We start from the raw sequence: 57,671 nt of genomic DNA on the forward strand, positions 1-57,671 counted from the left end.
CCCATCCCCCCCGGCGCCGCTCAAGCCGTCCACCAGTGTGGCCCCCCCATCGCCCATGACGCAGCAGACGGATACGCTGCCGGACGTGGTGGTGCCCTCGCATCTGACACAGCCCAACAAGGCCAAGAAGAGCGAGCCGGATACACATTCGCTGCTGGAAACGCTGGATACCTTCCGCTCGGACCAGAAGCAGACACACGCACCCAAGGCGCGGGCCAACCCGCTGGCCGGGGGTGCGCCTAACGGGGGTGGATCACCCGTGGGCAGTAACATTACGGGCAGCCTGAGCGTTGGGCAGCAGAAGGCCATTGGGGCATCTGTCCGTCGTTGCTATTCGGAGGATACGGCAGCCAAGGACTATGCCAGTTTTGTGGCCCATCTGGTTGTAACCGTGGATGCAACGGGTGAGGCGCGTATTGTGCAGTTCGCCCCGGAAACACAGGCGCGCATGAGCGCGGATGCGTCCTACCGTGCTCTGGCCGAGCGTGCCCGCGCGGCCGTGTTAAGCCCCACATGCGCCCAATTGCCGATTCCCAAGGAGCTTCTTGGGCAGCCCCGGCAACTCAAATTTGTCTTCAGGCCTTAAAAGCAGGCCACACGGAGGAAAACACATGCTGATGAGTACCCGGCCTCTTATTTCCGATCAGGAAGCAGATGCTCTGGTGGGCGCGCTGCGCCGCCGCACCCTGCTTGGCGCGAGCGTTGCCGCAGGGGGCATTCTGGCCACTCCGCTGGCTGCTTTTGCCGCCACAGCCGCGCCAGAAGCGGAAATTACGGTGGATCAGGCCCGCACGGCCCCCATTCCCATTATCATCCCCGATTTTGGGGGCGGTCTTGGCCAGCAGATGGCCGAGGTGCTGACCAACGATCTGAACAACACGGGCCTGTTCAAGGTTATTCCTGGCTCGTCCTCCGCCGCAAAGCCCGACTTTGCCACCGCCAAGGGCCTTGGCGCGCATGCGCAGGTGACGGGGAGCGTTACGGGGAGTGGTGCATCCGTGCGGGTGGAAATCCGGCTGTGGGACGTGCTGAGCCAGCAGCAGATTCAGGGGACGGCCTACACGACATCCTCCGCCAACTGGCGGCGTATCGCCCATATTGTGGGCGATGTGATTTACGAGCGGATGCTGGGTGAAAAAGGGTATTTTGATACCCGCATCGCCTTTATCTCCCGCTCTGGCCCGCGTGGGCGCCAGCGCACGCGGTTGGCCATCATGGATCAGGATGGCGCCAATGCCCGCATGCTCACGGCTGGTAACTGGCTGACGCTGACACCCCGTTTCAGCCCGGCCAAAGACCAGGTTGCCTTCATGTCCTACGCCAATAACCGGCCGCGGGTGTATCTGTTTGATCTCAATACCGGTCGGCAGCAGATTCTGGGTGATTTTCAGGGGATCTCATTCGCGCCACGCTTCTCGCCCGATGGGCGCACGGTCCTGCTGTCCGTGACCCGCAATGGCGGGTCGGACCTGTATTCGGTCGATCTGGCATCGGGCGCGCGCAGGCAGCTTACGGCATCGGGCGCGATTGACACCAGCCCGTGCTACAACCCGGATGGCTCGCAGATCGTGTTCAACTCGGACCGTGGCGGCAGTCCGCAGCTTTACATCATGCCTGCAGGCGGGGGGAACGCGCAGCGGATTTCCTACGGGCAGGGCACCTATGGCGACCCTGTATGGTCCCCTCGCGGGGACCTGATCGCCTTCACCCGCATTGCCGGTGGCATGTTCTCGCTCGGGGTCATGCTGCCTGATGGCACGGGTGAGCGGATCATGACCGAGGGCTTTACGGTGGAAAGTCCGAGCTTCTGCCCCAACGGACGTGTGCTGGCCTATTGCCGCCAGAGCCGAGCCGGCGCGGGTGGGAGCGGATTCAGCTCCATTATCGGCATGGTCGATATTACGGGCTTCAATGACCGCGTCATTCCTACGCCAGAAGGGGCATCCGACCCGGCATGGTCCCCCCTGAACGGGTGAGGGATTATTCTCCCGCCCGGCTTCGGGGCGGGAGAAGTTTTCATAATTCCGCCGTAATTTTCTTTATAATTCCATAGTTTTGGGTTATTGTGCGTAGGGCCGGGGTGTGTTGTTTGGGTATCAGTCAAGGTATGGCTGGTATGAGAAACAGAGAACATGCTTGACCGGCCGCATAAGCTATGGCTTACGGCGGAATGGTCTCCAAAATTCGTCGGCTCTTCGAAGGGTTCGGAGGGGAGCAGAAGAATACGCGGAGATACAAGGTTATTAACTTCTTTTTCTCCGAATAGCCCTAAGGCTAATTCTCAGGATCCGACACATGAGACTGAAAGTTGTTGCTGCGCTTGGTATGGTTGCTCTTCTGTCAGCCTGTGCGCACGAAAATGCAAACACGGGTGCTTCCACCGGCGCGGCTACCCAGCCGTCTGGCCCGGTGCCGGGCAGCGAAGCTGATCTGGTCGCCAACGTGGGGGACCGCGTATTCTATGACCTGAACAAGAGCGGCCTGAGCGCTGACGCCAAGACCACCCTGCAGAAGCAGGCTGACTGGCTTGCAAAGTATCCCCAGGTGAACGTTGAAGTTGCAGGCAACTGCGATGACCGCGGCACCGAAGAATACAACATTGCTCTGGGCCAGCGTCGTGCAAACGCCGCTCGTGACTATCTGGTGGCAAAAGGCGTGACCTCTTCGCGCATCTCCACCATCTCCTACGGTAAAGACCGCCCCACCGCTCTGGGCGACACCGAAGAAGCATGGGCACAGAACCGTAACGCCATTACGGCTGTGAAGTAAGATTTTCAGACATTATCTGAAATCTGACTGATTAAACGAAACAGGCCGGGCCTCAACGCCCGGCCTGTTTTGTATTTCGTGTCTTGTTTTGCGGGACGGAATGATGGAATTCTTGCCCGTTTCCTATCGATGGGGTGAGGTTTTCAATGAAGTCCCGGGTTAAAGCAGTACGCGTTGTCCGCCATGGTCTGGTGCTTTCGGGTCTGGTGGCCGTGCTTATGGGCACAGCCAGCCCCATGGGCCATGCACAGGATATTACCAGCCGGGAAGGCATTGCCCTTCAGGACCAGATTCTTGCTCTCAAGCAGACCATGAGCCAGATGCAGGCCTCTCAGGGCGAGGGCGGGGCGCTTCCCCCACCATCTGCCTCTGCGGGTGGGTCATCGGCTGTTAATGGGGATCTGGTCTCCCAGTTGCTGGAGCGGGTCAACACGCTGGAGCAGCAGCAGCGCGATATGCGTGGCGAGATTGACCAGCTGACCAACGACCTCCAGCAAAAAACAGCCGCCCTGTCCAAGCAGATGGCGGATAGCCAGTTTGCCGCGCAGGCTGGGGCAGGGGGGGGCAGCGCCGCCCCAGCCGCCGCCCCTGCGGAGCCCGCGGCGCGCCCCAACACGCCCGATGCCCTGCTGAGTGCTGGCAAGGCGGCCTTACAAAAGCGGGATTACGATACCGCCTATGACAATGCCGAGGCCGCCCTTAAAACGGCCAAAGGGGCATTCAGGGTGGATGCGCAGTTTCTTCTGGCCCAGTCCCTTGCCGGGCAGAAGCAGTACCGGCAGTCTGCCGTGGCGTATTACGACGCATATCGCCAGTCACCCAAAAGTGCCCGGGCACCCGATGCCCTGCTGGGTGTAACGGCCACGCTTCTTGCGCTGGGGGATAAAAAATCCGCGTGTGAGGCACTGGGCAAGCTGAATAACGAGTTCCCGTCCCCCGCACCACGCGTGGCCCGTGCGGCGGAAATATACGGGCGCAAGGGTGGCTGTAACTGATGTTCCAGCACGTACCCCCGGACTATCGGGGGTAGGAGGATTGCCGGTCCGGTTTGAACAGCGCCCGGTTTTTTCCGACAAGCCGGTTCCGCCGCAATGGTTTGCGGCATTGCTGGATACCCTTGGCCCGTGGGGTGCGGATGCACCGGGGAGCCCCCCGGTCGCACTGGCTGTTTCTGGCGGGGGGGATAGTCTGGCGCTGGCATGGCTTGCCCGGCGCTGGCGGCGCAATCTGCTGGCCCTTGTAGTGGACCACGGGTTACGCCCCGATTCTGCGGCAGAGGCACGGCTTACGGTGGAGCGTCTGCACGCCATGGACGTGCCCGCCCATCTGATAACCCTGACCGGCCTGACCAAAGGCCCCGCCATGGCCGCACGGGCGCGCAAGGCCCGCTATGCCCGCATGGTGCAGGCCTGCCAGCAGGCTGGCTGTGTGGACTTGCTCCTTGGCCATCAGGCGGATGATCAGGCCGAAACCGCATGGATGCGCTCTAACGCAGGGAGCGGGCCGGATGGGCTGGCAGCCATGGGCTGGATCAGCTACACGCCCGATGTACGGCTGGTACGGCCATTACTGGGTGTTTCCCGCGTGGCCCTGCGCCAGACATTGCATGCGGCTGGGCTGGGCTGGGTGGATGACCCGTCTAATCAGGACCTGCGGGCCGAGCGTGTGCGGGTCCGCTTTGCTTTGCAGGAAAATGGCCTGTCAGAGCAGTTCTGGTGCCTTGCCATGGATGCAGGCGCGCAGCGCATGGCGCGTGAGAGGGCGCAGGCCATGGCACTGGCGCAGACCTGCGCATTTTACCCCCATGGGTGGGTTGGGCTTGGGCAAAACCTGCCCGAAGCCGCGGCCCTGTCGGGACTGATCCGCACGGTTGGTGCGCAGCAATACCCTCCTGCACCGGCTGCCGTAGCGCGGCTGTGCAAAAACGGGGGAGCGGGCACGCTGGCTGGCACCCGGCTTGCCAGATGGCGCGATGAGTGGTTTCTCATTCGTGAACAGGCCGGTGTTGGTGCGCCGGTAGCGGCCAGCCCCGGTGCTGTATGGGATGGCCGCTTTGTGCTGCACGCCTCTTCTGCCCTGCTGCGTTGCGGGGTATATGTAGGGGCTGCCGGTTACGGGCTGGCGCGCAGGGTCCGTGCCGGGTGGCCTGCCCTGTTCTGTGCCGGGCTGCCCGCGTTGTGGTGGCAGGGGCAGCGGGTTGCGGTGCCGCATCTGGGGTGGCGCAGCACGGCAGACTGGGCAGATGTTTTTTTTGAGTTCAGACCTCCTGTTCCCGCAACCGGAATGGGTGTGTACGGGTGCAAAAAAGTACACAACACGGACTATGTGGGACCCGTGGGCTAGGAAAATGGTTCAGGCATCCCATTTATAAGAGCAAAGGTTGCTTTTTTCCCCGGGCGCCGGGCAAGATGGCAGGACACTCCGGCGCTTTACGCACTAGAAGTATGGACACTCGGGCAAGATGAACAATTTAGGTCGCAATCTGGCGCTTTGGGTCAGCATTATCCTGCTACTGCTGTTACTGGTGAACATGTTCCAGCCGGGTACGGCGCAGCATGCCGCCCAGCAACTGGCATATTCCGATTTTGTGGCCGATATTGATTCGGGGCATGTCCGGTCTGTTGTCATGCAGAACCACAATATTTCCGGCACGCTGACCGACGGCACCGCGTTTGAGACCTATGCTCCTCTGGACCCCTCCCTTGTCTCGCGCATGGTGGGTAAAGGGGTGGAGGTTGTGGCCAAGCCGCTGGAGCAGGATGGCAGCCCGCTGCTGCGCTACTTCCTCAACTCCCTGCCCATTATCCTGCTGGTGGCGGCATGGCTGTTCATGATGCGGCAGATGCAGGGGGCCGGGGGCCGGGCCATGGGCTTTGGCAAGTCCCGCGCCAAGATGCTGACCGAAAAGCATGGCCGCGTAACGTTTGAAGACGTGGCCGGGATTGATGAAGCCAAGGGCGAGTTGCAGGAAATCGTGGATTTCCTCAAGGACCCGCAGAAGTTCACGCGGCTGGGCGGCAAAATCCCCAAAGGTGTGCTGCTGGTTGGCCCTCCTGGCACGGGTAAGACCCTGCTGGCCCGCGCCATTGCGGGGGAGGCCAATGTGCCCTTCTTCACCATCTCCGGGTCCGACTTTGTGGAAATGTTTGTCGGTGTTGGTGCTTCCCGCGTGCGGGACATGTTCGAACAGGGCAAAAAATCCGCACCGTGCATTATCTTCATTGACGAAATCGACGCCGTTGGCCGCCATCGTGGTGCGGGCATGGGCGGCGGTAACGATGAGCGCGAGCAGACCCTGAACCAGATGCTGGTGGAAATGGATGGGTTTGAAAGCAATGAGGGCGTGATCCTGATTGCCGCCACCAACCGCCCCGACGTGCTGGACCCCGCATTGCTGCGCCCCGGCCGGTTTGACCGGCAGGTGGTGGTGCCCAACCCGGATGTAAGCGGGCGTGAAAAAATCCTGCGGGTGCATATGCGCAAGGTGCCGCTGGCGTCCGATGTGGACCCGCGCATTATTGCCCGTGGCACTCCCGGCTTTTCCGGTGCGGATCTGGCCAATCTGGTCAACGAGGCCGCGCTGTCCGCCGCACGCCTTGGCCGCCGCACGGTGTCCATGCGTGAGTTTGAAGATGCCAAGGACAAGGTGCTGATGGGCGTTGAACGTCGCTCGCTGGTGATGAGTGAGGACGAGAAGAAGCGCACCGCCTACCATGAGGCCGGGCACGCCATTACCGCCGTGCTGGTGCCCGAGAGTGAACCCATTCACAAGGCGACCATTATCCCGCGTGGGCGTGCCCTTGGCATGGTCATGCGTCTGCCCGAGGACGACCGGCTTTCCATGAGCAAGATGAACGCCATTGCCCACCTTGTTGTGGCCATGGGTGGGCGTGTTGCCGAGGAAGTGGTTTACGGCAAGGACAACATCTGCAACGGCGCAATGGGGGACATTAAAATGGCCACCCGTGTTGCCCGCAGCATGGTGACCGAATGGGGCATGAGCGACAAGCTGGGCATGATCGCCTATGCGGATGAAGATCAGGGCAACAGCTTTTTTGGGGCTGCCCGCAATTTTTCCGAACAGACGGCGCGCGATATTGATGTTGAAGTCAAACGCCTGATTGATGAAGCCTACGTGCAGGCCCGCAATTACCTGCATGATCATGTGGACGAACTGCACCGTCTGGCCGAAGCCCTGCTGGAATACGAAACCCTGACAGGTGAGGAAATCCGCCAGATCATGCGCGGCCAGCCAATTGAACGGGCAGAAGAAGCGGATGATGGCCCGGTTAACCGCCGCGCCTCCGTGCCGCAGGTTACGGGTGAGGCTCCAGCCCCCACCCCGGCGGAAGATGGCGGTGCTGTTCCCGCGCCCCAGCCCGGTTAAGGGCAGGGTACGGCAGTCAACGGATATGAAGCAGAAGAGGCGGCACCCGGTGCCGCCTCTTCTGTATGGTGGGGACAGTAAAAAAGGATAAGGCGATGTGGCGCAGGCTGGTTGAACCCATGGGGTTCCTGTTTGGACCAATGGCGCAGGAGGCCATACGGCAAGGCGTGGCCCTACCCTTCCAGAACAGTACCGCCGCGTTTACAGCCGTTTTGCTGATTGAGGGGGACAGCGCTTCTGGCCCCGTGCCTGTGGGCGCTGTGCCGCATGCGTGGCTACCCGTGATGCAGCGCCTTGTTTCCCCCGTGCCCGATGCCGGGTTGCCTGCGGGGCCGCTGGTTATGGGCATCCTGAATACAACGCCAGACAGCTTTAGCTGTGCAGGCCAGCACTACCATGCAGGTTCTGCCCTGCAGGCGGCCGGGCAGATGGTGCGTGATGGGGCCGGTGTGCTCGATATCGGGGGGGAAAGCACACGCCCCGGTGCCGCCATTGTCTCCCCCCAGCAGGAGTGGGAGCGGGTTGGCCCGGTGCTGGAGGGGCTGCGCCAGAGCATGCCCGATGTGCCGCTTTCGGTCGATACGCGGAATAGTCTGGTCATGGAGCGTGCACTGGCTGCGGGTGCGTGCGTGATCAATGATGTTTCCGCTCTTGAGCACGACCCGGCCGCTCTGCCTTTGCTGGCAAAGCAGCAGTGTGGCGTTGTGCTCATGCACATGCGCGGCACCCCCCAGACCATGGAGGAACACACCCACTATACCGATGTGGCCTGCGAGGTGGTGCGGGAACTGGGGCAGAGGGTGGAGGCCGCGGTGGAAGCGGGCATTGCCCGTGAGCGGCTGATGGTGGACCCGGGGTTTGGCTTTGCCAAAACGCAGGAGCAGAATATTGTTCTGCTGCGCCGTATTCTGCTGCTGGCCAATCTGGGGTGCCGTGTAGTGTGCGCCCTCTCGCGCAAACGCATGATTGGCACGCTGACAGGTGTGGCAGACCCCGCCCGGCGCGATAGCGGCACGGTGGCGGCCTCCCTTATGGCCATGCCCTTTGGCAACCCGTTGCTGCGGGTGCACGCTGTGGCCAGTATGGCGCAGGGGGTCCGGGTCTGGCAGGGGGTGCAGGGTGGGTAAGTCTGGTGTGCCAAAAATGTTTTTTGTGGCCTGAACACGGTTTCTTCCAATCCAAAACCGTTTTAGGAAAGAGCAGCAGGACAGGACAGAAGTTTCCGCCAGCAACGGCCAGAGTATTCAGGTCCATTGCCGATTGCGGAATGGAATGAGTATTATGAAGCGATTTTTTGGAACAGACGGTATTCGCGGCACTGCCAATATTGCGCCCATGACGGTGGAAATTGCCCAGAAGCTGGGGCAGGCGGCGGGGCTGCACTTTCGGCGTGGGGACCACCGGCATTGCGTGCTGCTGGGCAAGGATACCAGATTATCCGGTTATATGATCGAGAGCGCTCTGGTTTCCGGCTTTTTGTCCGCTGGTATGGATGTCACACTGGTCGGGCCATTGCCCACACCCGCCATTGCCCTGCTGACCCGCTCCCTGCGGGCCGATCTGGGGGTCATGATCTCTGCCTCCCATAACCCGTTTGGTGATAACGGGATCAAACTGTTCGGTCCCGATGGGTTCAAGCTCTCCGATCAGGATGAGCGCACGATTGAAAACCTGATGGTGACAGACCTGCATGCGGATATGGCAGACCCGGCCCAGATCGGCCGCGCCTCGCGCCTGAACGATGCCGCAGGCCGGTATATTGAAAGCGCCAAGTCCTCCTTCCCCCGCAAGCTGCGGCTGGACGGCATGAAAATCGTGATCGACTGCGCCAATGGCTCGGCCTACCGGGTTGCCCCCACAGCGCTGTGGGAGCTGGGGGCGGAGGTTATTCGCATCGGGTGTGAACCCAATGGTGTGAATATTAACGAACAGTGTGGCTCCACCCACCCCGAGGCCCTGTGCAAGGCCGTGGTGCAGCACGGTGCACATATTGGTATTGCTCTGGACGGGGATGCCGACCGTGTGCTGATCGCGGATGAAACCGGGTGTCTGATTGATGGGGACCAGATTCTGGCCCTTATCGCCCGGTCATGGACAGCGGAAGGGCGTCTGGTGGGCAATGCCGTGGTGGCCACGGTTATGTCCAACATGGGGCTTGAACGGTTTTTGGAAAAAATGGGCGTGGGCCTTGAGCGTACCGCTGTAGGCGACCGTCATGTGGTTGAACGCATGCGGGAGCGTGGGGTGAATGTGGGGGGCGAGCAGTCGGGCCATATGGTGCTGACCGACTTTGCCACAACGGGTGATGGCCTGATTGCCGCCTTGCAGATTCTGGCCGTGCTGGTGGAATCCGGACGCCCCGCGAGCGAGGTTTGTCGTCTTTTCCAGCCCTTCCCGCAAAAGCTGCGTAATGTCCGTTACGCTGGGGCCTGTCCCCTGGATACGGATGAAGTGCGAGAACGCCAGCACGAGGTGGAACGCATATTGGCCGGTCAGGGCCGCCTGCTGTTACGCCGTAGTGGCACGGAACCGCTGGTGCGCGTTATGGCCGAGGCGGAAGATGCCGCCCTTGTGGAGGAGGCCGTAAACAAAATGTGTGCCGTGCTGGAAAAAGCAACCCAGCCAGCCTGAAGCCTGAAAGCCCCTGCATGACCCACCCCACCCCCCAGTGCCCGAGAGTTCTGTCCATAGCAGGGAGTGACTCTGGCGGAGGGGCGGGTATTCAGGCCGATATCAAAACCATTACGGCGCTGGGCGGCTATGCCATGACCGCCATAACTGCCCTGACAGCCCAGAACACACAGGGCGTGCAGGATATTCTGCCTGTGCCGCCACAGTTTATTCGCGACCAGATCCGCTGTGTGGTGGATGATCTGGGGGTGGATGCCATTAAAACCGGCATGCTGGGGGGTGTTGTGCAAACGCAGGCCGTGGCGGCAGAAATTGCCCAGACTCGCCAGAATGCCCCTGATCTTGTTGTTGTGGTGGACCCGGTTATGGTGGCCAAGGGGGGCGCTGCCCTGCTGGATGAGGATGCTCTGGCCTGCCTGCGCACAACGCTTTTGCCTCTTGCAACCCTGATTACCCCCAACCTGCCCGAAGCGGAAAAGCTGACAGGGCTCACCATTCATACGGTGGAGGAGATGAAGGCCGCAGCCTTATGGCTGCACCAGCATACGGGGGCGGCTGTTCTGCTCAAGGGCGGGCATCTGGCGGGGGAAAGAGTGGTGGATGTGCTGCTGGATACGGCAGGAACGCGCGAATTTGTGGGGCAGCGCATTACAACCCGGCACACCCATGGCACGGGCTGTACGCTGGCCAGCGCGCTGGCAACGACACTGGCGCAGGGACTCGCCCTGCCAGATGCGGTCCGGCGGTCCTGCCAGTATGTGCATGACGCCATTGCACAGGCCCCCGGACTCGGCAGGGGTGCGGGGCCATTATGGCATGCCCATGCCTGGTACCCCACAATCAGGCCCTGAAGACTGCTGGCGTCCACGGGCAGGCGCGTTCGGGTGCAGGCAGCTAGTCCCCGACGGCCTGAAGCAGGGCGGGTTCTGGCAGTCTGGGCTGCTGCGCAACGGAGGGCACCAATGGGGTGGCGGGCATGGGCGGTGTCTGCGTCTGCGGTTGTGCCAGCGGGTCATGCAGAATGTACCCACGGCCCCATACGGTGGAAATAAGGTCTCCGGCCCCAACGGCCTGGAGTTTTTTACGCAGTTTGCAGATAAATACGTCAATAATCTTGATGTCTGGCTCATCCCGGCCACCGTACAGGTGGTTGAGGAATGTTTCCTTGGTCTGGGCAATGCCCTTGCGCAGCACCAGCAGTTCCAGAATGGCAAATTCCTTGCCAGTCAGGTGAATGGGATGGTTTGCCACTGTAACCGTGTGGTTGTTCAGGTTGAGGGTCAGCGCGCCAACCTGGGCAATCGGGTGGGCATATCCGTTGGAGCGGCGCAGAATGGCCTGTACGCGGGCAATCAGTTCGGCGGATTCAAATGGTTCGGCCAGATAATCATCAGCGCCCAGCGTAAAAGCCCGTATCTTGGCCTCTGGTGTATCAATGCTGGAAAGAACGATAATAGGCGTGGTGATCTTGAGTGTGCGCAGGGTGCTGAGAATGGTGTATCCATCCATGTCCGGCAGAGCCATGGTGATAATGGCAAGCCCATAATCATAATGACGCAGCAATTCTATGCTGTTCTGGCCAGATCTGGCGAGATCGGCTGCAAAACCTGCTTTTTTCAGGGCGGAAAGAATGGCCCGACTGGAGGTAAACTTGTCCTCGGCAAACAAAATGCGCATGACTGGCCTCACATAGCTGCAGGTGTGGAGGGATACATCTTGTGGTTGTATTGTATGGCTCTGACTATACTCTTACGTGTTTTTCTAAAAAAATAAACACAAATTCATTTTATTTTTATAATTTGTGTAATAACAGATATGCGGTTTTTGTATGTCTCAATCGGGCATATCGAGGAAAAACATATCATCCCGTGGATAAAGACTATATGGTGAGAAAGTTCCCGGAGAGACGAATAATAAGTAATGTAAAGTAAATTATTTAATAATAATGAATTATGGGGGTAATTATATTTATTATTCCCTAACAAATTCTGTGTTTATAAAAAATTTACAAATCCGGCACTTCACTCTTCCCGCTTCCGGCATGATATGGAAAAGCTCATCCTGTGATCTGACACACGGGCCGGGGCCCGCCACGGAAGCAGGAGCAGGAATCGGTCATGTTGCTGAAAACCGAAGCCGATACGGCACAACTGGCCAGAACTCTGGCAGGCCTTGCCCGTGCGGGGGATGCCATTTTGCTGTCTGGTCCGCTGGGGGCGGGCAAAAGCGTGTTCGCACGCGCGTTCCTGCGCAGCTTCTGCGCCGCACCGGATATGGAGGTGCCAAGCCCCACCTATACGCTGGTGCAGGCCTACGACTCCCCTACGGCTACGGCCTACCATTTTGACCTGTGGCGTCTGGGCAGTGTGGAGGAACTGGACGAGCTGGGGTGGGATGATGCCTGCGAGGGCGTCATGCTGGTGGAATGGCCCGAACGGCTGGAGGACATGACCCCCCCCGATGCGCTGCACATTATCCTGATGGTCGGAGCGGATGGAAACCGCCATGCCACTCTGGCTGGATGGGCGGACCGCCTTCCCCCGCAACCGGCCACACTGCTGGAGCACCGGGCATGAAGCTCGCAACCATTCCAGCGCATCTGCCTTTTCTGGACCATCTGGCTGCGCGCTGGGTAGAGGCCGCCGGGCATGACCCGGAGGCCATGGGTGAGGGGACCATTGTGCTCCCCGGCCGCCGGGCCGCGCGTGCGTTAACCGAGGCCTTCCTGCGGCGTATGGATGGGCGCAGCATGCTCCTGCCCCGCATCATGCCCATAGGCGCTCTGGACGAGACCGAACTGGGCCTGTCCGCCTGTGGTGGGGCAGAGGCGCTGGCCCTGCCTCCCGCCGTACCAGCCATGACCCGTCTGGCCGTGCTGACACTGTTTGTTTTAAAGGCCGATAACGCCTTTGGCACCCGCCCCACGCTGGATCAGGCATGGCCACTGGCCCGCGCTCTGGCTGACCTGATGGACGAGGCGGAATGGGCTGGTGTCAACCTGCTCGAGCGCCTGCCCGATGCCGTGCAGGAGGATTACGCCCAGCACTGGCAGACCATTCTGGGTTTTCTGTACATTGTGACCGCACAATGGCCCGTGTGGTTGCAGGAGCAGGGGCTGATCAATCCGGTGGCCCGGCAGGTGGCTCTTCTGGGCGCACAGGCGCGGTTGTGGCGGAACATGGGCGAGCAGGGTTACGCCGCTCCGCTCTGGGCGGCCGGGTTTACGCATGCCATGTCCCCAACGGCCAATGCGCTTCAGGCTATTCTGTCCTGTCCGGGGGGCAGGGTCGTATTGCCGGGGCTGGACACGCTCATGCCTGAGGAGGTGTTTGCCACCCTGCCTGACAGCCACCCGCAGGCGGGCATGAGCCACCTGCTCGCGGCATTGCAGGCCCGGCGGGAGGATGTGCAGGTCTGGAACGCGCAAGGGGGTGAGCCCGAACGCGCGGCCGTGCTCTCACGCGTGATGCTGCCTGCCGCCGCACTGGATGACTGGGCAAAGTCCGGTCCGGTCGCACTGGCCCATGTCAGCCGGTTTGAGGCCGCAGACCAGCAGGAAGAGGCCGTGGCCATCAGCATGGTCATGCGTAACGCCATCGAGCAGCCCGGCCACCGCGTGGCCCTTGTCACGCCCGACCGTGGGCTGGCGGCCCGCGTGGCCACAGAGCTGGAGCGGTGGGGCATTCTGGCCGATGACAGCGCAGGGGCCACTCTGGCGGACACCCCGCCCGCCGTGCTGCTGCGGCTGGTGGCGCAGATGGTGGATAGCCAGTTTGCGCCTGTCGCTCTTTTATCCGTGCTCAAGCACCCGCTGGTGGCGTGTGGTCTGGCTCCGGGCGTCTGCCGCGCCTCGGCCCGCCTGCTCGAGCGTGTGGTGCTGCGTGGTCCTTCTCCCGCTCCGGGGTTTGCGGGGCTTTGCGCCGCCGTAAGGGACCGGCTGGAACCAGAGCGCGAAAAAGACCGCCAGCGCATGACGCAGGGCGAGAGCGCGGACCGTCCCTTTGGCCCCGAACCCCTGCCTGCCTTTATGGAGCGTCTGGCCCATTGTCTGGCTCCTGTTCTGGGCTGGGAGCAGGCCGAAGGTGCGGTACAGGCCGGAGCGGAAGGGGCGCGGCATCAGGCCAGCGTGCCCGACCTGCTCGAAGCCCTGATTGCCACGGTGGAACGCCTTGCCAGCACGGAGGAAGAACCCGCCGCCACCCGGTTGTGGAAAGGGGAGGACGGCAGCCTGCTGGCCTCCCGGCTGAGCGAGCTTATGCTGGCAACCGCCCTGCTGCCCCCTCAGCCTCCCGCCGTGCTGGACGGGTTGCTTACGGCGGTTCTGACACAGGAGCGCGTTGCTACCCGCCGGGGCAACAACCCGCAGGCCCTGCACCCGCGCGTACTGATCTGGGGCTTGTTTGAAGCGCGCCTGCAAACGGCGGAAACCGTTATACTGGGTGGCCTGTCCGAAGGGGTGTGGCCCCCCGCCCCCGATGCCGGGCCGTGGATGAGCCGCCCCATGCGCAAGCGGGTTGGCCTGCCCCCACCCGAGCAGGCGGTGGGGCAGGCGGCACACGATTTTTTTGCCATGGCGGCCGCGGCGGAACAGGTTGTTCTGTCCTCCGCCCGCAGGCGTGATGGCGCACCTGTGGTGCCTGCGCGCTGGTTAACCCGGCTGGATGCTTTTCTGGCCGGCTGGGGGGGCAGTGTGCCCGAGCATCCGGTTCTGTCCTGGCTTGCACGGCTGGATCAGCCGCAGGGGCCGGCACTGCCAGTGGCCCCACCCCGGCCCACGCCGGATGTCTCCCTGCGCCCCCGCCGCCTGAGCGTGACGGAAATAGAAACATGGATGCGCGACCCCTACGCCATTTACGCCCGCCATATCCTGCGGCTTGAGCCCCTGCCCGAACTGGAGGAAGGGGCCGATGCCTCCGATTACGGCATGATCGTGCATGACGCGCTGGAACGCTGGGTTAAAACCCACGGCGTTGACTGGCCGGTAGATGCCCAGCGCAAGCTGGCGGAGGTGTTTAAAACCTGCTTGGCCGAACAGGCCCTGCGCCCGGCTTTGCAGGCATGGTGGGCGCCCCGGCTGGAGCGCATTGCCGCATGGGTTGCACATGCGGAGCAGCAGCGCCGCGCAACCCACGGTGTGCCGCAGGCTATTCTGACCGAAATTGCAGGCAGCGTGCTGGTCCCCGATGCTCCGGGGGGGCCGTTCCGCCTTGTCGGGCGGGCAGACCGGGTGGAGCTGGGTGCGCAGGGGCGGGTGATTGTGCAGGACTACAAAACCGGCATGCTGCCAGCCATGCGCGATGTTCTGTCCGGCTGGAGCCCGCAACTGCCGCTGGAGGCCGCCATGCTGCTGCGCGGGGGCTTTGCCGATGCTCCCAATGTGGCTGACATTGCCGGGCTGATCTACTGGCGTCTGACCGGCGGGGCCGAACCGGGGGAGGAGGTGGCCGTAGCCTCCAAGGAGCATGACAATCTGACCGATCTGGCCGAACAGACATGGCAGCGCCTGCTGGCGCGCATTGCCGCGTACGACCAGCCCACGCAACCCTACCTCTCCCACCCCCATCCGGGGCAGGAACCACGCTTTGCCGATTATGCCCGTCTGGCCCGTGTGCCGGAATGGAATACAGGCCGCATGGAGACCGAAGCATGACCCACCATACGGCTCAGGGTGCGCTGGATGCCGCCATTGCGCAGGCCAACCAGCAGCAGGCTATGGCGTCCGACCCCACGGCATCGGTTTTTGTGTCCGCCTCTGCGGGGAGTGGCAAAACCAAACTGCTGATAGACCGCCTGCTCCGGCTGATGCTGCCACGGGTGGAAGCGGGGGGCGACATTGTGCCCGGCAGCGACCCTGCGCGCATTCTGTGCCTGACCTTTACCAAGGCTGCCGCGGCGGAAATGGCCATTCGCCTGCAAACCCGCCTTGGCCGGTGGGTGACCCTGCCGGATGACCGGCTGAATGCGGAGCTGGCCGCTCTGGCCGTGCCCTGCACCCAGCAGACCCGGCGCAAGGCGCGCGCCCTGTTCGCGGAGGTGCTGGACCTGCCCGGTGGCATGCGTATTGGCACCATTCATGCCTTTTGCCAGTCGCTCCTGCGGCGTTTTCCGCTGGAAGCCGCCATGAACCCGCATTTTACGGTCATGGAGGAAACAGATGCGGCTCTGGCGTTGCAGAGCTGTGTGGAGAGTGTTCTGGGCGGGCAGCCTGCCAGCACGGTGGCCCCGCTGGCCGGGCAGATCGGGCTTGGAGATTTTATTGCCCTTGCGGGTATCTTGCGGCGCAATGAGCACGCACAGGCCGTGCGTGCACGTGTAAGCGCTCACCCCGAACAGGCGGAAAGCCTCATGTGCCGGGTGCTGGCTTTGCCGGAAACAGCGCTCAGGCAGCCCGATGAGGCTTTTCTGCTGGCCGCCTGCACCGGGTTTGCGGCTGAGCCTACCCTGCGCGCAGGCCTGCGGGCCGTGGCGGAGGAGGGATCGGCCACAGTCAGGACCAATGTAATCGCCCTGCTGGACTGGCTGGCCCAGCCCCCCACCGAGCGGGCGGCGCAATGGGCGGTATGGCGCAACGGGTTGCTGACCAAGGATGGCAAACTGCGCAGCCGTGGCCTGCTTTCGGCCAAGCTTGCGGAAAAATATACCGATCTGGCCGATGCACTGCAAAAGGAGGCCGAGCGCATACTGGCGGTGGAGGAGGGCATGAACGCCCGCCAGTTGGCCTGCCTTGGTGTGGCCCTGCTCAAAATGGCGGCCCCCGTGGCCAGCATGTTTGACCAGCGCAAGGCCATGCAGGGCCAGATGGAGTATGATGACCTGATCCACCGCACACTCCTGCTCCTGCGTGAGCCGGGGGCCGCATGGGTGCTGTACAAGCTGGATGGCGGCATAGACCATCTGCTGCTGGACGAGGTGCAGGATACCTCCCCCCAGCAGTGGCGCATTGCAGGGGACCTGACCGAAGAGTTTTTTGCAGGCGAAGGCGCACACGCGGCGGAGGAAGGCCCCAGAACGGTTTTTGCCGTGGGGGACTACAAACAGTCCATCTACCGTTTTCAAGGTGCGGACCCTGACGAGTTCCGGGCATGGCGGGCTACATTCAAACAGCGCGCGCAGGCGGCGGACCTGCCCTGGCGGGAGCCGGAACTCACAGTCTCCTTCCGTTCCACAGCGCCGGTCCTGCAACTGGTTGATGCGGTTTTTGCCGACCCACAGGCCGCGCGTGGCGTGGCGGAGGAGCAGGGCCGCCCCCTGCGCCACATTACGGCCCGCCCCGGTCAGGGGGGGCGGGTGGAACTCTGGCCTCTGGCGGAGGCACAGGATGCGCAGGACAGCATAAGCCCGTGGGAGCCAGCCGCAGTGAACGCCACCCGGCAGAGCCCACGGCAAAAACTGGCGGATGCGCTGGCCAGCACCATTGCGCGCGAACTGGCAGCCCCCCCCCAGCCGGGGCAAAAACCGCTGACACCTGGGGACGTGCTGGTGCTGGTGCCGCGCCGCTCCTCCTTTGTGCCGCTGCTGGTGCGCGCCCTTAAAGGGCACAACATTCCCGTGGCGACACTGGTGCGCACGGGCCTTGCCGACCAGCTTGCGGTGCAGGATCTTATGGCCCTGTGCGCCGCACTCCTGCTTCCGCAGGATGATCTGACACTGGCGTGTGTGCTGACCTCCCCGCTGGGTGGCCTGTCCGATGACAGCCTGATGGCCCTTGCCGTAGGGCGTCCCCCCGGTGCCCCCCTGTGGACCATTCTGCGCGAGCGCCACGCGGAGCAGGCGGACTGGACACAGGCCTGGCAGATGCTCAACACCCTGTTTGGCCGGGTGGATTACCTTACCCCGTATGAACTGCTGTGTGCGGCTCTGGGCCAGCAGGGCGGGCGGGCACGTCTGCTGGCGCGGCTGGGGCCAGAGGCTGCGGAACCAATAGACGAACTGCTCTCCGCTGCGCTGCGTTATCAGGAGCAGCACCCCCCTTCCCTTCAGGGGTTTGTGCATTGGCTCAGACATTCGCAGGAAAGTGTCAAGCGCGAGGCAGAGGCCGGTGGCAATGCCGTGCGGGTCATGACCGCGCATGGCTCCAAGGGGTTGCAGGCCCGGCTGGTTATTCTGCCCGATACGGTGGGCCTGCCCCGGTTTGAGGACAGGCTGTTCTGGAGCACGGATAAAAAAACAGGGGTGCAGGTGCCCATTTACGTGCCGCGCAACGCCCTGTCGGTCGGGTTGACCCGCAGCCTGTACGAAACCCTGCGTGAAAAGACGATAGAGGAATACAATCGTCTGCTCTACGTGGCTCTGACCCGCGCGGCGGACAGGCTGATCGTGTGTGGCTGGAAACCCGGCCGCACCGTACCGCCAGAAAGCTGGTACGAGTGCTGCCGCCTTGGTTTTGAGCGCGCAGGTGCCCAGCCGCGCGACTGGAGTGTCGGGGACTGGTCGGGCAGGATTTTGGTGCTGGAGGAGCACGGGGCCCCCGCCAGCCTGTCCGCCCCCGCGGCCCCTGTTGCGTCTGCCGTGCAGGATGCACCTGCGCTCCCGCCGCTGCCCGGCTGGATGGGGCAGGCCCCGTACTGGCGGCCCGGCCTGCCGGAGGTGGAAGGGCCGCTGGCCCGGCCACTGGCCCCAAGCAGGCCGGATGATACCATGCTTGGCCCGCTCCCGCCCGCGCGCTCCCCACTGGATGTGGCGGCCATTACCCCGCTCAGGGCGCGGGAGGCGGCCCTGCGCAGGGGGAATCTGGTGCACGCGCTTTTGCAGTTCCTGCCTGACCACCCAGCCAGTGCGCAGGAGCAGCTTGCCACGGACTGGCTGGCCCGCCCGGCATCGGGGTTGTCCACGCCGGAGGCCGCCCGGCTTGCCGCGCAGATTGTGGCGGTGCTGCGTATGCCTGCACTGGTGGACCTGTTTGCCCCCCATGCCCGGGCGGAGCAGCGACTGGCGGGTATTGCTGGCGGGCAGGTTATTGTGGGGCAGGTGGACCGTATGTGTGTCATGCCTGACCGGGTTATTGTGTGCGATTACAAAAGTGGTCGTCACGCGCCCTCCACGGTGGAGCAGACACCGGTGCTGTACCTGCGCCAGATGGCGGCGTACCGCGCCCTGCTGCACGGGTTATGGCCGGGGCGGGAGGTTGTGTGCGTGCTGGTCTGGACCGAACTGCCCCGTGCCGACCGGCTGCCGGAGCACCTGCTGGACAGGCACGCTCCGCAACCTTGCGCGGGCGTGGCATCTTGACCACGGCGCAGGCCACCTTAAGTGTTAGCTAAACCCGGTCTGCTGGTGCGCACCCTGTGCAGTGCCCGCAGACCTGTTAACTAGGACAGCATGGGGTGCGTAGGCACCCGGTAGTTAAGGAAAACATGTCATGAGTGAACATACGCTTGCTGTCAGCGATTCCAGCTTTGATGCTGACGTGCTCAAGGCGTCTGGCCTTGTTCTGGTCGATTTCTGGGCCGAATGGTGTGGTCCATGCAAGATGATCGGCCCGGCACTGGAAGAAATCGGCAAGGACATGCAGGGCAAGGTTACGGTTGCCAAGGTCAATATTGACGACAACCCTGTAACCCCCAACACCTACGGTGTGCGCTCCATTCCCACCCTTATGCTGGTGCGTGATGGCAAGGTTGTGGATACAAAGGTTGGCGCACTGCCCAAAAGCCAGCTCAGGGCATGGGTTGAAGGCGCGCTGTAAGCCACCCCATACGCGCAGGTGGTGCACGTTCAAACGCGTGCCTGCCTGCGTGGATATGGCCTCGTTTTTTCATAATCACTTGGCAGATTGGCGCCGCCCGCGTAATGCAACCACGCAGGCGGGCTGGGTCCGCATCGTTAGTCTCGTGCAGTCACAGGGTTCAAAATGAGCTGGATCACCGAATACGTCCGTCCTAAAATCCGCGGTCTTCTGCGCCGTGATGTGCCGGATAACCTGTGGACCACCTGTGATTCGTGCTCCCAGATGGTTCTGACCAAGGAGCTGCGCAAGGCGCAGAATGTCTGCCCCCATTGCGGGCACCACATGCGCGTGCTGGTGAATGACCGGCTGGCATGGACCTTCGATAATGGTGAGTTCACCCGTATTGAACTGCCACTGGCCCCAGTGGACCCGCTTGGCTTCCGGGACCAGAAAAAATATACTGACCGCCTGAAGGATGCACGCGCCAAGAGCCATCTGGACGAGTCCCTTGTTGTCGCGCATGGCACCATTGGCGGGCATAACGCCGTTGTGGGCGTGATGGCGTTCGAGTTCATGGCTGGCACCATGGGAGCCGCTTTTGGTGAGCGGTTTGTGGCTGCTGCCCGTCTGGCCATCCTGCAGAAATCCCCGCTGGTGGTGTTTACCGCCTCCGGTGGTGCACGCATGCAGGAAGGGGTGCTGAGCCTGATGCAGATGCCCCGCACAACCGTTGCGGTGCAGATGCTGCGCGATGCGGGCCTGCCGTATATTGTGGTGCTGACCAACCCGACAACGGGTGGGGTTACGGCCTCCTTCGCCATGCTGGGGGATGTGCAGATCGGTGAGCCCAACGCCCTGATCGGGTTTGCCGGCCCCCGCGTTATTCAGGACACGGTGCGCGAAAAACTGCCCGAGGGCTTCCAGCGTTCCGAATATCTGGTTGAGCACGGTATGCTCGACATGGTTGTGGCCCGTAAGGATATGCCCGCAACCCTGTCGCGCCTGATCGGCCTGCTCACCCATGCTCCGGCCGATGTCAAGGCTCCCCCACCCAAGCCCGTTGCAGCACCTGCTGCGGCAGCCGAGTAAGCCCCTCCGTGGGTCAGGTGCAGGCGGGGGAGAGAGCCCCGGTGCCCGAATTTACCGGTCGCACGGGGGAGGTTCTGCAACGGCTGAACCATCTTTACCCCGCGCTGATCGACCTTTCCCTCGGGCGGCTGGAAGCTCTGCTGGCCCGTCTGGGGCACCCGGAGCGCAAGCTGCCGCCGGTTATTCATGTGGCCGGGACCAATGGCAAGGGCAGCACCTGTGCGACCCTGCGCGCCATAGCCGAGGCAGCGGGGTGGCGTGTGCATGTCATGACATCCCCGCATCTGGTGGATGTAACCGAGCGGTTCCGTGTGGCAGGCAGGCTGGTCAGCGAAGCTGAACTTGTGGCCACGCTGGAGGAAATCGAGCACATCAACAATGGCGCACCCATTACCGTGTTCGAGGTACTGACCGCCGCAGGTTTTATGCTGTTTGCCCGCCACCCGGCGGAACTGGCCATTATTGAGGTTGGTCTTGGCGGACGGTACGATGCCACCAATGTGCTGGAACACCCCGCAGCCTGTATTGTAACCTCCATCTCGCGCGATCATGAGGCTTTTCTGGGGGATTCTCTGGCAGCAATCGCGGGGGAAAAAGCAGGTATTTTCAAACCCGGTGTGCCAGCGGTTACGGGTTGCCAGCCTGCCGAGGTCATGCAGGTTTTACAGGAACAGGCGCAGGCTGTGGGTGCGGTGCTGGCCCGCCGTGGCGTGGAATGGACGATTGCGCCCCAGCCCCCCCAGAGCAATGCGGACGAACCCGCCGGGCTGTGCCTGAACGATGCCAAAGGCACGCTCGCGCTGCCTATGCCCGCCCTGATCGGCCCATGGCAGATGGAAAACGCCGGTCTGGCGGTGGAGGCTCTGCGCCTGTCCGGGCTGGATGTGCCACAGACCGCATGGCAGGGTGTGGGGCAGGTGCAATGGCCTGCCCGCATGCAGCGCCTGCACGGCAAACTGGCGGCCATGCTGCCCGCCGGATGGGAATTGTGGCTTGATGGAGGGCACAACCCCGGAGCCGGTGCCGCTCTGGCGCAGGAACTGGGCCGCTGGAAGGACCAGCCCCTGCACATACTGGTGGGGATGAAGCAGACCAAGGATGCCTCGGGTTTTCTCGGCCCGATTTTGCCTTATGCGGATGACCTGTGGGCCATTTGTGAGCCCGAGCAGCATCTGGCCCTGCCAGCACAGGCTATTGTGGACGCATCGGGGGGCAAGGCCCATACCGGTCCCACGCTTGCCCGCGCGCTGGGCGCACTGGCGGCCAATGCGGCAACCTGCCCCCAACCTGCACGCGTGCTGATCTGTGGCAGCCTGTATCTGGCGGGTGTGGCGCTCCGGCAGGATGGCTGGGTCATGACATAAGACCTGCCGCTCTGGTGGCGGTGGTTGCCGGGCAGGTAAAGGCACAACAGGCCTGTGGCGTGTGCAGTATAAAAAGCGGGGTATATTGCCCACACTGCCATTTGCCGCGCTGCTAGTAGTGGCAAATGCCTGAGTAGTCAGGCGCGAACAGTTTTTTTACGGGAAAGAATGGTGCCCCCATTCAGATTTGAACTGAAGACCTACCGCTTACAAGGCGGTTGCTCTACCACTGAGCTATAAGGGCACAAGCACGTATTCCGCGCTAAGGCCGGACTATAAGCGATAAAAGGGTAAGAGCGTCAAGTCCTGTTTTTTGGAATAATCGCGGTTTTTTTGGCCCATACACATATTGCATCGTTTTCGTGGGTGGCGCATCTAGGCGGACATGCCGCACGTTTCCCCCAGCCCCGCTCCCGCCCTGTTTCTGCACGATAGCCAGCGCCGCGCGACCGTGCCGTTCCAGCCGCTCGATCCCGCGCATATCAAGGTCTATTACTGTGGCCCCACGGTGTATGATCTGGCCCATATTGGCAACCTGCGCGCCATGCTTACGGCGGATGTGCTGGTCAGGCTGCTGCGCACGCTCTATCCCCGTGTTACATTCGTGCGCAATATTACCGATGTGGATGACAAGATTACCGCCCGTGCCCGCGCCAATGTGGAAGATATTGGCGCGCTGACCCAGCGCACCACGGCGGAGTTTCATCAGGATCTGGCATCCCTTGGCGTGCTGCCACCCGATATAGAACCCCGCGCGACCCATAATATTGGCGAGATGCAGGCCATGATCGCCCGGCTGATTGAAAACGGGCACGCATACGCAGCACAGGGGCATGTGCTGTTCTCGGTCGGGTCGTTCTCTTCCTACGGAGCACTTTCCGGCCGGAACCCGGATGAGCTGGAAGCGGGCGCACGTGTGGAAGTGGCACCCTACAAAAAAGCGCCGGGTGACTTTGTGCTGTGGAAACCATCAGATGCAGACCAGCCGGGGTGGGATAGCCCGTGGGGCAGGGGGCGTCCGGGGTGGCATATTGAATGCTCGGCCATGTCGCACCGTTATCTGGGCGATAGTTTTGATATTCATGGCGGTGGGTCGGACCTGCTTTTCCCGCATCATGAGAACGAACGCGCGCAAAGCCTGTGCTGCTTTCCGCATAGCCAGTTTGCCAATTACTGGGTGCATAACGCCATGCTTCTGGTGGACGGTGAGAAAATGTCCAAGTCACTGGGCAATTTCCTGACCATCCGCGATGTGCTGGCGCAGGCTCCGGCGGAGGCGTTGCGCCTGCTGCTGCTGGGCACGCATTACCGCTCCACCCTGAATTACACGCAGGCCGGGCTGAATGACGCCCGCAAGACGCTGGACCGGTTCTACCGCGCCCTCTCCAGCGTGCCGGATGTGCCCGCAGCCCCTGTGCCGCAAACCGTACTGGCCGCACTGGAGGAGGACCTGAATACCCCCAGGGCCATTGCCGAGCTGCATGTGCTGGCTAACAAGGCCATGGGCGGGGACCGCGAGGCCGCAGGTGCGCTCAGAGCCGGTGGGGCGTTAATGGGTCTGTTGCAGGGGGACCCGGGGCAGTGGTTTCGCGGAGAGTCTTCCGCCGAGGAAGATGCCGCGATTGAAAACCTGATAACGGAGCGGCTGGCTGCCAGAAAAGCGCGGGATTTTGCAAGAGCCGATGCCCTGCGCGACCAGTTGCAGGCACAGGGTATTGTACTGGAAGATACAAAAGACGGCACAAACTGGAGGCGCGCATGACCGGGCGGGACGGCGGGGCGCCGCTGGAGCCTTTGGGCAACACACCTGTTGTTATTCTGGTCAGGCCGCAAATGGCCGAGAACATTGGTACTACGGCCCGTGCCATGGCCAATGGTGGCCTGTTCCACCTGCGCCTTGTCAGCCCGCGCGATGGCTGGCCACAGGACCGGGCATGGCGCACGGCCTCGGGTGCTGACAGGATTCTGGAAGCCGCCACGGTGCATGACAGTGTGGATGACGCCATAGCCGACCTGCACCATGTGTACGCCACCTGCCCCCGGCCGCGCCATATTGTAAAAACGGTCATGACCGCGCGCGGCGGTGCGGCGGAACTGCGTGCGGCAACCCAGCGCGGGCTCAGGGTCGGGCTGATGTTCGGCCCCGAACGCGCCGGGCTGGATAACGAGGACATGGCACGCGCGGACGCGCTGATCCGCTACCCGCTTAACCCGACCTTCATGTCGCTCAATCTGGCGCAGGCGGTCATGATCATGGCGTATGAATGGTGGATGGCGGCAGACGCAACACCCCCGCGTACGCTCATGACCAACGAGACCCACGTGGCCACCAAAGGTGAGCTTGAGAACTTTATGGGCCACCTTGTGCGCGAGCTGGACGGATGCGGCTTTTTGCGGAACGCGCAAAAACGCCCCGGCATGGTCCGCAACCTGCGTCACTTTTTTACGCGTGGGGAAGTTACGGAGCAGGAACTGCGCACCCTGCATGGTGTTGTGCGCGAACTGGCGCACCCCCGCCGTACGGAGGACTGACCACTCCGCAAGGCGGGCGGTCTGGCCCCAACCCGTAGCAGATTATGCGGCGGGTTGGGGTTAACGGGTGTGGCCTGCTGTTACAGCCCACACCGGATACCAGCAGGTGTTAGTCTGCGGCCAGCGCCATGTGCTGCTGTCTCATGGCGCGGGTCACGTGGTCTTCCACCGCAGCGGTAATCTTGTCTGCCTGTTTGGCAAAGATATGATCCGCTTCGGGGTATACGCGGTAGTCCACTGCAACACCTTTCTGGGTGTTCAGCTTATCAACCAGTTTGTGGATGGCGGGCTCGGGGGCCATGTCATCCTTGCCACCGGCAATCATCAGCCCGCCGCACGGGCAGGGGGCCAGAAAGCCGAAGTCATAATGGGCCGCAGGCGGCGCAATGCTGATCCAGCCGGTAATTTCCGGACGGCGCATCAGCAGCTGCATGCCCACGAACGCCCCGAACGAATACCCGGCAATCCACAGACCGCTGGCGTTGGGGTTGATCATCTGCATCCAGTCAAGGGCTGCTGCGGCATCGGAAATTTCGCCAATGCCCCCGTCAAACCGCCCCTGCGAGCGGCCAACCCCACGGGAATTGTAGCGCATGACGGAAAAACCCATGTTCTCGAACGTGCGGTACAGGGCGTATGTAATCCGGTTGTTCATGGTGCCGCCGTGCAGCGGGTGGGGGTGCAGCACGAGGGCAAGCGGGGCGTTGGGCTCGTTTGAGTGGTGATAACGTCCTTCAAGACGTCCATCCGGGCCGGCAAACATAACCTCAGGCATGTAGGTTCCGCTTGATCTGGGAAGGGCGTCCGCGGGCATGACGCTTCCGGGTTTGATAAATTGCCCCGGCGGGGAACGATGCCACGTTCCGGGTCGGAACATGCGGGCAAACCAGAGGCCCGCAAGCTTTAATTCTCAGTCAGCCTGTCTCCTTTTTCCGTTTCTGGGGGAAAACGGAAAAAGGAGCGCATTACAGACACATGGTGTCCGTCCCACGACCAGAAAAGGGTGTGCGGCACACTCCGGCGTTGACCTTGCGCAAAACGCAGGCATAATTACGCGGGCTGTTGTCCGTGAATGCTGCGCATGCGGGAAAACCCGTTTCCAGCCTGCCGTCTCCATTGTGCCCTGTGGTGCTGACCATACGGCACTCTATAGCGGCTTGGGGGCCAGAATTTCCACATAAATCGTGACAATGGCCGTACTGCCGGCCTGCAAAAAGCGCAGTTCTGGTATGGTTACGGGTAGAAAAAAAGCATGAATGACAAAACAGACGATAGGGCAAAGGATTTTTCCCAACCCGTCTATCTGGATGCCAATGCGACCGAACCCCTGCGGCCTCAGGCGCGTGCGGCCATGCTGGAGGCTGCGGACCTTACGGGGAATCCTTCTTCCGTGCACCATGCGGGGCGGCGCGCGCGCGCCGTGCTGGAGGAGGCGCGCAACACGGTGGCGCATCGCCTTGGTGTGGCTCCGCTCAACTGCGTGTTTACCTCTGGCGGCACGGAGGCCAACGTGCTGGCCATGCATGGGCTTGGGCAGGGGCGGCGTTTTCTGGTTGGTCGCACCGAGCATGATGCGGTGCGTAAGGGTGTGCCCGATGGGGCGGACAGTGCATGGCTGGAGGTGGACAGCCACGGGCAGGTGCGTCTGGACCTGCTGGAGGCAGCCCTGAGCGCGCCGGGTGCTCCCGTCTTTGTCTGCCTCATGCTGGCTAATAACGAAACAGGCGTGCTCCACCCCATGGCCGAGGTGGCCCGCCTGTGCCGCCAGTATGGTGCGCATCTGCATGTGGATGCCGTGCAGGCCGCAGGCCGCATGGCTGTGAATGTGGAAGACCTGGGGGCTGATAGTCTGGCCTGCTCCGGTCACAAAATGGGTGGGCCAAAAGGGGCCGGTGCCCTGCTGTTGCGTGGGCCTGCCCCAAGGCCGCTGGCCCCGGTGTTTGAAGGTGGCGGGCAGGAGCAGGGGCGCAGGGGGGGCACCCAGCCCCTGCCCGCCATAGCCGGGCTTGCCGCAGCGTTGTGTGATGCTCTGGACAACCCGCGTGATCTGGCTCCCCTGCGCAACCGGCTGGAGCAGGCAGCACAGGCCGCAGGAGCCGTGGTGTGTGGCGCAGGGGCTCCACGGCTGGGCAATACGGCGTCCCTTGTTCTCCCCGGTCGTCGCGCGCAGGGGCAGCTTATGCGGCTGGATCTGGACGGGCTTTGTGTTTCCGCAGGTTCGGCCTGTTCGTCGGGCAAGGTGGCCTTCTCCCATGTGCTGGAGGCTATGGGGCTGGGGGAACAGGCCGGGCAGGCCATACGCGTGTCCCTGCCATGGAACGTGCGGGAGGCGGATGTGGAACGGTTTGTGCAAAGTTACGCACGCATGGCGGCCGGGGCTGGTCTGGCTCTGGCGCAATAGGGGGCCGGGTATGGCGGCATTGTATTTTGACCACGCGGCAACCACGCCATGCGACCCGCGCGTGCAGGCGGTTCTGCTGCGCGCTCTGGCGGAGGAAAACGGCAACCCGCATAGCACCACCCATGCCAGCGGCACCCGGGCGGCCCATATGGTGGAACATGCCCGCATTCAGGTTGCCGCCCTGCTGGGGGCGGAGGCGCGCGAGATTGTTTTTACCTCGGGGGCGACCGAGTCCAATAACCTTGCCATCAAGGGAGCGGCGCGGCATCTGGCGGCACAGGGCAGCCCGCGCCGCCGGATCATAACCGTTGCGACCGAGCATAAATGCGTGCTGCAAAGTGTGGCGGATCTGGCGCATGAAGGGTTTGAGCCGGTTGTTCTGCCGGTTACCCCCCTTGGGCAGGTGGAGCCGGAGGTGCTGGCCCGCGCTTTGGCAGGGGCCCCCACGGCTGTTGTGTCCATTGCTGCGGCCAATAATGAAACCGGGGTTCTGCAGGATCTTGCCGCGCTGGGTGCGCTGGTCGCGCAGGCGGGGGCGCTGCTGCATACCGATCTGGCGCAGGCGGCAGGTAAAATTGCGCTGGACCTGCATGCCCTGCCCGTGGCTCTGGCCTCCATTTCCAGCCACAAGCTGTATGGGCCAAAGGGGGCGGGGGCCCTGTTTGTACGCCGCCGTCCGCGTGTGCGCCTGACCCCCCTGTTCTCTGGTGGTGGGCAGGAGCGGGGGCTGCGTTCTGGCACCCTGCCGGGCTTTTTGCTGGCAGGATTTGGGGAAGCCTGCCAGATTGCCTGTACGGATATGGCGCGTGATGGCGCGCATCTGGCCGAAGTGCAGGCGGTGTTTCTGGCCCGTTTGGGGCCGCAGTTGCCCGGATGTGTGGTCAATGCGCAGGAGGCAGCACGCCTGCCGGGCATTTTCAGCCTGCGCCTGCCGCCTGACCTGCGTGCGGCAGCGGTTCTGGCGGTCATGCCCGGGCTTGAGGTTTCCCTTGGTTCGGCCTGCTCTTCGGCCGAACTGGCCCCCTCCTACGTGCTGGAGGCCATGGGGCTGAGTTTTGATGAAGCAGGAAGAAGCTTGCGTCTGTCTCCCGGACGTTTTACCTCCACCGCCGAAGCAGAACGCGCGGCGGACAGTCTGGCACAGGCTGCCCTGCAGGTGCGGGCCACACCCCGGCGGCCCATACCCGCAGCCTAAGGCCCGGACCATACAGGCCGCCGTCGCCATGATATTTTTTGGCAGGATGAAAACCAATGCCCCAGATGACGTTTGTTGAGCAGGACGGAACAGAACGCACGGTCGATGCCCCGGTTGGCCTGTCCGTGCTGGAAATTGCCCATAAGCACGATGTGGACCTTGAGGGCGCGTGCGAGGGTTCGTTGGCCTGTGCGACCTGCCACGTTGTGGTGGACCCCGCATGGGCGGACCGGCTGGAAGCCCCGACCGATGATGAAGAAGACATGCTCGACCTTGCATTCGGGCTGGAAAAGACCTCGCGCCTTGGCTGCCAGATTGTCATGACCGAAGCCCTTGATGGTCTGGTTGTGCGCCTGCCCAGCAAGGCCTGATAGCAAAAAGGGAAGGAAAACCCGCCCATGCGTATTCTTGTTGCCATGTCCGGAGGGGTGGATAGTTCCGTGGTGGCTGCCCGCCTTCTGGAAGAAGGGCACGAGGTAGTGGGCGCGACCCTTCAGCTCTATGATACCAGAGGGGCGGCCAAAAAGGGCGCGTGCTGTGCGGGGCAGGACATCCGCGACGCCCGCGCCGTGGCCGACCGTCTGGGATTCCCGCATTATGTGATTGATGCGGAACGCCGGTTTCAGGATAGCGTGATCGAACGCTTTGCCGATGCCTATGCGGCGGGGGAAACCCCGGTCCCCTGTGTTGCATGCAATCAGGGCGTCAAGTTTACCGACCTGCTGGGACTGGCGAAGGAAATCGGGGCCGATGCCATGGCCACTGGCCATTACGTTCGCCGTGTGGAAGGCCCGCAGGGAGCGGAACTGCACCGTCCGGTGGACGAGGCGCGTGACCAGAGCTGGTTCCTGTTTGCCACAACACGCGACCAGCTTGATTTTTTGCGCTTCCCTCTGGGCGACATGCCAGACAAGGTGGCCGTACGGCGCGAGGCCGAGCGGTACGGGCTGGTTGTGGCAGGCAAGCCAGACAGTCAGGACCTGTGCTTTGTCAGCGATGGTTCCTACGTGGATCTGGTGGAGCGCATGCACCCCGAAATGGCAGGTCCGGGCGAGATTGTGGACCAGTCCGGCCATGTTGTGGGCGCGCATGAGGGCGTGATGCGCTTTACCGTGGGCCAGAGTAAACGGCTGGGGAACGCTGCCCGCCTGCACGGTGAGCGCCAGATGGTGGTGGGCGTGGAGCCGGGCCGCAAGCGTGTTATTATTGGCCCGCGTGCGCATGCGTTTGTCAGCTCCCTGTCCGTGCGGGATGTCAACTGGCTGCTGGACCCTCCCCCCGAAGGTCTTGTCTGCAAGGTGCAGATGCGCGCGCGTGAAGAGCCGCGCACGGCCCGTGTGGTACCAACCCCCGATGGCGCAACCGTGCTGCTGGATGAGCCCGCCATGCCCGCCCCCGGTCAGGCCTGTGTGTTTTATCAGGGGAGCCGTATTCTGGGTGGCGGGTTTATCCGCCGGATGGACCAGCAGGCTACGGCTTGAACAGAACAGGAGTATACGCACATGGTGGAAGGTCGTCTGGTTATTGGTACGCAGCGTTATTCGTCATGGTCCCTGCGCGGCTGGCTGTGTGTGCGGCTGGCAGGGCTGGATGTAGGGGTGGAGGTTGTGCCGCTGGCCGGTGCAGGGCAGACCGCGGCCCTTAAAACCCTCTCGCCCAACGGATGCGTGCCGTATCTGGAACACAGGGGAGCCGTGGTGTGGGACTCGCTCTCCATTGCTGAATACTGTGCCGAGCACCACGCCTTTTTATGGCCGGAAGACCGGGCCGCGCGGGCATGGGCGCGCTCGGTGGCAGCGGAAATGCACTCCGGCTTCAGGGCCGTGCGTTCTGCCCTGCCCATGAATCTGGGCCGTAACCGCCCGCTGGCCGTGCCTGTGGCCGAAGATGTGCACAAGGATATAGCGCGCATCAACGCCATCTGGACCGAAGGGGCAGGCCGGGGCGGGCCGTTCCTGTGCGGGTCGGGCATGGGGAATGCGGATGCCATGTTTGCCCCTGTTGTCTGCCGTTTTCTATCCTATGATGTACCGGGGCTTTCCAGCACGGCGCAGGCTTACATGCAGGCCGTGCGCCACCACCCGCTGATGGTGGAATGGTACGCCGCTGCTGCGCGTGAGCCGGTGGAGTGGCAACTGGATATGTACGAAACTTTGGCCTGAACACACCATGGCGGGCAGTGGGGGAGCGGGCATGAGCGTGCGCAACCCGCAGCAGGGCAACGGGGTGGGTGGTTCCCCCACAGCGTTCCTTCCCCCCTTGCGGGTGCTGACTGTTCTGCCCCCGCGTGAAAGTTTTGCCCCTGATGAGGCCGGGGCCATAGCCCTGCTGGTGCACCGCATGGCCGGGGCTGGCGAAGTGGTGGTGGGCAGCCCCCCCGCAACCTGCCCGTATGATGATGTGCCTTTTACGCCTGTGCCGCCGGTTCTGTTCCCGTTCAGCAATGCGGGGCGTTACCGGGCGGGCGTGGTGCGGCTGGTCCGCAGGCTGCGCCCCGATCTGGTGGAGGTGCACAACCGCCCGGATCTGGCGTGGGCCATAAGCCAGCGCTTTCCCTACCTGCCGCTGGTGCTGGTGCTGCACAATGACCCGCGCGGTATGCGCCTGATCAAAACGGCCCGTAAGCGCATGCTGCTGGCCCGCAGGGTGGCAGTTGTGGTGGTGTCCGAGTGGTTGCGGAACCGTTTTCTGGAGCAGGGCGTGCAGGCGCATGTCAGCGTGCTGCCCAATGGGCTGGACCTTGCCACATTGCCAGCCCCCTCCCCTGTAAGAGATAATCTTGTGCTGTTTGTCGGCCGCGTTGTGGCAGACAAGGGGGTGGATGCCTTTGTGCAGGCCTGCGCCATCCTGCTGCCCCGCTACCCCACATGGCAGGCGCAGATTATAGGGGCAGACAGGTTTGGCTGCATGTCCCCCCAGACCGAGTTCCTGACCAGAATACAGGCGCAGGCTCAGGCCGCAGGGGTGCGGATGGTGGGCTACCAGCCCCATGCGCAGGTTTTGCAGGCCATGAGCCGCGCGGCCATTGTGACCGTGCCCAGCCGGTGGGCCGAACCTTTTGGCATGGCCGCACTGGAGGCCATGGGCTGTGGGGCTGCGTTGGTGACATCACGCAGGGGGGGGCTGCCTGATGTTGCGAGGCAGGCAGCACTTTACGCCAACCCCGATGATCTGCCTTCCATGGTGGAGGTGCTTGACCGCCTGATGTCCGATACCGAACTGCGCAGCCGCATGGGGCAGGCCGGGCGTGTGCGGGCACAGATGTTTGATAGTGCAGTGCTCCGCACCAGACGCCACGACCTGCATGCAGGGCTTGTGCAGGTCTGGCCCGATACAGGGGCACTCGGGCAGCCTTAAGATTACGGTGTGCCGTGGGGTAGGTTTTTTCAGCCCTGTTCGGTCGCGCGCCAGCCGCAGGCGTGCAGGGCGGGGCGCATGCCCGCGCGTGGGGGGGCGGTTACGGTCAGGCCGTTATCAATGGGCAGGTACAGGCTTCTGGCCAGCAGGTGCAGCCCGGCCGCGTGGGGCCTGCCGTAAAGCGCGTCCCCCACAATGGGCCAGCCCATGGCGGCACAATGGACACGGGCCTGATGGGTGCGCCCGGTTTCCAGCTCCAGTTCCAGCCAGCTTGTCTGCCCGTCCCGGCCCAGAACCCGCCATATGGTGGCCGCAGGAGTCCCCTTGTCCGCCACCTGCACGGACCAGCCCGCTCTGGTACTGGTTTTAAGCAGTGGCAGGTCAATCCGCCCGGTGGGTGCCTGTGGTCCACCATCCACCACGGCCCAGTAGGTCTTGCGCGCGGTTTTGTTGGCAAAGGCTTCCTGCATGGCCAGCAAGGGCTGTTTGCGCAGGGCTATGGCAAGGCAGCCCGATGTGTCCGCATCCAGCCGGTGGGCAAGCCATGGGCCATCCTTGCGGCGGGAAAGCTGGGGGAACCAGTCCTCTACACTGGCACCTCCACCGGGGCCGGTGTGCACGGGCAGGCCCGCAGGCTTGTCAAGAATAACCACATGGCTGCTCTGGTAGAGCAGGGGGGGCAGGGGGGCAGGCATACGGGGGTTTAGTCTTCTTCGCGGTTGGAGCCAATCAGCACCTTGCGGCGGCCGACATTGTCTGCCCGGCTGATAATCCCTTCCTTTTCCATCTGCTCGATCAGCTTGGCCGCGCGGTTATAGCCAATGGACAGGTGGCGCTGGATGAAGGAGGTGGATGCCTTGCCCTCACGCGTGACAATGCTTACGGCCTCGCTGTACATGTCGGCTTCGGCGTTTTCGTTCCCGCTGGCACGGCTGCCAGCGCTGGAGGAGGAACCTTCCTCCATGGGTTCGGCCAGAACGTCCTCATCATAAATGGGCTCGCCCTGTTCCTTGAGGAAGTTGACAACCTGTTCCACTTCGCTGTCGGCCACAAACGGGCCGTGCACGCGGGTAATGCGGCCCCCGCCCTGCATGAACAGCATATCCCCCTGCCCCAGAAGCTGCTCGGCCCCCTGCTCGCCCAGAATGGTGCGGCTGTCGAACTTGCTGATCACCTGGAACGAAATACGGGTGGGAAAGTTGGCCTTGATGGTGCCGGTAATCACATCCACCGAGGGGCGCTGCGTTGCCATGATGACATGAATCCCCGCCGCACGCGCCTTCTGGGCCAGACGCTGCACGCAGGCGTCAATTTCCTTGCCTGCGGTCATCATCAGGTCGGCCATTTCGTCAATAATGACCACAATATAGGGCATGGGGTCCAGGGCGACGGACTGTTCCTCAAACACCGGGTTGCCGGTTTCGGGGTCAAAGCCGGTCTGTACGCGGCGGACCACCACCTCCCCGTCTGCCCGGGCTTCGGCCGCACGGGCGTTGTAGCCTGCAATGTTGCGCACCTGCAGGTGGGCCATGGTGCGGTAGCGGCGGTCCATTTCCCGTACAACCCATTTGAGCGCGTTAACCGCCTTGGGGGGCTCGGTCACAACCGGGGTGAGCAGGTGGGGGATGCCGTCGTAAATGGAGAGTTCGAGCACCTTGGGGTCAATCATGATCAGCCTGCATTCATCGGGCGAGTGCCGGTAGAGCAGGGAGAGGATCATGGCGTTCACGCCAACCGATTTGCCCGAGCCGGTGGTGCCCGCCACCAGCAGGTGGGGCATGCGGGCAAGGTCGGAGAACATGGGTTCCCCCGCAATGTCCTTGCCCAGTGCCAGAGGGAGCTGGCCTGTATCCTCACGCCATGTGGGCTGGTTGAGCAGTTCGGACAGGTAAACCGTCTCACGCGTCTGGTTGGGAACTTCAATCCCCATCACGTTGCGGCCTGGCACGGTGGCAATGCGTACGCTCAGCACGGATAGCGAGCGCGCCACATCGTCCGCCAGCCCGATAATGCGGGCCGAGCGGATACCCGGTGCGGGTTCCAGTTCATACAGTGTCACCACGGGTCCAGCGCTCATGCCCACAATGCGGCCCTGCACGCCGTAATCGGCGAGAACCTGCTCCAGCATACGGGCGGTGGCGTTGAGCAGTTCGGGCGAGGGGCCGGTATGGGCGTTGCTGGGGGCTGCGCGCAGCAGGCTCATGGGGGGGAGTTCCCACCCACCCTTGCGGGTGGGGGTGCTGCGTTCGGGGGTGGCGTGCGCGCTCTCGGGCTGGCTGGCACCGGAGAACAGGCGGCCCAGCAACCCGCTTTTGGCGGGTTTTTCCGGCGTGGGATGCTGTGTCGTGGCGGTGGGCAGGGTAAAGGCTGTGTCGGCCTTTATGGCGGGCTGCGGGGTTATGGTCGTTGGCCGTGCAGGGCTGCCCGGTGGTGCATTCTGGGGTGCGGGCGTAAGGTTATGCATGCTGCGCTGGCTGTTATCCTGCGCACCGTGCAGCACCAGTGCCGTGCCTGTGGCATGGTGGGTGGCGGGCTGATGAGCGGTATAGGGGGCGAGGTCGTGCTCGTCCTCCTCATCATCAAACAGGGGGCCGGAGGGCAGGGTGCTGCCATAAAACGCGTCTGTCGCAGGCTGGGCGGCCTGTGTTGTGTAGGCACCGGGCTGTGTGCTGGCTGCCGGGGAGGCAGGGTGTGGTTTGTGGCTGGCATAGTAGCGCACGAACCGCCTGCCCAGCCTGCCCGGCAGGCACACGATAAATGCAAATGCCCGCCAGATGGCATACCATTCATGACGCCGCAGGCCGGTGCCAAGGGCAAGCAGAAGTCCCGCAAGCAGTCCGCCCAGCAGCCAGACAACCATTCCCCCCGCAGGCCCTATGGCGGCCATGCCAGCGGCAATGGAGGTCTGGGCTATGGAATGCCCAACACCCCCGCCAATACCGGCCTGCGTGGGCCATTCCATGCCGGGCAGGGCGGTAAACAGCAGGGGAATGGCGGCAAGCAGTGCCCCGCTTACGGGGAGCAGACATAAAATGGCGGCGACCCGCATGCCAAAGACCATCCATGTTTCGTGCCCGAGCAGGCGGTGGCTCATGAAGCGCCACCCCCATGCCAGCAGAATAAGCACCGGCACCATGGCTCCCAGCCCGATTCCCTGCAACAGCGTATCGGCGACAAATGCGCCGGTCATGCCCAGCAGGTTGGTAGGGGGCTGGTTGGTGGCGGTGTTAAAGGAAGGGTCGGTCGGGTTGTAGGTCAGCAGGGCGGCCAACAGGGCACAGGCCAGAATGCAGAGCGCAACGCCGCCGCTTTCTTCCATGCGCAGGCGCAGGGTACTTTTGTGGAGAGCGGGGGATCTGGTGGTATTTAAAGGGCTTGTGCGCGCCAAGGGTGCCGGTCCTGACTCCAGAGGCCGCGCCTGCTCCCCGCCATGGGCAGGAATCGTGTGCGCGGGTGGTTGTAAAGGGTGACTGCTTTCTTCTTAGCAGCCCTGCCGCGTATTGCGAACCGCATCCTTTGCACAAGATTACGGCCAGAGCCGGGCGGTGTTGAACCCATGTCAAAGAGGTGTGTCCAGAGCCGGGAGCATGGCCCCCCGGCGTGGCGGGCATGGGCGTAAGGGGCGTGTCGGCTTGTTCAGCGGAGGGGGATCAACGATATTAGGCAAGGATATGCGCATCGTGCGGACAAGGCTGGGACTTTGCGCTTTTGCCTGTGTTGGAGTGTATGGCGCATGGGGTCAGGCAGTCTGGAGCACGGCGGCGGGAGTTCGGGTAAGGGATTGTCGTGAGCACAGGCCCGATACAATGGCGGGGGTCTGCTGTTGTTTATCTTCCGCACCGGGGTGTGCCGTGTGAATGGATGCAAGTAATTTGACCAGTGTTTTGCAGTCTATGCAGTCTTCCCCTTTCCTGCGGCATATGCTGGCACCCTGCTTTGTTCTGCAAAAACCCGGTTCCGAATGGCCTGTCCGTGTTCAGCCCGATGGGAGCATTGCCTGTTCCGCCGAACCGCTTGAACCCGCTCAGGCATGGTTTTACGCCCGTTTTGCGCTGGAACTGTCCGCCCTTGTGCGTGCCTGTTGTCCGCCTGCGGGGGCAGGCATGGCGGAGGGGGCAGATGGGCAACGCATGGCGCGCCTGCTGCTGGCTGCGGCAAGGGTTACGGCCTGTGCTTGGCAGACGGGGCCATTCTGCCCCCCCGGTGGGTCCGGGCCCATACCGTGTGCATGGGGGCATGGTCTGGCGGGAACCACAGTGCCCGATGCCGCCCAGCTTGCCCGGTGCCTTACGGAACTGGCTTTTTTTGTAGCTCCCGCCTTGTGCCCGCATGGGGTGGATGCGCCTGCCCTGCACGGGTGGGCCTGTGCCGCGTGGCCGGTGTTACAACCTGCGGAATGGCTGGTTGTAAGCGGGGGGGATGAGCGGCTGGACCCCGGCGCGCAAACCGGCCTTAACCGGTATGGGGGCCAGCCTCTCCCCCGGTACGGGGAGCTGGATTTTTCCTCCTCCACCGCATCCACCCCCACACTGCCAGCGGCACGGGCCATGCATCAGGCAGCTATCCGGCTGATCCGCCTTGCGGTGGAGGGGCAGGGGGCCGGGGCCGTTGTGGAAGAAACCAAGACTTTTCTGGCAGGGTTTTACCATCTGGATGGAGCCGGGCGTGTTGTGCTCGCCCCATCGGGGACCGACTGCGCTCTGGCCGCCACGGCGGTCATGGGGTTGCTGGACACACCGCTGACAACCATCGTGCCCGGCGCGGAAGAAACCGGGAGCGGCGTGCCGCTGGCGACCTGTGGCCGCCATTTTGCCCACCGTACCGCGCGGGGGCAGGCTGTGCAGAAAGGCATGCCCATAGACGGGTTTATGCGGGACGCGGAGTATGTTGCCCTGGAACTGCGCGGCAGCAACGCGGAGCGTGTGCCCGATAGTGACCTGTTTGCCGCCTGCCAGCAGCAAGTGGCCCGCGCGGTTGGTGCGGGGCGGCGCGTGCTGCTTTATATGCTGCATGTTTCCAAAACCGGGCAGCTTGTGCTGCCCGCCAGCAGGGTGCGCGCCCTGTGTGCACAATACCCCGGACAGGTGGATGTGCTGGTGGATGCCTGTCAGGCCCGGCTGCGGCCAGAGCTTGTGCGCCAGTACGTGGCGTGGGGCTGGGCGGTTATGGTTACGGGGTCCAAATTCTTTACCGGCCCACCGTTCAGTGGCGCGCTGTTCCTGCCCGATAGCTGGCTGGCCCGCCTGCGCGGTACAGCCTGCCTGCCTGCTGGTCTTGCGGCATATGCCTCGCGGGCTGAATGGCCGGACCTGCCTGTCTGCCGCACCCTGCCTGCGGGCCTGAACACGGGCCTGTTCGTGCGCTGGAGTGGAGCACGGGCCGAAATGGAGGCATTTGCCGCCGTGCCGGATGCGCAAAAGGCAGAGCGGTTGCAGCAGTTCGTGCAGGGGGCCACGGCAGCCCTGCGGGCCTGCCCGTTTGTGCGGCTGCTTCCCTCGGTGGCGTTGTCCACCCAGCCGGAGGCAGAGGCGTGGGACAGCCTGCCGGGCATTTTTGCCTTTACCGTCCTGCACGACGGCCGTGCGCTGGATTTTGCACAGGCCAGACTGGTGCATGGCTGGCTGCTGGCTGATCTGACCCCCTCCCTGCCCATGGACCTGCGGAGGGAGGAACGTGCTCTCGCAGCCCTGCCCTGCCATGTGGGGCAACCGGTTGCCCTGACTACGGCGCAGGGTGTTGAGGCAGGCATGGGCGCGCTCCGTGTTTCGGCCTCTGCACGGCATATTTCGGGCACGGGAGGGGGCTATGCGGCTGCTCCCGCAGTGGCAAAAGGGGCACCCACGGCAGACCACCCCGTAGCGTGGATGCTGGCCAAGCTGGGCCTGATCCTGCGTTACTGGGCAGACCTTGCCCATGCACAGCCACCGTGTCACCCGCATGTGGCCCGTGCCAGCCTGTCCGGTGGCGGGTGTATGTCCGGGCAGGCCCCTGCTCTGGGCAGGCAGGGCATTTCTGCTCTTGCGCTCGGGCAAAGCTGATTCCACAACAGAGGCATGAGCGAACACATGATTGCCGAAAGAGCCTCATCCTCTTCTCAGGACCATTTTCTGGATGGGCCAGAACTTCCAACCGGTATTACCCGCTTCTGGCTGATCCGCCATGCTCTGGTGGAAGAAAACGCCCGTATGCGCATGTATGGCAGCATGGACGTGCCGCTCTGCCCCGAGAGCCTGATTGCCCAGAAACCCATGTACCGCGCGCTGGCCCAACGTCTGCCGCAGGATGCTCAGTGGTTCATAAGCCCGCTCTCTCGCACACGGCGTACCGCACAGGCGATTGAGGAGGCCGGGTACGGCCCCCGCCCGCTCACCGTGGAGCCGGACCTGATCGAGCAGAATCTGGGCACATGGCAGGGGCTGGAATACCACGCCCTGCCTGCGCACCTGACCCTGCCCCCTCACCCGTTCTGGCCCGTTGCCGCCGGTGACTGCCCCCCGGAAGGGGAGAGCGTGATTGAGGTATGCAGCCGCGTTGGCCGCCTGCTGGACCGGCTGGCCAGAACACATGCAGGGCGCAACATTGTGGCCGTGGCCCATGGTGGGGTTATTCGTGCGGCTCTGGCGCATGCGCTGCGCATACATGCCGAAACCGCGTTGCATTTTTCGGTCCAGAACCTCTCCCTGACCATTCTGGAGCGGCTGGATACGGGCTGGCGGGTGGTCACGGTGAACGAGTTGCCGGGTATCTGAACACCGCGGTTTCTGGCATTCAGGTCAAACAGGCGGCTGGCCGCGCGGGCAGCTGTTATTCCCAGACGGATTTTTCCCAGACGGAGGGCTTTGGTCCATGTCTTTCTCTCCCTCACACGCCGGGGCGCTGGCCGCCACAGACCAGCTGTTTTTTGCTCAGGAGCAGGCCCAGCTTAACCGGGACGATGCCGAAAAGCTGACCCGCACGGCGCTGGACGGCATGGATGATGGCGAACTGTTCCTTGAATACCGCGAGAGCGAATCCATAGCACTGGATGACGGTGTTATCCGCTCCGCCTCCTTCAACACCAGCACGGGTTTTGGCCTGCGCGCAGTGCTGGGGGAAGAGACAGGCTTTGCCCATTCGGATGAGATGAGCCGCTCCTCCCTGCTGCGTGCGGCTGGTGCCGTGGGTGCGGTGCGCGCGGGCCGTTCGGGGGTGATGGCGCCTCCTCCGCGCTCCACCAACCAGCGGCTTTATACCGATGCCAACCCGCTGGGGGATACGGATTTTGCCGCCCGGTCCGGTCTGCTTTCCAGCATTGATGCTTACGCACGGGGCAAGGACCGGCGCGTGGTGCAGGTTATGGCCTCGCTCTCGGGCGAGTGGCAGGCCGTGCAGATCATCCGTGCCGATGGCGCGCGTGTGGCCGACCTGCGGCCACTGGTGCGGCTGAATGTGTCGGTTGTGGTGGAGCATGATGGCAAGCGCGAGAGCGGGAGCCACGGCCTTGGCGGGCGTTACGAGATTAACCGCCTGCTGAATGAGGAAACATGGCAGGGTGCGGTGGACGAGGCCCTGCGTCAGGCGCTGGTGGCGCTGGAGGCACAGGCCGCCCCGGCAGGGGAGATGGAAGTGGTGCTGGGTGCTGGCTGGCCCGGTATTCTGCTGCACGAAGCCGTAGGCCACGGGCTGGAAGGGGACTTCAACCGCAAGGGAACATCCGTTTTTGCCGGGCGGATTGGCACGCGCGTGGCCTCCCCCGGTGTGACGGTCATAGATGACGGCTCCATGCCAGACCGCCGTGGCAGCCTGACCATAGATGATGAAGGCACACCCACAGGCCGCACGGTGCTGATTGAGGATGGTATTCTCAAAGGTTATTTGCAGGACCGGCTGAACGCACGGCTCATGGGGGTTGCCCCTACGGGGAATGGCCGCCGCCAGTCCTACGCGCATATGCCCCTGCCGCGCATGACCAACACCATTATGCTTGAAGGCAACGCCACCACGGAGGAGATGATCCGCTCGGTCAAGCGCGGGCTGTACGCCGTGCATTTTGGTGGCGGGCAGGTGGATATTACGTCGGGCAAGTTCGTGTTTGCCGCATCCGAAGCGTATCTGATCGAAAACGGGCGCGTTACGGCCCCGGTCAAGGGTGCAACGCTGATTGGCAGCGGGGCAGAAGCCATGACCCAGATTTCCATGATCGGGGGCAATCTGGAACTGGACCCCGGCATTGGCACCTGCGGCAAGGCCGGGCAGGGCGTGCCGGTGGGTGTTGGGCAACCCACCCTTAAAATGACCGGGCTGACCGTGGGCGGCACGGCGTAAGGGCTGCACCGTGTTGGTTATGGCCTGCGGTGGGCTGTTCCTGTTGCGCGCCCTCTCATGCTAGAGCGTGTGCCTTGGGTTCTGCCCGCCTGATGCGGGCCGAAGGATAGGGACAGGAAAATGGTCGAGAGCGGATTTCGGAGTTCTTTCATGCGCGAGGCCGCGGCACGCGGTTTCATTTTCCAGTGCACGGATGCACAGGCACTGGACGCACTTATGGAACGGGAGTCCATCTCGGCTTATATCGGCTTTGACCCCACGGCAGACAGCCTGCATGTGGGCGGGCTGATCCAGATTATGATGCTGCGCCTGCTGCAAAAGCATGGCCATCGCCCCATCGCTCTTGTGGGCGGCGGCACTGCCCGTATTGGTGATCCTTCCTTCAGGGAGGAAGCGCGGCGGCTGATGACGGATGACATCATCCAGACCAACCTTGCCGGAATAGAAGGGTGTCTGCGTCAGTTCCTGACCTTTGGCACGGGCCCCGCGGATGCCCTGCTGGTCAATAATGCCGACTGGCTGGACAGGCTGGCCTATATTGACCTGCTGCGCGATGTGGGGGTGCATTTTTCCATTAACCGCATGCTGGCATTCGACTCCGTCAAGAATCGTCTGGAACGTGAGCAGGGGCTGACTTTTCTGGAGTTCAACTACTCGATTCTCCAGTCCTATGACTTCCGCGAACTCAGCCGTAAATACGGGCTGGTGCTGCAACTTGGCGGGTCCGACCAGTGGGGCAACATTATCTCTGGCGTGGAACTGGTGCGCAGGACGGATCAGAAATCCGTCATGGGGCTGACCACTCCGCTGCTGACCACCTCTTCGGGTGCAAAAATGGGCAAAACGGCCAGTGGGGCCGTGTGGCTGTCCGAAAAACGTCTGCCTGTGTTTGATTACTGGCAGTTCTGGCGCAATACCGAAGATGCTGATGTCGGGCGCTTCCTGCGCCTGTTTACGGACCTGCCGCTTGAGGAATGCGCACGGCTTGAGAGCCTGCCGGGCGCGCAGATTAACGAAGCCAAAAAGGTGCTGGCGACCGAAGCCACGGCCCTGTGCCACGGGCGTGAGGCCGCACTGGCCGCAGCTGAAGCCGCCCGCCAGACCTTTGAGGAAGGCACGCTGACCGCCGCCGACCTGCCCGTGCATGAAGTGACCCAGCCTGACCTTGCCGCAGGGATTCCCGTTTTCCGCCTGCTGGTGGAGGCAGGGCTTGCCAAAACCAATGGTGAGGCCCGGCGTTTGGTACGGGGAGGGGGCGCGCGCCTCAACAATGCCGTGATAGCGGATGAAAATCGCCTGATTGTGGAGCACGATAGCGTAGATGGCGCCATCAGGCTTTCCGCTGGCAAAAAACATCATGTGCTGGTGAAGGTCGGGGCCTGAACATCCGGCCATCAGGCAGGTCAGGTGGTTTAAGCGGCGACCTGCATGTGCTCTGGCCGCGTTGGGGTCTTTAACCCTTTGGAGAACGTGTTTTCCGGCGTTGGGGGTAGCCTTAATAAGGGCCCCCGGCGGACCGGCTTGAGGCTTTGCCTGTCTCGGGTGTGCTTGTAAAAGGTTCCGCTATAATGCGGGGCCTTTTTTTGCATGGGGGGTAGCGCCTGAATCTCTTGAAGGCAGGCTTCATTTTTTTCAGGACGCTCGGGAGCCTGAAAAGAACAGAGACGTAAAACTACGCGATATGCTGAGGGAGTTGCTGGTGCTGCTGGACAGGATTGAACTGTCGACCTCTCCCTTACCAAGGGAGTGCTCTACCACTGAGCTACAGCAGCACTGCTTGCGGGGTTCTAGCCTTTTGGGCGCACCACCGCAAGAGCGGGGAGAACAAAAAAAGACGAAAATTAATCGTCTCTATGCGTTTTTTCCATACGCTCGTGCTGTTCCTGCGCCTCGATGGACAAGGTGGCGATCGGGCGGGCTTCCAGACGCTTCAGGCCGATGGGCTCACCGGTTTCCTCGCAGTAGCCATAGCTGCCGTTTTCAACCCGCTGGAGAGCAAGGTTGATCTTGCCAATCAGCTTGCGGGCACGGTCACGGGTGCGCAGTTCAAGGGCGCGGTCCGTTTCCACGCTTGCGCGGTCGGTAATATCGGCTTCATGAATGCCACCTTCGGAAAGACTGGCCAGGGTATCCCCCGCCTCTTTCAAAAGATCAGCGCGCCATTTGAGCAGTTTCTGCCGGAAGTATTCCGTCTGAAGAGGATTCATGAACTCTTCTTCTTCTGACGGGCGATAATCTGGCGGTAAAGTAATCATGTCAGTCGTCAGCCTTTGCAATGACAGGAAACCTGCCTTGAAAGAATGACGCGGCTTATAGCGGCATCATGCCCGTGCGCCAAGAATTTTATGCACAGATGCCAGAAGAAAAGCAGGAAGGCCGGTCAGTAAGATAAAAGAAAAACTGTTATTTGGAAAAAGTAATAAACAGAAAACATCCGATTATTAAAATTTCAATAAAATCCGGTATGGGGCGCGCTGTCTCCGCCACATGGGTTTGTGCTTTGCGCAACAGATGGTCCAATGGGGGGAAATCCTGACCACCACGCATAAAAAAGGGGCCGTGTGAGCACGACCCCTTGCAGGCACTGTGGCGTGTATTGTGCGCTTAGAACGGGATCTCATCATCCAGATCACCACCGCCCGAGGCATCCCAGCCGCCAGAAGCTGCGCCACCGCCGCCACCGCGCTGCGGGGCAGGCAGGCGGGAGGATGCACCACCGTTACCGCCGGTCCTGTCGTTGCCGTAGTCCGGGCCACCGCTGGTGTTGTAGCCGCCGTAGCTGCTGCCACCAGTGCTGCCGCCAAAGCCACCCCCGCCAAAGCCGCCGCCACCTTCGCCTTCGCCGCCAGCGCGGCTGTCCAGCAGCACCAGCTCGCCACGGAAGCGCTCTACAATCACTTCGGTCGTGTAGCGTTCCTGCCCGCTCTGGTCGGTCCATTTGCGGGTCTGCAATGCGCCTTCAAGGTACACCTTGCGGCCTTTGCGCAGGAAGCGTTCGGCGACTTCGGCCAGTCGGTCGTTAAAAATGACAACGCGGTGCCATTCGGTCCGTTCACGTTTTTCGCCCGAGGCGCGGTCGTTCCATGTGTCGCTGGTGGCGAGGGAGAAGGACACGATTTTCTGCCCGCTCTGGCTGGAGCGGACTTCCGGGTCTTTGCCCAGATTGCCGACCAGAATGACCTTGTTAACGCTTCCAGCCATGGTTCTCTTCGCCTTCTGTAACCTGTGAGTTCGTTTTGTTCCGGTCTGTGTAGCGCAGCACGGGGGGCATGGTCACTACCTATTGTGCGGGTGGCTCACACCGCGACTTTACGCCAGCCGCCAGATGGACAGGCGCGCGGCACCGTGCTGGCGTTCCGCCAGCAGTTCGTGTGGGCAGGCGGGAGCGCCCTCGGCGTCATCCGCAAAGGGCGGGGCTTCGTCGCGCCCGGTTTCAATCACGGCTATGGCGTTGGGGGCAATCCAGCCTCTGGCTTTCAGGGCGGCCAGAGCCGTGCCGGGCAGGTTCTTGTGGTAAGGCGGGTCAAGGAACACCAGAGTTGCAGGTGTTGCGCGGGCGGCTGGTGGAACGGTGACATCACGCGGGTACACCGTGCAGCGCTCTTCCCACCCACAGGCATGGATGTTGGCGCGCAGGGCGGTGAGGGCCTGACGGTCGGTTTCAAAAAAAACGGCTCTTTCCCCCCCGCGGGACAAAGCTTCCAGCCCGAGAGCGCCCGTGCCTGCAAAGGCGTCCAAGACATGGGCACCTTCCAGCAGGGCTGGCCCGCCCCACGGGGCATGGGCCAGCACGTCAAACAGGGCCTGACGCACACGGTCCGCCGTGGGGCGTGTGGTGCCGCCAGAGGGGGCAGTCAGCACACGGCCTTTGCGCGCCCCGGCAATAATGCGCACCATCAGCGGGCCTTGTGGCGGGCTGGAGCGGACTGGGGAGCGGTTTTTTCCGGCGCTTTGGGCAACTGGTCACGCAGAACGCGGGGTGGAATTTCCTCCAGTTCGCCTTTTTGCAGCGTACCAAGGGGGAATGGCCCGTAGCTGGTGCGGATCAGGCGGCTGACATGCAGGTTAAGCCCGGCCATGACCTTGCGGATCTCGCGGTTCTTGCCTTCCTTGAGCGAGACAGTGAGCCACGCATTATCGCCCTTGCGCGAGTCGAGGGCTGCAATAATGGGGCCGTAACGCACGCCTTCAAACACGCTGCCATGGGCGAGGGAGGCCAGCCGCGCCTCGTCCACCACACCAAACACGCGCACGCGGTAGCGGCGCAGCCAGCCGTTGGAAGGCAGTTCCAGCCTGCGGGCCAGTTCGCCATCATTGGTCAGTAGCAAAAGCCCTTCGCTGTTCAGGTCAAGCCGTCCGACGCTGATCACGCGGGGCATGCCCTCGGGCAGGGAGGAAAAAACGGTTGGCCGTCCTTCTGGGTCCTTGTGGGTTGTGACCAGCCCGTCGGGCTTGTGGTAGCGCCACAGCCTTGTGCGTTCCGGGGTTGCAACCGGCTGGTTGTCTACCAGAACAATATCGCCATCGGTGACAAAGGTTGCCGGATGCGTAACAGCCTGACTGTTCAGCCGCACGCGCCCTTCCTCAATCATGCGCTCTGCATCGCGCCGGCTGGCCACCCCTGAACGTGCCAGCCATTTTGCAATGCGTTCTCCCCGCGCTTCCTGTGTCACGCCTGTTCTCCTGCGGCCTGTACGAAGGCCTTGAAAAGTGTTCTGTCTGCCGGGTCTATGCCAAATTCCGGGTGCCATTGCACCCCAAGGCAAAAACGGTGGTCCGGGTCTTCTATGCCTTCTATCACGCCATCTTCGGCAATGGCATTCACCCGCCCGCGTCCGGGGGTGCCAACGGCCTGATGGTGGGCGGAGTTAACGGCAATGCGTCTGGCTCCGCCGGTTATGCTGGCCAGAAGGGTATCGGGCTGGATGTCCACGCCGTGGCTTGCCTCATCCCGCGGGTTGGGCTGTTCATGCGGCAGGGTCGTGGGGTCTGTATCGGGCAGATGCTGGATCAGCGTTGCGCCAAGATTTACGGCAATTAACTGCATGCCCCCGCATATGCCCAGTACGGGTATGTTGCGCTGCAATGCGGCGGCCAGCAGGGCGCTTTCGGCCCGTGTGCGGCGCGGGCGCAGGGTTACGCTGGGGTGGCGCTCGGACGCACCATAAAGCAGGGGGTCAATATCAAACGCGCCGCCGGTTATGAGCAGCCCGTCCAGCCTGGCTACGTATTCCAGCCCCAGTTGCGGGAACAGGGGCAGAGCTACCGGCAGGCCGCCTGCGGTGGCTACGGCGCTCAGATAATTCTCGCGCAGGGCGCACCATGCAAAGCGGGAGTAACGCTCCGCGCCGCCGTCTTCCAGATCAAGGGTAATGCCAATAACGGGGCGCTCTGCTGCCATAAGCCTGTGGTCCTGCACGAAAAGCCATTGGAAAACTGGAACTGCTTCGTGTCAGGTGCCACAGGTGCGTAAATTTTGCATCTTTTCCCGTCTGCCCCGTGCTGGAGCGGGTGCTTTGGAGCCGCTTCTAGCGGGTCAGAAAGACCGGAATGCTGTGTGGCATCATATGACTACTCACAACCGGCCTGGTGGCAGGGGTTGAGGACTCGCCGGGGAGCCTGTCTGCAACAGCAAGACCAAATCCCATTGCGGCCGCGGCCAGAATGAAAGACAGAGAATGCATGGTTCCAACCTTTCCAGCCAAGAGTGGGTCAGATCATCATCCGTGCCCTACGCAGAGTCTCGCGCGCAGTGCGTGGATAATGGCGACTTTAAGGCAGGATGGCAAAATTATGGTAAGGTTTGCAAGAAGAATATGATGGCACAGCCCCAGACCTGTTCAGACATGCGGATCCCCAGCCATGAAAGGTGCTGCAATGGTGCGTGATATGCCCCTCCATTCCGGCAGGGAGTCGGGCATGGAGCAGGCCTTGCAACAGGCGCGTATGGCCGCCACGCGGGGGGAGGTGCCAGTAGGAGCCGTGCTGCTGGATGCACACGGCACGGTGCTGGCGCAGGCTGGCAACCGGGTGGAAGAACTGCAAGACCCCTCTGCCCATGCGGAAATGCTGGTCATGCGTGCCGCCGTGCACCAGCGGCAGGGCCGCAGGCTGGCGGACTGCACGCTGGTCGTCTCTTTGGAGCCATGCCCGATGTGTGCGGCGGCCATGGCGCATTTTCGGGTAGGGCGGCTGGTTTTTGGGGCGTATGACCCCAAGGGTGGCGCGGTGGAACACGGCCCCCGCCTGCCTTACCGGGCCGAGGCCCTGCACCGTGCGGAAATTATAGGCGGTGTGCGCGAGCGCGAGGCCGGAGAACTGCTGAAAAGCTTTTTCCGGACCCTGCGGGGCGAGGAACCCCTGCCCCCTGCATAAAACCTTGCACGCGGGGTGGGCTGAAGGCTTTTTTTTTCCGAAAAGGAAACCATGTTAGTTTTCAGGGCGTAAGGTGATGCAGGTTTTGGCGGCCTGATTCTGGCGCAGGTGGTGCCAGAACAGGCCGTGGTCACCCGAAACGAGTCCTGCTTGGGTACAACAAGGAACAGTCAAGATCGTGATGTCGGAAAAATCTGTGACAAACGTTTGCACGCGTGGTGGTCGCCGCAACTGGACCAAGGCTCTGCTGGCTGGCTGCATGCTGGTTTCCGCCGTCGGGCCGTGGGCTGGCAGTGTGTCCTGGGCGGATACGTCCAGCATGATCAAGCCCAGCGGCCCCGCCCAGCGGATTCCCGATTTTGTGGAACTGGTCAAACAGGTCAAACCGGCGGTGGTGTCCATTACCTCCATGATCCGCTCCGACGCCGTGGAAGGTGAAGGCGGTGGCATGGGTATGGGCGGTGGGCCTTTCCCGTTCCCCTTTCCGTTCCAGATGATGCCCCAGCCCTCCAAGCAGCTGATTGAGGCGCGCGGGTCGGGTTTTGTCATCTCGGCTGATGGGTATGTGGTGACCAACAACCATGTGGTCAAAGGGGCGACCAAGGTCACCGTTACACTGGATGACGGCACAACCCTGCCCGCCAAGGTGGTCGGCCGCGATGGCAAGACCGATCTGGCGCTGCTCAAGGTTACGCCCACACAGAAGCTGCCCTTTATTGAACTCGGCGAGTCCGATGATGTGCAGCCGGGGGAATGGGTGGTTGCCGTTGGCAACCCCTACGGTCTGGGCGGCACGGTTACGGCAGGTATTGTCTCCGCCCGTGGGCGTGACATCAACGAAGGCCCGTACGACAACTTCATTCAGGTGGATGCCCCCATTAACCGTGGCAACTCCGGTGGTCCGCTCTTTACGCAGGACGGCAAGGTGGTGGGGGTCAACACCGCCATTCTCTCTCCTTCCGGTGGTGGGTCGATTGGTATTGGCTTTGCCATTCCGTCCGATACGGTGCGCAGCGTTGTGGACCAGTTGCGCAAGACCGGCCATGTGGTGCGTGGCTACCTTGGCGTGAACGCACAGGTTATTTCCCCCGTTATGGCCAGCGCACTTAACCTGCCTGCTCCCGCTGTTGCGGGTGCGCCGCCCGCGGGGGCGCTGGTGGCCAGTGTCAGCCAGGACAGCCCGGCCGAAAAAGCGGGTCTCAAGGCCGAGGACGTGATTACCGACTTTAATGGCCAGAAAATTGCTACCCCGCATGATCTGGCCGTGCGTGTGGCGGCGGTGGCTCCGGGCACGCAGGTAACAATCGGCTTTGTGCGTGCGGGCAAGGCGCAGACGGCTACCACCAAAATCGGCAATCTTGCCAGCGCTACGGGGGATGCGGGTAAAACGGCAAGTACCACAGGCGGGCAGCATCTGGGTGTGGCTCTTGCCCCGCTTAACCGCGACACGCGCCAGCAGCTTGGTCTGCCGCAGGATACGCATGGTGTCGTGGTGAGCGATGTAGAGGCAGGCTCTCCTGCGGATCAGGCCGGGATTCGTCCGGGGGATGTCATTCAGTCTGTTGGTGGCCAGCAGGTGGATATGCCCAAGGCGGCCGTCGTTCTGGTCAAAGCGGCCATGGCGGCCAAAAAACCGGTGCTGCTGCGTATTCTGCGGGATGGGCAATCCCTGTTTATTGCCATTTCGCCCGATGGAAGTGCCGCAGGCCAGCCAGCGGATAACGGTGCCGGTAGCGGAGATGATGACGATAATTAAGGAAAACCTGTCCTGAGTTATCAGTAAAAAAGGCCGGCTCCTGTGGAGTCGGCCTTTTTTTACTACGCTCATCCTGTGAGGTCGGCGTCCGCTCAGTCGGTTTTCTGCCCGGAGGCGATGTTGAGCAGAGTCGCAACTGAGAGAATGCGGATGCGATGGTTTTCCGCGCTGGCAATCAGCAGGCTGCGGCGGAAGGCGCTAATGGTCCGGCTTACGGTTTCAATGGTCAGGCCCAGATAATCGGCAATATCCACCCGCGTCATGGGGACAGAGGCCATGTTTTCTGCCTCCTGCCGCCGGTTTGCGGTCAGGTGGAAGGCCTTCATCCGGTCGAGCAGGAAGGAGGCAACCTTCTCGCGCGCGGTTTTGCGGCCCAGCAGCAGCATCTGCTCCTGTGCTTCGGCCAGCTTGTCGGTGACCGCAGCCAACAGGCGGCGTTCAAAGGTCGGGTAATCGCTCAGCAATGTTTCAAGCTGGGGGCGCAGGAAGCGGCACAGCCGCACGTTATCTACCGTTTCTGCCCCAAAGGAATAGGTTTGCGCCGTGCTCAGGCCCAGAAACTGGCCTGCATCGGCAAAGCCCGTAATCTGCCTGCGTCCATCGGGGAGGGATTTGAAGAGCTTGACCGTCCCGCGTGTGACATTGAAAAACGCCAGCGCGGGCTCTCCTTCCTCAACAATTGTCGTGCCTGGCGGCAGTAATAACTGGCGTGAAGAGTGGGCCAGTGCGGCAAGTCCTTCCTCATCCATACTGTTGCACAGGCTCTTGTTCCGGATGTCACACACAAGGCAACGCATGACATCTATATCCGCTTTGGGGGCGTGAACTGCCCCGCCAGCGGGAGCGAAGGCAGATGTCTGGGGAGAAGATGTCATGCGATAAATCCATAAAACCGTTTAATATCAAACGGTTACGGTTTGTAATAACGGTTGGGGCCGTAAAAGGTCGCCCCGCAACATTGAACTTTTGTTGACATAAATCAATCATGCCAGACGATTATTTTAATTGCAGGCCAGAACTGCAAAAAAGTCGAAACCGGGGTCTGTGGTTAAAAAGACACAGCTTTGACTCATCTTTAACCAGTATGCGCCAGACTTGATTTAAATCAAGGTTGCATTGGCGTGGGCGTGGTCTTTCCGGCACAGAATTACAGTGCAGTGGAAGAGACAAAACACAATGGTCAAGTTCCGTTCCTTTCTGACAGCCACAGTGGCTGGTGTGGCCGCCCTGACGGGTGCCGCTCAGGCGCAGACAGCAACCCCCAATGCTGCCTACGTTAATGCCCCGGTCATGAACCACATCCCGGATGCGCAGAAGCCCTCTGGCCACTGCGGTATCTTTGAAACCTGCGCCAGCACCAAAATCGGTCTGGGCAAAGGGGACATCATGATCCGCCTGTCCGGTGTTGGCGTTCTGCCGCAGGATCGTGATTCCAGAGTGTGGGCTTCCGGCCCGATCGCTGGTGGTGCCGATCACGTTGCGCTGAAGAACACGCATCTTTCCACCACCAATCAGGCTATGCCGGAACTGACGGTTGAATACTTCATCACCGACAATCTGTCGGTTGACCTGATCGCAACCAGCACCCGTCACGAAGTGTCCGCAATGGGTCCCAACGTACCGGGCGAACATCTTGACGTTGGTTCCGCCTGGGTTCTGCCCCCGACGGTTACGTTTGCCTGGCATTTCCGTCCTCACAAGCGTTTCAACCCCTATGTGGGCGTTGGTGCGACCGCTATGTGGTTCCACAACATGAACGGCGCTCTGCCGGGCACGAAGCTGAACTCCGGTTTCACCGGTGGCCCGTCTGTTAACGTTGGTTTCGATTATCAGCTGGTTGGCAACTGGTTCTTCAATGCTGACGTCAAGCAGATGTTCGTTCGTATGCATGCTTGGGAAAAAGGTGGCGCTCTGGGGACAAGCCGCATCACGGCCCACGAATCTCTGGACCCCACCGTGGTGTCCGCTGGTATTGCATACCGCTTCTGATCTCGGCTGATGAGCGCGGACCCTGTCTCCGACCTGATTTCCCGCTACGGCGGGAATCTGCCGCGCTACACCAGTTACCCGACCGCTGCGAGTTTTTCGGACGCGGTCGGGGCTCAGGATGTGGAACGCTGGCTGCGTAAGCTGCCAGCAGACCTGCCTGTTTCCCTTTATTTTCATGTTCCATTCTGTGATGAACTCTGCCGGTTCTGCGGGTGTAATACCTCGGTCATGCGGCATGAGGACGGGCGCGTGGCCTATGGCGACCTGCTGCGCGAGGAAATGCGCCGGGTTGTAGCCCTTATGGGTGAGCACCGCGTTGTGCATCATCTTCAGTTTGGCGGTGGTACGCCTACCACATTGCCACCAGCCTCGCTCCGGCAGCTTATGCGTGCCGTGCGCATGTTCTTCCGTTTTTCCGATAACGCCGAACTGGCGATGGAAATGGACCCGCGCCATGTGCCCGCAGGCTATCCCGCACTCTTGGGTGATCTGGGGTTCAACCGCATCAGCCTTGGCGTGCAGGACCTGGACGAAAAGGTGCAGGAAGCCTGCGGTCGTCACCAGTCCTTTGCGCAGACCCAGAGCTGTATCGAGCAGGTGCGCGCCGCAGGTGTTACGGGTGTTAACATCGACCTGATTTATGGCCTGCCCTACCAGACGGTGGAGAGCGTGGGCGAGACGGCACGCCAGATTGCCCTGCTCCGCCCCGACCGGCTGGCCGTGTTTGGCTATGCCCACATCCCGTGGAAGCAGAAGCGCCAGAAGCTTATTCCTGAAAGCGCGTTACCGTCCTCTTCGGAGCGGCTGGCCCAGCGTGCGCAGATTGATGCGGTGTTGCAGGCGGCCGGGTATCAGGCCATCGGGCTGGACCATTATGCCCTGCCGGATGATGCTCTGGCCAAAGCCGCCAGTGCTGGCACCCTGCACCGCAATTTTCAGGGTTACACCACGGATTCCTGTCCCGTGCTGCTGGGCATGGGGGCTTCGGCCATTTCCATGACCCCTGAGGGGTTTGCCCAGAATATTCCTGCTGTTGCAACCTATGCCCGCGCTCTGGCCGATTCGGCGGAACTGCCGGTCATGCGCGGAGTGGCCTGCACAGCGGAGGACCGCTGCCGTGGAGCCATTATCGAGCGTATTATGTGCGATCTGGCGGTGGACCTGCGCTCAAACCATATTCCCGATAATCCGGGATTGGACGGGTTTGTGGAGGAACTGGCCAGCCTGCACCTGTTCGAGCGTGATGGGCTGATTACCCGCTCTGGCAGCCGCATAGAGGTGACAGAAAAAGGGCGTCCGTTTTTGCGCAATGTCGCGGCTGTTTTTGATACGCGGCAGAAGGAACTGGCCGCTACAGCCACAGGCAAAGCGCCTGTTCCCCGTTTTTCCGGTGCGTTGTAAGGCAGACCGTTCAGATTGGCATTTCTGCCATGCAACTTGATCATCGGGTTGTTTTGGCGCATGGAGGAACAGCTTCTGAACCGCAGAGGCAATGCTGCAAAAAGCCCGGCACCTCTGGTTCTCCAGCATATTTCTGTTTTATCGGAAGGATCGGACAACATGCGTCCTGATGCTCCTTTGCCCGGGCAGACCGGGTCTTTTACCCTGCCGGACAGGTTGCGCCACACACCTGTGGCCACATATCCGTTCGCGCACTGGATGCTTGAAAACGTTCTGGAACCTCCTGCATGCGATGCCCTTGTGGACTGGAACCCGGGGGAAAGCGCCATTGCGGGGGATGTTGGCGGGCGGCGGGAAACGCGCAATGCCTTCCGCGTTTTTGTGGATCCGGCCGTGCGCGCAAGGGATGCCCGGCTGGACCGCATGGCAACGCTGCTGGATAGTGACCCCATGCGCCAGACGTTTGAAGCCATATGCGGCAGCCCGCTGGATGAGGCGGCCCTCAGGCTGGAACTGTGTCTGGATACGAATGGATTCTGGCTCGAACCCCATACCGACATCGGGGCCAAAAAGCTGACCCTGCTGATCTCCCTTTCCACAGGGGAGGATGCACAGCAATGGGGCACGGACCTGATGACACCACAGGGCGAATCAGTTGCCCGTGCATCTGGCGTGTTCAATTCGGGGGTGTTGTTCATCCCCTCAGACAAGACATGGCATGGCTTTGTACAGCGCCCGATCCGGGGTACACGGCGGACCCTGATCGTCAATTTTGTCGATAAAAACTGGCGTGCCGTGCACGAACTGGCCTTTGGACCGCGTATGGCCCGGGCCTGACCTTTCCTGTTTGGCGGAAAAGGCGCAAAACGGGCCGCAGTGCCCGTTTTTTGCAATTCTGTGACAAATCGGGTTTAGGAAAGCTACAGAAATTTCAACGGGGATAAAACGGGAATGAGTGAACCTGTGCGTGAGTCGATGGAGTTCGATGTTGTCATTGTTGGCGGTGGCCCCGCCGGACTGGCTGCCGCCATTCGCCTGCGCCAGCTTTCGCCGCAAACCAGTGTCTGCCTGATTGAAAAAGGGAGCGAGATCGGGGCGCATATTGTATCCGGCGCCGTGATCGAGCCGCGCGCACTGGCCGAACTGCTGCCCGACTGGCGCGAACGCGGTGCGCCGCTGGATACGCCAGTAACGGCGGAAGATATGTTCTACCTGACCGAAACAGGCAGTATTCGGGTGCCCATGCTCGACAAGGTCATGCCGCACATGGCCAACCACGGGAATTACATTGTCAGTCTGGGCGAGGTCTGCCGCTGGCTGGCCGTGCAGGCCGAGGAACTGGGGGTGGAAATCTACCCCGGTTTTGCCGGGGCTGAAGTGCTGATCGAACGCAACCGCGTGGTGGGTGTGGCCACGGGGGACATGGGTGTGGGGCGTGACGGCAAACCCGGCCCCAACTACCAGCCCGGCATGGAACTGCGTGGACGCTACACCCTGTTTGCAGAAGGCTGCCGTGGCTCCCTGACCAAGCAGGTCATGGCCCATTACGACCTGCGCAAGGATGCAGACCCGCAGACTTACGGCCTTGGCATTAAGGAAGTGTGGGAAATTCCGGCAGAAAACCATCGCCCCGGTCTGGTGCAGCACAGCTTTGGCTGGCCGCTGGACAACGGTACGTATGGTGGCGCGTGGCTGTACCATTTTGGCGAAAACCTTGTGTCCTATGGCTTTGTCATCGGGCTGGATTACGCCAACACATGGCTCTCCCCGTTTGAGGAAATGCAGCGCGTCAAGCTGCATCCGGCTTTCCGCCAGCATCTGGAAGGGGGGCGGCGTATTTCCTACGGTGCGCGCGCCCTGTCCGAGGGTGGTTTGCAGTCCATTCCGCGCCTGACCTTCCCCGGTGGTGCGCTGATCGGGGATTCGGCAGGGTTTTTGAATGTGCCAAAAATCAAGGGCACGCATACATCCATGAAGTCGGGTATGCTGGCGGCGGAAGCCGTGGTGGAGGCCATGAAGACCGACCGCGCAGAACCGGGCTCCTATACGCAGAAGGTCCGGCAGTCCTGGCTGTGGCAGGAACTGCGCACCGCACGGAACATCCGTCCCGCCTTTGCCCGTTTTGGGGCCATGGGTGGTGCTGTGTACGCGGGGCTGGATGCCATGGTGCTGCGTGGACGCGCCCCATGGACGCTTCACTTCAAACATCAGGATAACGAAACACTGCGCGCGGCTGATCTGTGCGCAAAGCCGTTTTATCCCAAGCCCGATGGCAAGCTGACGTTTGATCGTCTGTCTTCCGTCTTCCTATCCGCCACCAACCATGAGGAGGATCAGCCGGTGCATCTGCGGCTTAAAAATCCGTCCTTGTGGAAAACGGTCAACTGGGATGTGTTCCACGCACCAGAGGCGCGTTATTGCCCGGCAGGTGTGTACGAAGTGGCGGATGAGCAGACAGCGCCACATCTGCAAATCAATGCCCAGAATTGCGTGCATTGCAAAACATGTGACATTAAGGACCCCACCCAGAATATAGACTGGACCACGCCCGAAGGGGGTGGTGGGCCGAATTATCCGGCTGGTATGTGAATTTCGGTCAAAGTACGATAAAGAACCGTCCGAACCATCCTGCGTCTGCAAGCGAAAGAAGTCATGAAGATACTCGTACCTGTAAAGCGGGTTGTTGATTACAACATCAAACCGCGCGTCAAGGCGGATGGCAGCGGAGTGGAAACCGCTGGCGTCAAGATGTCCATGAATCCGTTTGACGAAATTGCGGTGGAAGAAGCCGTGCGCCTGCGTGAAAAAGGCGCCGCTTCGGAAGTCGTGGTTGTGTCCATTGGTGTGCAGCAGGCGCAGGACACCCTGCGTACCGCCATGGCCATGGGCGCTGACCGGGCCATTCTGGTGTTGACCGATGAAAGCCCCGAACCTCTGGCTGTTGCCAAGGTACTCAAAACACTGGTCGAAAAAGAAGGCCCCTCGCTGGTTGTGCTGGGCAAACAGGCCATTGATGATGATATGAACGCAACGGGCCAGATGCTGGCCGGCCTGCTGGGCTGGGGTCAGGGCACCTTTGCCAGCAAGGTTGATGTGGTCGATGGCCGCGTGAATGTCAGCCGTGAAATTGATGGCGGAACGGAGCAGGTCTCCCTTGCCCTGCCAGCCATTATCACGGCCGACCTGCGCCTGAACGAGCCGCGCTACGCCTCCCTGCCCAACATCATGAAAGCCAAGAAAAAGCCGCTGGAAACCATTCCCGCCGCTGACCTTGGTGTGGATATGAGCCCGCGCCTGACGGTTGTTTCCGTTGCGGAACCCGCAGAACGCAAGGCGGGGATCAAGGTTGGCTCCGCAACAGAGTTGGTGGAAAAACTGCGTAACGAAGCAAAGGTGCTCTGAACATGACCGCTCTTGTTCTTCTGGATCATGAAGGCGGCCAGATCAGGAAGGCAGCCCTTTCTGCTGTAACTGCCGCAACCCGTCTGGGTGATGTGCATGTGCTGGTCGCCGGGGATGCCGCTCTGGCACAGGCTGCAAGCCAGATTGCTGGCGTGTCCAAGGTGCTGCATGCGGCAGATGCCCGCTATGCGCATGAACTGGCCGAGCCTCTGGCAGCCCTGCTTGTCTCCCATGCTGGCAGCTATGACCATATCGTGGCGGCTGCGGGTGCTACGGGCAAGAACGTGCTGCCGCGTGCTGCTGCCCTGCTGGACGTGCAGCCCATCCCCGATGTGGTGAGCATTGTGGACGCCCAGACCTTTGTACGCCCGATTTACGCTGGCAACGCGCTGGCGACCGTGCGCTCTTCTGATGCCAAAAAAGTGCTGACCGTGCGCAGTGCATCGTTTGATGCCGCCCCGGCCGAAGGTGGCAGCGCCCCGGTTGAGGTTGTGGCCGCGGTGGATAGCCCTGACGTGTCCCGCTTTGAGGCCGTTCAGCTGTCTGACTCCGCACGCCCCGATCTGGAATCGGCACGTGTTGTGGTGTCTGGTGGGCGTGGCATGGGGAGCGAGGAAAAGTTCCACGCGCTGGACCCGCTGGCCGATGCACTGGGTGCGGCGGTTGGTGCGTCCCGCGCCGCAGTCGATTCCGGTTTTGTGCCCAACGAATTGCAGGTCGGCCAGACCGGCAAGATCGTGGCGCCGGAACTGTACATGGCGTTTGGTATTTCCGGCGCAATCCAGCATCTGGCAGGTATGAAGGACAGCCGCGTGATCGTGGCTGTGAACAAAGACCCCGAAGCCCCCATCTTTCAGGTGGCGGATTACGGCATTGTGGGCGATCTGTTCGAGGTTGTGCCGCAGTTAGTGGAAGAGCTTAAAAAATAAGCGCTTCCCCATAGTTACGTGCTTGAAAGGCCCGTATGCCCATCTGGCGTACGGGCTTTTTTTATGGGGCTATTCCGTGCCGTAAGCCGCCATGAATACCCTGACTGCGGCATGAATCACTTTTTCCTCATCCTCCGCACTGTTTTCCGGGTTCAGGTTAAAACGGCGCAGATGGGCAATGCGTGTCTGGCACAGGGCAAAAAACTGCTCGGCGGCAAAAACAGGATCTTCTGTCCGCAAGGTGCCCAGTGCTTCCTGTTCGCGGATCCAGTTGGCCAGTGTGGCAATGGCGACTCGGGGGCCATTTTCCCAGAACACGGCTCCAAGCTGGGGGAATCGCGGCGCTTCGGAGACAATAATCCGGTAGAGCATCAGGCTGTCGGGCAGGGTAATCAGGCGTACCATGGCGCGGGCCACGGCGGTCAGTATTTCCCGCGCGGGCGAATCCTCCTGCACGGGGGCAAGAGCCACGGGCAGTTTTTCGCGGCAGCACTGTTCCACAAAGGCGGCAAACAGGTCGGCCTTGTTGGTAAAGTAGTTATACAGCGTTCCCTTGGATACAGCAGCCTGCCGCGCAATGGCGGACATGCTTGCGCCCTCGTAGCCATGTTCGGCAAAAACCGCACTGGCTCCAGTCAGAATCTGCTGTCGTTTGGTCTCGGACTCTCCCGTGCAGGGGGAGCAGGAAGGCGCGGGGAAGGAAGGTGATAGGGCCATGGATCTTCGGGCTTTGGAGACTTGTGATTGACGCGGTAGGGAAAGACGATAGGGTATGCCCTGACCGAACTGGTCGGTCAGCGTGGCGGTTATAACGCATATTAAAGCAGGCGCCTAATTTCGACGAGGGTAAGCGGGTGGCAAGAAGGAATGCACGGCGGGCGGGCGTACTGGCAGCCGGTTTTATTCTGGCAGGTTGTGCTGTAGGGCCAGACTATAAAAAGCCTCAGGCGTGGTCCCCCTCACAATGGCAGAAAGCGGCAACACAGGCGCGCACCAGCGCGCTGAGTGTGCCCACGGAGCAGGAGCCGGACGCGCAGTGGTGGTCAGTGTTCCGTGACCCGGAACTGACCTCGCTTGAACAGCGTCTGGCCGCCCAGAACCTGGACGTGTTGCAGGCATCCGAACAGCTTGCCGTCAGCCGTGGGCAGTTACTGCTGGCTGGTGCGGAGCGCTTCCCAGACCTTGCAGCCTCTGGCTCGTATAGCCGTGTGCAGCACAGTAGCAAGCAGTTGCAGCGGATTGTGGAACGCATTGGTGAAAGTTCCGCAGGTTCCCAGTTGGGGGATATGCTGACCAGCCAGTCTTCCGAGGCTACCATCCCGCTGCTGAACAACTGGCAGGATGGTGTGCAGGCCAGCTGGGAGGTGGACCTGTGGGGTCGTGTGCGCAGGCAGTATGAAGCTGCCAAGTCCTACACCAACGCCACCATGGAAGAACGCCGCGGGATTCTGATCGCCCGTCAGTCCGAGCTGGCATCGGATTACATGGCACTGCGCAGCCTGCAAGAGCAGTTGCGCATAACCACGGCCAACCGCGATGCCGCAGCCAAACTGCTGCAACTGAGCCAGTCGCGCTACAAAAGCGGTCTGGTGAGCGAACTGGATGTGGATAGCGCCCAGTCCGAGCTTCAGCATACCAATGCCCTGATCCCGCAGTTTGAGCAGCGCATTGCCATGCAGATCAATGCCATCAACCTGCTTATGGGCATGCCTCCGGGTGGGTTGAACACCGAGCTGGTGCAAACAGCGGGCATTCCGTTGGTGCCGCCAGCCGTGCCTATTGGCCTGCCATCCGAACTGGCGCACCGCCGCCCCGACATCCGTGAGGCTGAGGCCGAACTGCATGCGGCCACGGCCGAAGTGGGGCAGGCCATGGCGGATTTTTACCCCAAGGTCACTATTGATGCGGGCTTTGGGCTTCAGTCCTTCTCGTTCCGCGATATGGGGATGTGGAGCTCACGCATGTGGAATGTGGGGCCGTCCATCACGATCCCCATTTTTCAGGGTGGACGCCTGACCGGCCAGTTGCAGATGAAAAAAGCATCGCAGAAGGCCGCAGCCCTGCGGTACCGCAAAACGGTACTCAATGCCTGGAGCGAGGTGGATAATGCACTGACCGCATAT

General features: G+C 62.0%; 47 protein-coding genes, 2 tRNA genes and 1 pseudogene (1 of these 50 running past the window's edge). 36 read left to right on the forward strand and 14 right to left on the reverse strand.

The window, feature by feature from the left end; translation table 11 throughout:
• The 9 genes and pseudogenes from AB2L51_RS11155 to thiD all read left to right on the forward strand — a co-directional run.
• Positions 1-586 (forward strand): annotated as a pseudogene (locus tag AB2L51_RS11155) (energy transducer TonB); the annotation flags it as partial.
• Between the two features lie 25 nt (positions 587-611).
• Entirely contained in the window at positions 612-1,976 is a 1,365-nt protein-coding gene (gene tolB / locus AB2L51_RS11160; protein WP_395582582.1) for a Tol-Pal system beta propeller repeat protein TolB, read from the forward strand.
• 319 nt (positions 1,977-2,295) lie between these two features.
• A complete protein-coding gene (gene pal / locus AB2L51_RS11165) occupies positions 2,296-2,769 on the forward strand; it encodes a peptidoglycan-associated lipoprotein Pal (RefSeq protein WP_166115661.1) in 474 nt (157 codons plus the stop codon).
• A gap of 146 nt (positions 2,770-2,915) precedes the next feature.
• The gene (locus AB2L51_RS11170) at positions 2,916-3,764 is read left to right on the forward strand and encodes a tol-pal system YbgF family protein (RefSeq protein ID WP_395582583.1); all 849 of its coding nucleotides are present in this window, start codon (positions 2,916-2,918) and stop codon (positions 3,762-3,764) included.
• Entirely contained in the window at positions 3,751-5,112 is a 1,362-nt protein-coding gene (gene tilS / locus AB2L51_RS11175; protein ID WP_395582584.1) for a tRNA lysidine(34) synthetase TilS, read from the forward strand. Before AB2L51_RS11170 ends, tilS begins: the two co-directional genes overlap by 14 nt.
• Before the next feature lie 118 nt (positions 5,113-5,230).
• Entirely contained in the window at positions 5,231-7,156 is a 1,926-nt protein-coding gene (gene ftsH / locus AB2L51_RS11180; protein WP_166115659.1) for an ATP-dependent zinc metalloprotease FtsH, read from the forward strand.
• Positions 7,157-7,221: 65 nt separating this feature from the next.
• A complete protein-coding gene (folP, locus tag AB2L51_RS11185) occupies positions 7,222-8,283 on the forward strand; it encodes a dihydropteroate synthase (RefSeq protein WP_395582585.1) in 1,062 nt (353 codons plus the stop codon).
• A gap of 145 nt (positions 8,284-8,428) precedes the next feature.
• Complete coding sequence (gene glmM, locus AB2L51_RS11190; RefSeq protein ID WP_395582586.1) at positions 8,429-9,787, forward strand: phosphoglucosamine mutase; 1,359 nt, start codon at positions 8,429-8,431, stop codon at positions 9,785-9,787.
• 17 nt (positions 9,788-9,804) lie between these two features.
• Positions 9,805-10,638, forward strand: a complete 834-nt coding sequence (gene thiD / locus AB2L51_RS11195) for a bifunctional hydroxymethylpyrimidine kinase/phosphomethylpyrimidine kinase (RefSeq protein WP_395582587.1) — start codon at positions 9,805-9,807, stop codon at positions 10,636-10,638.
• A gap of 43 nt (positions 10,639-10,681) precedes the next feature.
• On the opposite strand, the gene AB2L51_RS11200 is transcribed toward thiD, so the two are convergent.
• A complete protein-coding gene (locus AB2L51_RS11200) occupies positions 10,682-11,464 on the reverse strand; it encodes a response regulator transcription factor (RefSeq protein ID WP_395582588.1) in 783 nt (260 codons plus the stop codon).
• A gap of 440 nt (positions 11,465-11,904) precedes the next feature.
• On the opposite strand from AB2L51_RS11200, the gene tsaE reads away from it, so the two are divergent.
• The 6 genes from tsaE (at position 11,905) to AB2L51_RS11230 (ending at position 21,907) form a co-directional block, all read left to right on the forward strand.
• Positions 11,905-12,363 (forward strand): tRNA (adenosine(37)-N6)-threonylcarbamoyltransferase complex ATPase subunit type 1 TsaE, encoded by a 459-nt coding sequence (gene tsaE / locus AB2L51_RS11205; protein ID WP_395582589.1) that lies wholly within the window; start codon positions 11,905-11,907, stop codon positions 12,361-12,363.
• Positions 12,360-15,437 carry a double-strand break repair protein AddB gene (gene addB / locus AB2L51_RS11210; protein WP_395582590.1) on the forward strand — a complete coding sequence of 1,026 codons (3,078 nt, stop codon included), beginning with the start codon at positions 12,360-12,362 and terminating at the stop codon, positions 15,435-15,437. Before tsaE ends, addB begins: the two co-directional genes overlap by 4 nt.
• Positions 15,434-19,015, forward strand: a complete 3,582-nt coding sequence (gene addA / locus AB2L51_RS11215; RefSeq protein ID WP_395582591.1) for a double-strand break repair helicase AddA — start codon at positions 15,434-15,436, stop codon at positions 19,013-19,015. Before addB ends, addA begins: the two co-directional genes overlap by 4 nt.
• A gap of 130 nt (positions 19,016-19,145) precedes the next feature.
• Positions 19,146-19,472 carry a thioredoxin TrxA gene (gene trxA / locus AB2L51_RS11220; RefSeq protein WP_395582592.1) on the forward strand — a complete coding sequence of 109 codons (327 nt, stop codon included), beginning with the start codon at positions 19,146-19,148 and terminating at the stop codon, positions 19,470-19,472.
• A 165-nt stretch (positions 19,473-19,637) separates the two neighbouring features.
• Positions 19,638-20,543, forward strand: coding sequence for an acetyl-CoA carboxylase, carboxyltransferase subunit beta (gene accD / locus AB2L51_RS11225; RefSeq protein ID WP_086647063.1), 906 nt, complete (start codon positions 19,638-19,640; stop codon positions 20,541-20,543).
• Between the two features lie 41 nt (positions 20,544-20,584).
• Complete coding sequence (locus AB2L51_RS11230; RefSeq protein WP_395582593.1) at positions 20,585-21,907, forward strand: bifunctional folylpolyglutamate synthase/dihydrofolate synthase; 1,323 nt, start codon at positions 20,585-20,587, stop codon at positions 21,905-21,907.
• Positions 21,908-22,076: 169 nt separating this feature from the next.
• Here AB2L51_RS11230 and AB2L51_RS11235 read toward each other — a convergent pair.
• A tRNA-Thr gene (locus tag AB2L51_RS11235) sits at positions 22,077-22,151 on the reverse strand.
• 141 nt (positions 22,152-22,292) lie between these two features.
• Between AB2L51_RS11235 and cysS the strand changes: the two genes are divergently transcribed.
• Both cysS and AB2L51_RS11245 read left to right on the forward strand, forming a co-directional pair.
• Positions 22,293-23,669 (forward strand): cysteine--tRNA ligase, encoded by a 1,377-nt coding sequence (gene cysS / locus AB2L51_RS11240; protein ID WP_395582594.1) that lies wholly within the window; start codon positions 22,293-22,295, stop codon positions 23,667-23,669.
• The gene (locus AB2L51_RS11245) at positions 23,666-24,439 is read left to right on the forward strand and encodes an RNA methyltransferase (RefSeq protein ID WP_395582595.1); all 774 of its coding nucleotides are present in this window, start codon (positions 23,666-23,668) and stop codon (positions 24,437-24,439) included. The genes cysS and AB2L51_RS11245 overlap by 4 nt, the downstream gene beginning before the upstream one ends.
• A gap of 109 nt (positions 24,440-24,548) precedes the next feature.
• Here AB2L51_RS11245 and AB2L51_RS11250 read toward each other — a convergent pair whose 3' ends face one another.
• Both AB2L51_RS11250 and AB2L51_RS11255 read right to left on the reverse strand, forming a co-directional pair.
• On the reverse strand, positions 24,549-25,214 hold the full coding sequence (locus AB2L51_RS11250) for an alpha/beta hydrolase (protein WP_166116585.1): 666 nt from the start codon (positions 25,212-25,214) through the stop codon (positions 24,549-24,551).
• A gap of 190 nt (positions 25,215-25,404) precedes the next feature.
• Positions 25,405-25,578, reverse strand: a complete 174-nt coding sequence (locus AB2L51_RS11255) for a hypothetical protein (protein ID WP_395582596.1) — start codon at positions 25,576-25,578, stop codon at positions 25,405-25,407.
• Positions 25,579-25,691: 113 nt separating this feature from the next.
• On the opposite strand from AB2L51_RS11255, the gene AB2L51_RS11260 reads away from it, so the two are divergent.
• The 6 genes from AB2L51_RS11260 to AB2L51_RS11285 are packed head-to-tail and all read left to right on the forward strand — an operon-like array spanning position 25,692 to position 31,392.
• Complete coding sequence (locus AB2L51_RS11260) at positions 25,692-26,840, forward strand: cysteine desulfurase family protein (RefSeq protein WP_395582598.1); 1,149 nt, start codon at positions 25,692-25,694, stop codon at positions 26,838-26,840.
• A gap of 10 nt (positions 26,841-26,850) precedes the next feature.
• The gene (locus tag AB2L51_RS11265) at positions 26,851-28,035 is read left to right on the forward strand and encodes a cysteine desulfurase family protein (protein ID WP_395582622.1); all 1,185 of its coding nucleotides are present in this window, start codon (positions 26,851-26,853) and stop codon (positions 28,033-28,035) included.
• Positions 28,036-28,091: 56 nt separating this feature from the next.
• Positions 28,092-28,406, forward strand: a complete 315-nt coding sequence (locus AB2L51_RS11270; protein ID WP_395582599.1) for a ferredoxin family 2Fe-2S iron-sulfur cluster binding protein — start codon at positions 28,092-28,094, stop codon at positions 28,404-28,406.
• A gap of 27 nt (positions 28,407-28,433) precedes the next feature.
• Positions 28,434-29,516, forward strand: coding sequence for a tRNA 2-thiouridine(34) synthase MnmA (gene mnmA / locus AB2L51_RS11275; RefSeq protein WP_395582600.1), 1,083 nt, complete (start codon positions 28,434-28,436; stop codon positions 29,514-29,516).
• A gap of 21 nt (positions 29,517-29,537) precedes the next feature.
• Entirely contained in the window at positions 29,538-30,197 is a 660-nt protein-coding gene (locus AB2L51_RS11280; RefSeq protein WP_395582601.1) for a glutathione S-transferase, read from the forward strand.
• Positions 30,198-30,204: 7 nt separating this feature from the next.
• The gene (locus AB2L51_RS11285) at positions 30,205-31,392 is read left to right on the forward strand and encodes a glycosyltransferase family 4 protein (RefSeq protein WP_395582602.1); all 1,188 of its coding nucleotides are present in this window, start codon (positions 30,205-30,207) and stop codon (positions 31,390-31,392) included.
• A gap of 29 nt (positions 31,393-31,421) precedes the next feature.
• Here AB2L51_RS11285 and AB2L51_RS11290 read toward each other — a convergent pair whose 3' ends face one another.
• A complete protein-coding gene (locus tag AB2L51_RS11290) occupies positions 31,422-32,087 on the reverse strand; it encodes an RluA family pseudouridine synthase (RefSeq protein WP_395582603.1) in 666 nt (221 codons plus the stop codon).
• 8 nt (positions 32,088-32,095) lie between these two features.
• Positions 32,096-34,711, reverse strand: coding sequence for a DNA translocase FtsK 4TM domain-containing protein (locus AB2L51_RS11295; protein ID WP_395582623.1), 2,616 nt, complete (start codon positions 34,709-34,711; stop codon positions 32,096-32,098).
• A 574-nt stretch (positions 34,712-35,285) separates the two neighbouring features.
• Between AB2L51_RS11295 and AB2L51_RS11300 the strand changes: the two genes are divergently transcribed.
• The 4 genes from AB2L51_RS11300 to tyrS all read left to right on the forward strand — a co-directional run bounded on the left by AB2L51_RS11300 (position 35,286) and on the right by tyrS (position 41,079).
• Positions 35,286-37,430: a hypothetical protein gene (locus AB2L51_RS11300; protein WP_395582604.1), complete on the forward strand. Its 2,145-nt coding sequence runs from the start codon at positions 35,286-35,288 to the stop codon at positions 37,428-37,430.
• Positions 37,431-37,445: 15 nt separating this feature from the next.
• On the forward strand, positions 37,446-38,141 hold the full coding sequence (locus tag AB2L51_RS11305) for a histidine phosphatase family protein (RefSeq protein ID WP_395582605.1): 696 nt from the start codon (positions 37,446-37,448) through the stop codon (positions 38,139-38,141).
• Positions 38,142-38,238: 97 nt separating this feature from the next.
• Positions 38,239-39,696: a metalloprotease TldD gene (gene tldD / locus AB2L51_RS11310; RefSeq protein ID WP_395582606.1), complete on the forward strand. Its 1,458-nt coding sequence runs from the start codon at positions 38,239-38,241 to the stop codon at positions 39,694-39,696.
• Positions 39,697-39,816: 120 nt separating this feature from the next.
• Entirely contained in the window at positions 39,817-41,079 is a 1,263-nt protein-coding gene (tyrS, locus tag AB2L51_RS11315; RefSeq protein ID WP_166116606.1) for a tyrosine--tRNA ligase, read from the forward strand.
• A 314-nt stretch (positions 41,080-41,393) separates the two neighbouring features.
• Here the strand turns inward: tyrS and AB2L51_RS11320 are convergent.
• The 6 genes from AB2L51_RS11320 to AB2L51_RS11345 form a co-directional block, all read right to left on the reverse strand.
• Positions 41,394-41,468: transfer RNA gene (locus tag AB2L51_RS11320), tRNA-Thr, on the reverse strand.
• Between the two features lie 69 nt (positions 41,469-41,537).
• Positions 41,538-41,951, reverse strand: coding sequence for an RNA polymerase-binding protein DksA (gene dksA, locus AB2L51_RS11325; RefSeq protein WP_086647048.1), 414 nt, complete (start codon positions 41,949-41,951; stop codon positions 41,538-41,540).
• Between the two features lie 349 nt (positions 41,952-42,300).
• Positions 42,301-42,897 (reverse strand): single-stranded DNA-binding protein, encoded by a 597-nt coding sequence (gene ssb, locus AB2L51_RS11330; protein WP_395582607.1) that lies wholly within the window; start codon positions 42,895-42,897, stop codon positions 42,301-42,303.
• Positions 42,898-43,005: 108 nt separating this feature from the next.
• Positions 43,006-43,593: a 16S rRNA (guanine(966)-N(2))-methyltransferase RsmD gene (gene rsmD, locus AB2L51_RS11335; protein ID WP_395582608.1), complete on the reverse strand. Its 588-nt coding sequence runs from the start codon at positions 43,591-43,593 to the stop codon at positions 43,006-43,008.
• Entirely contained in the window at positions 43,593-44,369 is a 777-nt protein-coding gene (locus AB2L51_RS11340) for a pseudouridine synthase (RefSeq protein ID WP_395582609.1), read from the reverse strand. The genes rsmD and AB2L51_RS11340 overlap by 1 nt, the downstream gene beginning before the upstream one ends.
• Positions 44,366-45,097: a gamma-glutamyl-gamma-aminobutyrate hydrolase family protein gene (locus AB2L51_RS11345; RefSeq protein WP_395582610.1), complete on the reverse strand. Its 732-nt coding sequence runs from the start codon at positions 45,095-45,097 to the stop codon at positions 44,366-44,368. The genes AB2L51_RS11340 and AB2L51_RS11345 overlap by 4 nt, the downstream gene beginning before the upstream one ends.
• Positions 45,098-45,585: 488 nt before the next feature.
• Between AB2L51_RS11345 and AB2L51_RS11350 the strand changes: the two genes are divergently transcribed.
• Positions 45,586-46,071 (forward strand): nucleoside deaminase, encoded by a 486-nt coding sequence (locus AB2L51_RS11350; protein ID WP_395582624.1) that lies wholly within the window; start codon positions 45,586-45,588, stop codon positions 46,069-46,071.
• 181 nt (positions 46,072-46,252) lie between these two features.
• Positions 46,253-47,827 carry a Do family serine endopeptidase gene (locus AB2L51_RS11355; RefSeq protein WP_395582611.1) on the forward strand — a complete coding sequence of 525 codons (1,575 nt, stop codon included), beginning with the start codon at positions 46,253-46,255 and terminating at the stop codon, positions 47,825-47,827.
• Positions 47,828-47,919: 92 nt separating this feature from the next.
• Here AB2L51_RS11355 and AB2L51_RS11360 read toward each other — a convergent pair whose 3' ends face one another.
• Complete coding sequence (locus tag AB2L51_RS11360; RefSeq protein WP_395582612.1) at positions 47,920-48,702, reverse strand: Crp/Fnr family transcriptional regulator; 783 nt, start codon at positions 48,700-48,702, stop codon at positions 47,920-47,922.
• Positions 48,703-49,003: 301 nt separating this feature from the next.
• Between AB2L51_RS11360 and AB2L51_RS11365 the strand changes: the two genes are divergently transcribed.
• The 6 genes from AB2L51_RS11365 (at position 49,004) to AB2L51_RS11390 (ending at position 55,548) form a co-directional block, all read left to right on the forward strand.
• The gene (locus tag AB2L51_RS11365; protein ID WP_395582613.1) at positions 49,004-49,816 is read left to right on the forward strand and encodes an OmpW/AlkL family protein; all 813 of its coding nucleotides are present in this window, start codon (positions 49,004-49,006) and stop codon (positions 49,814-49,816) included.
• Between the two features lie 9 nt (positions 49,817-49,825).
• A complete protein-coding gene (gene hemN / locus AB2L51_RS11370) occupies positions 49,826-51,217 on the forward strand; it encodes an oxygen-independent coproporphyrinogen III oxidase (RefSeq protein ID WP_395582614.1) in 1,392 nt (463 codons plus the stop codon).
• Between the two features lie 159 nt (positions 51,218-51,376).
• Entirely contained in the window at positions 51,377-52,054 is a 678-nt protein-coding gene (locus AB2L51_RS11375) for a 2OG-Fe(II) oxygenase (RefSeq protein WP_395582615.1), read from the forward strand.
• A gap of 114 nt (positions 52,055-52,168) precedes the next feature.
• Entirely contained in the window at positions 52,169-53,806 is a 1,638-nt protein-coding gene (locus AB2L51_RS11380; RefSeq protein WP_395582616.1) for an electron transfer flavoprotein-ubiquinone oxidoreductase, read from the forward strand.
• Positions 53,807-53,869: 63 nt separating this feature from the next.
• Positions 53,870-54,619 carry an electron transfer flavoprotein subunit beta/FixA family protein gene (locus AB2L51_RS11385; protein WP_395582617.1) on the forward strand — a complete coding sequence of 250 codons (750 nt, stop codon included), beginning with the start codon at positions 53,870-53,872 and terminating at the stop codon, positions 54,617-54,619.
• A 2-nt stretch (positions 54,620-54,621) separates the two neighbouring features.
• Positions 54,622-55,548, forward strand: a complete 927-nt coding sequence (locus AB2L51_RS11390; RefSeq protein ID WP_395582618.1) for an FAD-binding protein — start codon at positions 54,622-54,624, stop codon at positions 55,546-55,548.
• A 69-nt stretch (positions 55,549-55,617) separates the two neighbouring features.
• On the opposite strand, the gene AB2L51_RS11395 is transcribed toward AB2L51_RS11390, so the two are convergent.
• Positions 55,618-56,265, reverse strand: a complete 648-nt coding sequence (locus AB2L51_RS11395) for a TetR/AcrR family transcriptional regulator C-terminal domain-containing protein (protein ID WP_395582619.1) — start codon at positions 56,263-56,265, stop codon at positions 55,618-55,620.
• 137 nt (positions 56,266-56,402) lie between these two features.
• Between AB2L51_RS11395 and AB2L51_RS11400 the strand changes: the two genes are divergently transcribed.
• Positions 56,403-57,671: the 5' portion of an efflux transporter outer membrane subunit gene (locus tag AB2L51_RS11400; RefSeq protein WP_395582620.1), read on the forward strand. Its footprint extends 261 nt past the window's final position; only the first 1,269 of its 1,530 coding nucleotides appear in the window; its start codon is at positions 56,403-56,405; its stop codon lies off the right edge, out of view.

It is taken from the genome of Acetobacter fabarum, assembly GCF_040702925.2.
GTDB classification, from domain to species: domain Bacteria; phylum Pseudomonadota; class Alphaproteobacteria; order Acetobacterales; family Acetobacteraceae; genus Acetobacter; species Acetobacter fabarum_B.

Coding starts and splice junctions, on each gene's coding strand:
- glmM (WP_395582586.1), top strand. CDS start 8,429: ATGAGTATTATGAAGCGATTTTTTGGAACAGACGGTATTCGCGGCACT.
- AB2L51_RS11355 (WP_395582611.1), top strand. CDS start 46,253: ATGTCGGAAAAATCTGTGACAAACGTTTGCACGCGTGGTGGTCGCCGC.
- tsaE (WP_395582589.1), top strand. CDS start 11,905: ATGTTGCTGAAAACCGAAGCCGATACGGCACAACTGGCCAGAACTCTG.
- AB2L51_RS11300 (WP_395582604.1), top strand. CDS start 35,286: ATGCAGTCTTCCCCTTTCCTGCGGCATATGCTGGCACCCTGCTTTGTT.
- tyrS (WP_166116606.1), top strand. CDS start 39,817: ATGGTCGAGAGCGGATTTCGGAGTTCTTTCATGCGCGAGGCCGCGGCA.
- dksA (WP_086647048.1), bottom strand. CDS start 41,951: ATGATTACTTTACCGCCAGATTATCGCCCGTCAGAAGAAGAAGAGTTC.
- AB2L51_RS11395 (WP_395582619.1), bottom strand. CDS start 56,265: ATGGCCCTATCACCTTCCTTCCCCGCGCCTTCCTGCTCCCCCTGCACG.
- AB2L51_RS11265 (WP_395582622.1), top strand. CDS start 26,851: ATGGCGGCATTGTATTTTGACCACGCGGCAACCACGCCATGCGACCCG.
- AB2L51_RS11305 (WP_395582605.1), top strand. CDS start 37,446: ATGAGCGAACACATGATTGCCGAAAGAGCCTCATCCTCTTCTCAGGAC.
- AB2L51_RS11290 (WP_395582603.1), bottom strand. CDS start 32,087: ATGCCTGCCCCCCTGCCCCCCCTGCTCTACCAGAGCAGCCATGTGGTT.
- AB2L51_RS11345 (WP_395582610.1), bottom strand. CDS start 45,097: ATGGCAGCAGAGCGCCCCGTTATTGGCATTACCCTTGATCTGGAAGAC.
- AB2L51_RS11260 (WP_395582598.1), top strand. CDS start 25,692: ATGAATGACAAAACAGACGATAGGGCAAAGGATTTTTCCCAACCCGTC.
- AB2L51_RS11270 (WP_395582599.1), top strand. CDS start 28,092: ATGCCCCAGATGACGTTTGTTGAGCAGGACGGAACAGAACGCACGGTC.
- ssb (WP_395582607.1), bottom strand. CDS start 42,897: ATGGCTGGAAGCGTTAACAAGGTCATTCTGGTCGGCAATCTGGGCAAA.
- AB2L51_RS11200 (WP_395582588.1), bottom strand. CDS start 11,464: ATGCGCATTTTGTTTGCCGAGGACAAGTTTACCTCCAGTCGGGCCATT.
- AB2L51_RS11245 (WP_395582595.1), top strand. CDS start 23,666: ATGACCGGGCGGGACGGCGGGGCGCCGCTGGAGCCTTTGGGCAACACA.
- AB2L51_RS11380 (WP_395582616.1), top strand. CDS start 52,169: ATGAGTGAACCTGTGCGTGAGTCGATGGAGTTCGATGTTGTCATTGTT.
- AB2L51_RS11255 (WP_395582596.1), bottom strand. CDS start 25,578: ATGGTCAGCACCACAGGGCACAATGGAGACGGCAGGCTGGAAACGGGT.
- AB2L51_RS11375 (WP_395582615.1), top strand. CDS start 51,377: ATGCGTCCTGATGCTCCTTTGCCCGGGCAGACCGGGTCTTTTACCCTG.
- AB2L51_RS11170 (WP_395582583.1), top strand. CDS start 2,916: ATGAAGTCCCGGGTTAAAGCAGTACGCGTTGTCCGCCATGGTCTGGTG.
- hemN (WP_395582614.1), top strand. CDS start 49,826: ATGAGCGCGGACCCTGTCTCCGACCTGATTTCCCGCTACGGCGGGAAT.
- rsmD (WP_395582608.1), bottom strand. CDS start 43,593: ATGGTGCGCATTATTGCCGGGGCGCGCAAAGGCCGTGTGCTGACTGCC.
- AB2L51_RS11280 (WP_395582601.1), top strand. CDS start 29,538: ATGGTGGAAGGTCGTCTGGTTATTGGTACGCAGCGTTATTCGTCATGG.
- AB2L51_RS11360 (WP_395582612.1), bottom strand. CDS start 48,702: ATGACATCTTCTCCCCAGACATCTGCCTTCGCTCCCGCTGGCGGGGCA.
- AB2L51_RS11365 (WP_395582613.1), top strand. CDS start 49,004: ATGGTCAAGTTCCGTTCCTTTCTGACAGCCACAGTGGCTGGTGTGGCC.
- AB2L51_RS11350 (WP_395582624.1), top strand. CDS start 45,586: ATGCCCCTCCATTCCGGCAGGGAGTCGGGCATGGAGCAGGCCTTGCAA.
- pal (WP_166115661.1), top strand. CDS start 2,296: ATGAGACTGAAAGTTGTTGCTGCGCTTGGTATGGTTGCTCTTCTGTCA.
- tolB (WP_395582582.1), top strand. CDS start 612: ATGCTGATGAGTACCCGGCCTCTTATTTCCGATCAGGAAGCAGATGCT.
- addA (WP_395582591.1), top strand. CDS start 15,434: ATGACCCACCATACGGCTCAGGGTGCGCTGGATGCCGCCATTGCGCAG.
- AB2L51_RS11390 (WP_395582618.1), top strand. CDS start 54,622: ATGACCGCTCTTGTTCTTCTGGATCATGAAGGCGGCCAGATCAGGAAG.
- trxA (WP_395582592.1), top strand. CDS start 19,146: ATGAGTGAACATACGCTTGCTGTCAGCGATTCCAGCTTTGATGCTGAC.
- AB2L51_RS11385 (WP_395582617.1), top strand. CDS start 53,870: ATGAAGATACTCGTACCTGTAAAGCGGGTTGTTGATTACAACATCAAA.
- AB2L51_RS11295 (WP_395582623.1), bottom strand. CDS start 34,711: ATGGAAGAAAGCGGCGGCGTTGCGCTCTGCATTCTGGCCTGTGCCCTG.
- ftsH (WP_166115659.1), top strand. CDS start 5,231: ATGAACAATTTAGGTCGCAATCTGGCGCTTTGGGTCAGCATTATCCTG.
- addB (WP_395582590.1), top strand. CDS start 12,360: ATGAAGCTCGCAACCATTCCAGCGCATCTGCCTTTTCTGGACCATCTG.
- cysS (WP_395582594.1), top strand. CDS start 22,293: ATGCCGCACGTTTCCCCCAGCCCCGCTCCCGCCCTGTTTCTGCACGAT.
- AB2L51_RS11250 (WP_166116585.1), bottom strand. CDS start 25,214: ATGCCTGAGGTTATGTTTGCCGGCCCGGATGGACGTCTTGAAGGACGT.
- thiD (WP_395582587.1), top strand. CDS start 9,805: ATGACCCACCCCACCCCCCAGTGCCCGAGAGTTCTGTCCATAGCAGGG.
- tldD (WP_395582606.1), top strand. CDS start 38,239: ATGTCTTTCTCTCCCTCACACGCCGGGGCGCTGGCCGCCACAGACCAG.
- accD (WP_086647063.1), top strand. CDS start 19,638: ATGAGCTGGATCACCGAATACGTCCGTCCTAAAATCCGCGGTCTTCTG.
- mnmA (WP_395582600.1), top strand. CDS start 28,434: ATGCGTATTCTTGTTGCCATGTCCGGAGGGGTGGATAGTTCCGTGGTG.
- folP (WP_395582585.1), top strand. CDS start 7,222: ATGGTGGGGACAGTAAAAAAGGATAAGGCGATGTGGCGCAGGCTGGTT.
- AB2L51_RS11285 (WP_395582602.1), top strand. CDS start 30,205: ATGGCGGGCAGTGGGGGAGCGGGCATGAGCGTGCGCAACCCGCAGCAG.